Origin of the sequence: Pseudoalteromonas sp. Angola-30, from assembly GCF_028599215.1 — a bacterium.
GTDB classification, from domain to species: Bacteria; Pseudomonadota; Gammaproteobacteria; order Enterobacterales; family Alteromonadaceae; genus Pseudoalteromonas; species Pseudoalteromonas atlantica.
This window is the reverse complement of record NZ_JAQREI010000018.1, coordinates 1-57671: the sequence shown is the minus strand read 5'-3', so window position 1 is coordinate 57671 and position 57671 is coordinate 1. Positions and strand designations below refer to the sequence as shown.

General features: G+C 41.2%; 52 protein-coding genes, 1 tRNA gene and 1 rRNA gene. 22 read left to right on the top strand and 32 right to left on the bottom strand.

Going from position 1 to position 57671, the window contains the following annotated elements:
• Positions 1–212 precede the first annotated feature (212 nt).
• The 6 genes from PSH54_RS17535 to PSH54_RS17510 all read right to left on the bottom strand — a co-directional run bounded on the left by PSH54_RS17535 (position 213) and on the right by PSH54_RS17510 (position 8762).
• On the bottom strand, positions 213–3335 hold the full coding sequence (locus PSH54_RS17535) for an efflux RND transporter permease subunit (protein WP_273606713.1): 3123 nt from the start codon (positions 3333–3335) through the stop codon (positions 213–215).
• Positions 3332–4867, bottom strand: a complete 1536-nt coding sequence (locus PSH54_RS17530) for an efflux RND transporter periplasmic adaptor subunit (RefSeq protein ID WP_273606712.1) — start codon at positions 4865–4867, stop codon at positions 3332–3334. The genes PSH54_RS17535 and PSH54_RS17530 overlap by 4 nt, the downstream gene beginning before the upstream one ends.
• Positions 4868–4871: 4 nt before the next feature.
• On the bottom strand, positions 4872–6194 hold the full coding sequence (locus PSH54_RS17525; RefSeq protein ID WP_273606711.1) for a TolC family protein: 1323 nt from the start codon (positions 6192–6194) through the stop codon (positions 4872–4874).
• Positions 6195–6456: 262 nt separating this feature from the next.
• Entirely contained in the window at positions 6457–6822 is a 366-nt protein-coding gene (locus tag PSH54_RS17520; RefSeq protein ID WP_024031447.1) for a hypothetical protein, read from the bottom strand.
• A gap of 63 nt (positions 6823–6885) precedes the next feature.
• Positions 6886–7494, bottom strand: coding sequence for a paraquat-inducible protein A (locus PSH54_RS17515; RefSeq protein WP_273606710.1), 609 nt, complete (start codon positions 7492–7494; stop codon positions 6886–6888).
• Positions 7495–7496: 2 nt separating this feature from the next.
• On the bottom strand, positions 7497–8762 hold the full coding sequence (locus PSH54_RS17510; protein ID WP_273606709.1) for an EAL and HDOD domain-containing protein: 1266 nt from the start codon (positions 8760–8762) through the stop codon (positions 7497–7499).
• Between the two features lie 145 nt (positions 8763–8907).
• Between PSH54_RS17510 and PSH54_RS17505 the strand changes: the two genes are divergently transcribed.
• The 3 genes from PSH54_RS17505 to PSH54_RS17495 all read left to right on the top strand — a co-directional run bounded on the left by PSH54_RS17505 (position 8908) and on the right by PSH54_RS17495 (position 11235).
• A complete protein-coding gene (locus PSH54_RS17505) occupies positions 8908–9666 on the top strand; it encodes a substrate-binding periplasmic protein (protein ID WP_273606708.1) in 759 nt (252 codons plus the stop codon).
• A gap of 69 nt (positions 9667–9735) precedes the next feature.
• On the top strand, positions 9736–10302 hold the full coding sequence (locus PSH54_RS17500; protein ID WP_055252603.1) for a PhnA domain-containing protein: 567 nt from the start codon (positions 9736–9738) through the stop codon (positions 10300–10302).
• Positions 10303–10419: 117 nt separating this feature from the next.
• On the top strand, positions 10420–11235 hold the full coding sequence (locus tag PSH54_RS17495; protein ID WP_138579535.1) for an META domain-containing protein: 816 nt from the start codon (positions 10420–10422) through the stop codon (positions 11233–11235).
• 43 nt (positions 11236–11278) lie between these two features.
• On the opposite strand, the gene PSH54_RS17490 is transcribed toward PSH54_RS17495, so the two are convergent.
• Complete coding sequence (locus PSH54_RS17490; protein WP_029772041.1) at positions 11279–12118, bottom strand: 23S rRNA (adenine(2030)-N(6))-methyltransferase RlmJ; 840 nt, start codon at positions 12116–12118, stop codon at positions 11279–11281.
• A gap of 238 nt (positions 12119–12356) precedes the next feature.
• Here PSH54_RS17490 and zapB point away from each other — a divergent pair, with 238 nt between their 5' ends.
• From zapB to PSH54_RS17450, 8 genes are all read left to right on the top strand, one after another.
• A complete protein-coding gene (gene zapB / locus PSH54_RS17485; RefSeq protein ID WP_024031454.1) occupies positions 12357–12587 on the top strand; it encodes a cell division protein ZapB in 231 nt (76 codons plus the stop codon).
• Positions 12587–12889, top strand: coding sequence for a cell division protein ZapA (locus tag PSH54_RS17480; RefSeq protein WP_029772040.1), 303 nt, complete (start codon positions 12587–12589; stop codon positions 12887–12889). The genes zapB and PSH54_RS17480 overlap by 1 nt, the downstream gene beginning before the upstream one ends.
• 62 nt (positions 12890–12951) lie before the next feature.
• Complete coding sequence (locus PSH54_RS17475; protein WP_273606707.1) at positions 12952–13974, top strand: MBL fold metallo-hydrolase; 1023 nt, start codon at positions 12952–12954, stop codon at positions 13972–13974.
• A 36-nt stretch (positions 13975–14010) separates the two neighbouring features.
• Entirely contained in the window at positions 14011–15489 is a 1479-nt protein-coding gene (locus tag PSH54_RS17470; protein ID WP_273606706.1) for a LysM peptidoglycan-binding domain-containing protein, read from the top strand.
• A gap of 67 nt (positions 15490–15556) precedes the next feature.
• Entirely contained in the window at positions 15557–16045 is a 489-nt protein-coding gene (locus PSH54_RS17465; protein WP_096042383.1) for an FKBP-type peptidyl-prolyl cis-trans isomerase, read from the top strand.
• A gap of 26 nt (positions 16046–16071) precedes the next feature.
• On the top strand, positions 16072–16800 hold the full coding sequence (locus PSH54_RS17460) for an SDR family NAD(P)-dependent oxidoreductase (RefSeq protein ID WP_054983248.1): 729 nt from the start codon (positions 16072–16074) through the stop codon (positions 16798–16800).
• A 10-nt stretch (positions 16801–16810) separates the two neighbouring features.
• The gene (locus tag PSH54_RS17455) at positions 16811–17653 is read left to right on the top strand and encodes an amidohydrolase family protein (RefSeq protein ID WP_256851362.1); all 843 of its coding nucleotides are present in this window, start codon (positions 16811–16813) and stop codon (positions 17651–17653) included.
• A 46-nt stretch (positions 17654–17699) separates the two neighbouring features.
• Entirely contained in the window at positions 17700–18071 is a 372-nt protein-coding gene (locus tag PSH54_RS17450; RefSeq protein ID WP_273606705.1) for a hypothetical protein, read from the top strand.
• A gap of 139 nt (positions 18072–18210) precedes the next feature.
• On the opposite strand, the gene PSH54_RS17445 is transcribed toward PSH54_RS17450, so the two are convergent.
• The 4 genes from PSH54_RS17445 to PSH54_RS17430 form a co-directional block, all read right to left on the bottom strand.
• Positions 18211–19386 (bottom strand): mandelate racemase/muconate lactonizing enzyme family protein, encoded by a 1176-nt coding sequence (locus tag PSH54_RS17445; RefSeq protein WP_054983246.1) that lies wholly within the window; start codon positions 19384–19386, stop codon positions 18211–18213.
• A 25-nt stretch (positions 19387–19411) separates the two neighbouring features.
• Positions 19412–20179 (bottom strand): class II aldolase/adducin family protein, encoded by a 768-nt coding sequence (locus tag PSH54_RS17440; RefSeq protein ID WP_024031462.1) that lies wholly within the window; start codon positions 20177–20179, stop codon positions 19412–19414.
• Positions 20180–20345: 166 nt separating this feature from the next.
• Entirely contained in the window at positions 20346–20669 is a 324-nt protein-coding gene (locus tag PSH54_RS17435) for a c-type cytochrome (RefSeq protein WP_004587649.1), read from the bottom strand.
• A gap of 160 nt (positions 20670–20829) precedes the next feature.
• The gene (locus tag PSH54_RS17430; RefSeq protein WP_004587650.1) at positions 20830–21369 is read right to left on the bottom strand and encodes a DUF2058 domain-containing protein; all 540 of its coding nucleotides are present in this window, start codon (positions 21367–21369) and stop codon (positions 20830–20832) included.
• A 199-nt stretch (positions 21370–21568) separates the two neighbouring features.
• Between PSH54_RS17430 and PSH54_RS17425 the strand changes: the two genes are divergently transcribed.
• On the top strand, positions 21569–22714 hold the full coding sequence (locus PSH54_RS17425) for an MFS transporter (RefSeq protein ID WP_273606704.1): 1146 nt from the start codon (positions 21569–21571) through the stop codon (positions 22712–22714).
• Here the strand turns inward: PSH54_RS17425 and PSH54_RS17420 are convergent.
• Together PSH54_RS17420 and PSH54_RS17415 are read right to left on the bottom strand one after the other, a co-directional pair.
• Complete coding sequence (locus PSH54_RS17420) at positions 22681–23181, bottom strand: prolyl-tRNA synthetase associated domain-containing protein (RefSeq protein ID WP_273606703.1); 501 nt, start codon at positions 23179–23181, stop codon at positions 22681–22683. The two genes, PSH54_RS17425 and PSH54_RS17420, sit on opposite strands and share 34 nt — an antisense overlap.
• Before the next feature lies 1 nt (position 23182).
• Positions 23183–23584 carry a hypothetical protein gene (locus tag PSH54_RS17415; RefSeq protein WP_248462889.1) on the bottom strand — a complete coding sequence of 134 codons (402 nt, stop codon included), beginning with the start codon at positions 23582–23584 and terminating at the stop codon, positions 23183–23185.
• A gap of 163 nt (positions 23585–23747) precedes the next feature.
• Between PSH54_RS17415 and PSH54_RS17410 the strand changes: the two genes are divergently transcribed.
• From PSH54_RS17410 to PSH54_RS17395, 4 genes are all read left to right on the top strand, one after another.
• Positions 23748–23823, top strand: a tRNA-Ala gene (locus PSH54_RS17410).
• Between the two features lie 154 nt (positions 23824–23977).
• A complete protein-coding gene (locus PSH54_RS17405) occupies positions 23978–25240 on the top strand; it encodes an ABC transporter substrate-binding protein (protein ID WP_138579730.1) in 1263 nt (420 codons plus the stop codon).
• Entirely contained in the window at positions 25240–28458 is a 3219-nt protein-coding gene (locus tag PSH54_RS17400; RefSeq protein ID WP_273606702.1) for a hybrid sensor histidine kinase/response regulator, read from the top strand. The genes PSH54_RS17405 and PSH54_RS17400 overlap by 1 nt, the downstream gene beginning before the upstream one ends.
• A 57-nt stretch (positions 28459–28515) precedes the next feature.
• Positions 28516–30741, top strand: a complete 2226-nt coding sequence (locus PSH54_RS17395; RefSeq protein WP_273606701.1) for a two-component system response regulator — start codon at positions 28516–28518, stop codon at positions 30739–30741.
• Positions 30742–30786: 45 nt separating this feature from the next.
• On the opposite strand, the gene PSH54_RS17390 is transcribed toward PSH54_RS17395, so the two are convergent.
• Together PSH54_RS17390 and proB are read right to left on the bottom strand one after the other, a co-directional pair.
• Entirely contained in the window at positions 30787–32034 is a 1248-nt protein-coding gene (locus PSH54_RS17390) for a glutamate-5-semialdehyde dehydrogenase (protein WP_273606700.1), read from the bottom strand.
• The gene (proB, locus tag PSH54_RS17385) at positions 32031–33137 is read right to left on the bottom strand and encodes a glutamate 5-kinase (RefSeq protein WP_004587658.1); all 1107 of its coding nucleotides are present in this window, start codon (positions 33135–33137) and stop codon (positions 32031–32033) included. The genes PSH54_RS17390 and proB overlap by 4 nt, the downstream gene beginning before the upstream one ends.
• A gap of 851 nt (positions 33138–33988) precedes the next feature.
• On the opposite strand from proB, the gene PSH54_RS17380 reads away from it, so the two are divergent.
• Positions 33989–35839 (top strand): cation:proton antiporter, encoded by a 1851-nt coding sequence (locus tag PSH54_RS17380; protein WP_024031470.1) that lies wholly within the window; start codon positions 33989–33991, stop codon positions 35837–35839.
• An 81-nt stretch (positions 35840–35920) separates the two neighbouring features.
• Here the strand turns inward: PSH54_RS17380 and PSH54_RS17375 are convergent, their stop codons facing one another.
• From PSH54_RS17375 to cutA, 15 genes are all read right to left on the bottom strand, one after another.
• Positions 35921–36559: a tetratricopeptide repeat protein gene (locus tag PSH54_RS17375; RefSeq protein ID WP_273606699.1), complete on the bottom strand. Its 639-nt coding sequence runs from the start codon at positions 36557–36559 to the stop codon at positions 35921–35923.
• A gap of 112 nt (positions 36560–36671) precedes the next feature.
• Positions 36672–37985 carry an adenylosuccinate synthase gene (locus PSH54_RS17370; RefSeq protein ID WP_004587661.1) on the bottom strand — a complete coding sequence of 438 codons (1314 nt, stop codon included), beginning with the start codon at positions 37983–37985 and terminating at the stop codon, positions 36672–36674.
• Positions 37986–38201: 216 nt separating this feature from the next.
• Positions 38202–39080 carry a protease modulator HflC gene (hflC, locus tag PSH54_RS17365; protein ID WP_004587662.1) on the bottom strand — a complete coding sequence of 293 codons (879 nt, stop codon included), beginning with the start codon at positions 39078–39080 and terminating at the stop codon, positions 38202–38204.
• Positions 39081–39085: 5 nt separating this feature from the next.
• Entirely contained in the window at positions 39086–40258 is a 1173-nt protein-coding gene (gene hflK, locus PSH54_RS17360) for an FtsH protease activity modulator HflK (RefSeq protein WP_004587663.1), read from the bottom strand.
• A gap of 100 nt (positions 40259–40358) precedes the next feature.
• Positions 40359–41648 (bottom strand): ribosome rescue GTPase HflX, encoded by a 1290-nt coding sequence (gene hflX / locus PSH54_RS17355; protein ID WP_273606698.1) that lies wholly within the window; start codon positions 41646–41648, stop codon positions 40359–40361.
• A 15-nt stretch (positions 41649–41663) separates the two neighbouring features.
• The gene (gene hfq, locus PSH54_RS17350; RefSeq protein ID WP_004587665.1) at positions 41664–41927 is read right to left on the bottom strand and encodes an RNA chaperone Hfq; all 264 of its coding nucleotides are present in this window, start codon (positions 41925–41927) and stop codon (positions 41664–41666) included.
• 81 nt (positions 41928–42008) lie between these two features.
• Positions 42009–42926: a tRNA (adenosine(37)-N6)-dimethylallyltransferase MiaA gene (gene miaA, locus PSH54_RS17345; protein WP_095206706.1), complete on the bottom strand. Its 918-nt coding sequence runs from the start codon at positions 42924–42926 to the stop codon at positions 42009–42011.
• A 10-nt stretch (positions 42927–42936) separates the two neighbouring features.
• Positions 42937–44799 (bottom strand): DNA mismatch repair endonuclease MutL, encoded by a 1863-nt coding sequence (gene mutL / locus PSH54_RS17340; protein ID WP_273606697.1) that lies wholly within the window; start codon positions 44797–44799, stop codon positions 42937–42939.
• Positions 44800–44833: 34 nt separating this feature from the next.
• Complete coding sequence (locus PSH54_RS17335) at positions 44834–46177, bottom strand: N-acetylmuramoyl-L-alanine amidase (protein ID WP_273606696.1); 1344 nt, start codon at positions 46175–46177, stop codon at positions 44834–44836.
• A 170-nt stretch (positions 46178–46347) separates the two neighbouring features.
• The gene (gene tsaE, locus PSH54_RS17330) at positions 46348–46824 is read right to left on the bottom strand and encodes a tRNA (adenosine(37)-N6)-threonylcarbamoyltransferase complex ATPase subunit type 1 TsaE (RefSeq protein ID WP_273606695.1); all 477 of its coding nucleotides are present in this window, start codon (positions 46822–46824) and stop codon (positions 46348–46350) included.
• 125 nt (positions 46825–46949) lie between these two features.
• Positions 46950–48290 (bottom strand): acetyl-CoA carboxylase biotin carboxylase subunit, encoded by a 1341-nt coding sequence (accC, locus tag PSH54_RS17325; RefSeq protein ID WP_004587670.1) that lies wholly within the window; start codon positions 48288–48290, stop codon positions 46950–46952.
• A gap of 25 nt (positions 48291–48315) precedes the next feature.
• Positions 48316–48777 carry an acetyl-CoA carboxylase biotin carboxyl carrier protein gene (gene accB, locus PSH54_RS17320; RefSeq protein ID WP_004587671.1) on the bottom strand — a complete coding sequence of 154 codons (462 nt, stop codon included), beginning with the start codon at positions 48775–48777 and terminating at the stop codon, positions 48316–48318.
• Between the two features lie 32 nt (positions 48778–48809).
• The gene (gene aroQ, locus PSH54_RS17315; protein ID WP_273606694.1) at positions 48810–49262 is read right to left on the bottom strand and encodes a type II 3-dehydroquinate dehydratase; all 453 of its coding nucleotides are present in this window, start codon (positions 49260–49262) and stop codon (positions 48810–48812) included.
• A gap of 228 nt (positions 49263–49490) precedes the next feature.
• Positions 49491–51305 carry a protein-disulfide reductase DsbD gene (locus tag PSH54_RS17310; RefSeq protein WP_273606693.1) on the bottom strand — a complete coding sequence of 605 codons (1815 nt, stop codon included), beginning with the start codon at positions 51303–51305 and terminating at the stop codon, positions 49491–49493.
• A complete protein-coding gene (gene cutA, locus PSH54_RS17305) occupies positions 51305–51625 on the bottom strand; it encodes a divalent-cation tolerance protein CutA (protein ID WP_029772613.1) in 321 nt (106 codons plus the stop codon). Before cutA ends, PSH54_RS17310 begins: the two co-directional genes overlap by 1 nt.
• 188 nt (positions 51626–51813) lie before the next feature.
• Here cutA and PSH54_RS17300 point away from each other — a divergent pair, with 188 nt between their 5' ends.
• The 5 genes from PSH54_RS17300 to PSH54_RS17280 all read left to right on the top strand — a co-directional run bounded on the left by PSH54_RS17300 (position 51814) and on the right by PSH54_RS17280 (position 55405).
• Positions 51814–52290 (top strand): FxsA family protein, encoded by a 477-nt coding sequence (locus PSH54_RS17300; protein ID WP_004587675.1) that lies wholly within the window; start codon positions 51814–51816, stop codon positions 52288–52290.
• Positions 52291–52399: 109 nt separating this feature from the next.
• Positions 52400–52687 carry a co-chaperone GroES gene (locus PSH54_RS17295; protein ID WP_004587676.1) on the top strand — a complete coding sequence of 96 codons (288 nt, stop codon included), beginning with the start codon at positions 52400–52402 and terminating at the stop codon, positions 52685–52687.
• 48 nt (positions 52688–52735) lie between these two features.
• On the top strand, positions 52736–54385 hold the full coding sequence (gene groL / locus PSH54_RS17290) for a chaperonin GroEL (RefSeq protein ID WP_029772614.1): 1650 nt from the start codon (positions 52736–52738) through the stop codon (positions 54383–54385).
• 136 nt (positions 54386–54521) lie between these two features.
• The gene (locus PSH54_RS17285; RefSeq protein ID WP_443197781.1) at positions 54522–54788 is read left to right on the top strand and encodes a hypothetical protein; all 267 of its coding nucleotides are present in this window, start codon (positions 54522–54524) and stop codon (positions 54786–54788) included.
• A gap of 224 nt (positions 54789–55012) precedes the next feature.
• On the top strand, positions 55013–55405 hold the full coding sequence (locus PSH54_RS17280) for a VOC family protein (protein WP_004587679.1): 393 nt from the start codon (positions 55013–55015) through the stop codon (positions 55403–55405).
• Between the two features lie 4 nt (positions 55406–55409).
• On the opposite strand, the gene PSH54_RS17275 is transcribed toward PSH54_RS17280, so the two are convergent.
• Positions 55410–56882, bottom strand: coding sequence for an NAD(P)H-hydrate dehydratase (locus PSH54_RS17275; protein ID WP_273606692.1), 1473 nt, complete (start codon positions 56880–56882; stop codon positions 55410–55412).
• A 687-nt stretch (positions 56883–57569) separates the two neighbouring features.
• Positions 57570–57671, bottom strand: a 5S ribosomal RNA gene (rrf, locus tag PSH54_RS17270); the annotation flags it as partial.

Sequence of the window (57671 nt, the reverse complement as noted above, 5' to 3'; positions counted from 1 at the left end):
TAAAAATAAAAAAACAGGAGCTAGGCGGGTTATTTGGTACAAGTTACAAAATACGGGTAATTTTTATAGGGCAATAAAACAGGTATTGCCCACAGTGTGCTATTAGAGCCTGCTGAAATAGGGGCTGCTATCAAGCGCACGAGGGTACAAACCGTACACCGCAATTTAACCGCCCCTACATTCAGCAAGTTTTAACTCACAAAGAACAACACCTATTGACTAATATGCTGCTTTTTCCAGAGTAAATACACCGCAGGTATAACCAATAACGTAAGTATAATTGCGCTTAGCATCCCACCTACCATCGGCGCAGCTATTCTGCTCATCACTTCGCTACCGGTGCCGGTGCCGTATAAAACGGGTAATAAGCCAGCAATAATGGTAGCTACCGTCATCATTACGGGGCGCACTCTTAGCCCTGCACCTTGCATAATAGCGTGTTGTAACGCTTGTAAGTTAAATGCTGTTCCAGTTTGCTCGCACTGCTGGCGCTGCTCTGTATAAGCTTGGTTTAAATATACAAGCATTATGACGCCTATCTCTACGGCAACACCGGCCAATGCAATAAACCCTACACCCACTGCCACCGAAAAGTTAAACGCTTCAAAGTACATCAGCCAAATGCCGCCCAGCATAGCCAAAGGAAGGGTGGCAATAATAATAAGTACTTCGCTTAGGCATTTAAAATTAAGGTATAGCAGTATTACAATAATCGCGAGTGTAAGCGGGATCACATAACTAAGCTTTGCTTTTGCGCGTTGCATGTATTCGTACTGCCCTGCCCAAGTAATTGAATAACCAGCGGGTAATTGTAGGTTATCGCTAAGTACTTGCTGAGCTTGTGCTACATAGCTGCCAATATCACTGCCTTTAATATCAATTAAGCTCCACCCATTTAAACGCGCGTTTTCGCTTTTAATGCCGGTAGGGCCATCTTCAATAAATACTTTAGCAACATCACCAAGTGCAATATGTTGGCCTGACGGTGTAATAATAGGTAATAATTTTAAATCTTCAGGCGAAGCACGAAAGCTCTGCGGGTAGCGTAAATTTACCGGGTAACGCTGTTGCCCTTCGATTGTTTCAGTCACGTTTGAGCCGCCAATTGCTGTGGCTACAACCTGTTGTACGTCGGCTATATTTAGATTATACCGTGCTGCTTTTTCGCGGTTTATATCCACTTTAATATAACGCCCTGTGGCTACACGCTCTGAATACACTGAGGCTGTGCCGGGCACATCTTTTAACAATTGCTCAATTTGCTGCCCAATGCTTTGAATTTCTAACAGGCTTGGGCCCGCAATTTTAATACCCACAGGCGTTTTAATACCGGTGGCAAGCATATCAATTCGCGTTTTTATTGGCATAACCCACGCATTTGTAAGGCCCGGTAATGCAACTAAGCTTTCCAGCTCTGCTTTAATTTTCTGCTTCGTCATGCCCTCTCGCCACTGTGATTTTGGCTTAAATTGAATAAAGGTTTCAATCATTGTCAGCGGTGCGGGGTCGGTTGCAGTATCGGCGCGCCCTATTTTACCAAATACAGTTTTTACTTCAGGCACAGAGGCTATGAGCTTGTCTGTTTGCTGTAAAATTTTTCGTGCTTCACCAATAGAGAGCCCTGGGTAAGTTGTTGGCATATACATTAAGTCGCCTTCATCTAGCAAAGGAATAAACTCACTGCCTATTTTATTTACCGGATAAAAGCCTATAACCGTCACTATAAATGCAATAAATAACGTACTTTTTGGAAATTTAAGTACGGTAGCTAACAGCGGTTTATACCCTGCAACCAAGGCTCTATTAACAGGGTTTTTATGCTCAGCAATGACCTTACCCCGAATAAAGTAGCCCATTAGCACCGGTACTAACGTTATAGCTAAACCGGCAGAGGCTGCCATTGCATACGTTTTGGTATAAGCAAGCGGGGCAAACATGCGCCCTTCTTGCGCCTCTAAAATAAATACAGGCATAAAACTTACAGTAATAATGAGCAAGCTAAAAAATAACGCAGGGCCTACCTCGGTGGCCGATTTAGTCACTATTTGCCAGCGGTTTTGCTTGGTCAGTGGCGTTTTTTCCATGTGTTTATGCATGTTTTCGATCATTACGATAGCACCATCTGTCATAGCGCCAATAGCAATAGCAATCCCGCCTAACGACATAATATTAGCGTTTACACCTTGCCAATACATCACAATAAAAGCCATTAATATACCCATAGGCAAGGTAATAATAGCCACCAGCGATGAGCGCACATGAAATAAAAATACCACGCACACTAAGGCTACAATAATGAGCTCTTCAAACAATTTACTACTTAGGTTATCAACCGCGCTTTTTATTAACGTGGAGCGGTCGTAAACCGGAATTATTTCAACCCCTTCGGGTAACCCTTGTTTTAAAGACTCAAGTTTTGCTTTTACCCGAGAAATCGTTTCTTGGGCGTTTTCGCCATAACGCATCACCACAATGCCACCCGCAACCTCGCCTTCGCCATTTAGCTCTGCAATGCCTCGTCGCATTTGAGGACCTAAGCGCACATCCGCTACATCTCGTAATTGTAATGCACTTCCTTGGGCGTTAATTCCTAATGGAATGGCTTCTAAGTCGGCGACACTTTTAATATAACCTGTGCTGGTTACCATGTATTCGGCTTCAGCCATTTCGATTACTGAGGCGCCAGTTTCTTGATTACCTTGGCTAATTGCAGTTTGTATCAAACTAAGAGGAAGGCCATAAGCACGTAACTTAACGGGGTCTACAACCACTTGGTATTGCTTTATCATGCCACCTACAGCGGCTACCTCAGATACACCTTCAACGCTTTGCAGTTCAAATTTTAAAAACCAATCTTGCAAGCTACGAAGTTGGCTAATATTGAGCTGATTTGTTTTATCGACTAACGCATATAAATAAACCCACCCCACTCCTGTGGCATCGGGCCCAAGTTGTGCCTTTGCACTTGCCGGCAAGCGGCTTTCTACCTGACTTAAATACTCTTGTACGCGGCTTCGGGCCCAGTAAATATCGGTATTTTCATCAAAAATAATATACACATACGAGTCGCCAAAAAACGAAAAACCGCGCACCGTTTTAGCGCCGGGCACAGACAGCATTGCCGTGGTGAGCGGGAAGGTAACTTGGTCTTGCACTACTTGGGGTGCTTGGCCTGGGTAGCTGGTTTTAACAATTACCTGTACGTCCGATAAATCCGGAAGCGCATCAACGGGTGTCTGTTTAACACTGTAAATACCCGCGCCAAATACAATAATACTCAGTAACAATACGAGAACACGATTAACGACCGACCAGCGAATAACAGCAGCTATCATAATGACTCCCCATGCATTGAATGATGAACTGCGCCTTCGTCAGTAGGGTGCTCAGCAATTTTGCTTATTACAAATTCGCCCTCAATAATGCTAAACGTAAAATGAACCTGCTGTTCAGGGGAAAGCGCACTAATATCAAGCTCTTTAGCAAGTATAAAGTCCATAGTAGCAGGGCCTCTGTTCCATTTAGCGATAGCCTCTCTGCTAATATTAATAACCCGCTGCGCTGCGTTTATATTATTTATGGTTCCCATTACTGTAGCTGTTTGAACCGCTTCAGCCTTGTCCATTTCCATGTTAGACATGTCGCTCATGGCGTTAGTGCTTGGCGCGCTCATACGCTTAAAGTCCGAGTCTTTACTCGATTCAGAGTCTATTAAAAACTGCGCAGCAGTCACAACATGGTCTTCTTTGGTAATGCCCGATAGAATAGCCACCTCATGTTGGCTAATTTGCCCTACTTTTACCGCCACCGATTTAAAACGCCCATCGCCTAGAGCAAGTACTACTCGGTTTTGTGCGCCTGTACGAATAAGCGCTTGCTTAGGTATAACTAATTGCGGTGAGTCACTGTGTGTGTGAATACTTACTTGGGCAAACATATTAGGTTTAAGTAGCCCTGCGGTATTTTCAAAACGCAGCCTTACACGTAGAGTACGGTTTTGAGCATTCAGCGCTGGATAAATGTAATCTACTACGCCCTGCCACTGCTTACCTTGAATGTAATCAAGGGTCATTGTAACGGAGAGCCCTTTGCTCACTAAAGCTGCTTGGCGCTCAAATACTTCTGCCTCTACCCATACTTGATCTAGTTTAGCGATGCTCATCATTGAGGTGCCAGGCTTAACATAAAAACCTTCACGTATATTAAGCTCATCAAGCACTCCACTTTGACGCGCGTAAAATGTAATGTTTTGCATCACTTTTTTATTTTTTTCTAAGCGCTCAATAAAGCCATCAGACACATTTAGCGACTCTAAACGGGCTTTAGCAGCCCGGATCAATACGCTGTTTTTTCTATTTACTGCGAGTAAAAATTCTTCTTGTGCGTTCACAAGCTGAGGAGAGTAAAGCGTGTAAAGTGGCTCACCAGCACTAACGGGCTCTCCTTGCGCTTTTACAAATAAAGTTTCTATCCACCCTTCTACGCGAGGGTGAATATGGGTTAACTGATCTTGATTGTATTGCACATAACCGATTGTTTGAATATCACTTTGTAGTGTTTTCAGTTGCACTTTACTGGTTTTAACGCCTAAGTTATTAACCACTTCAGGTGATATTTTTATAGTACCTGGGCTGTCGTTTTCAGCGTTTGCATATACAGGCACAAGCTCCATCCCCATTGGAGATAGCCCTGGCTCATCGCGCCTATAATTACTGTCCATGGGAGCAACCCAATACAGCGGCTTCGCTTTTTTATTATCAGCGGTTGTGGCTAAGTGCTCAGTGTCATCAATCAACCAACGATTAGCAATAAACATTATCGTGGCACCAATAAGCAGCGCTACAAGGTATTTTAAGTTAGTTTTCATTGTTTTATCCTTGCAACTCAGCCATTACTAGCGAGTCTAAACTGGCTGCGTAATAATTTAAGCGAGCAATAATTATGTGTTTGTCTATTTGAATATTAAGGGCATCTATTTTGGCGTTTAGCTCACTAATACGCGCGCGCATAACATCAGAAAAGTCGCCATCGTCACGGGTATACGCGTTTAAAGTAGCCTGAGCTTGTTGCGACATTTGCGGTAATAATGTGTTTTGATAAAGCGTATTGCGCTGCTCAATTCGCTCAAGCTGACTAACCTCTTTAAAGTACTGTCCTTTTAGGCTTTGTAGCGCCACGCGTTTGTCGGTTTTAATGGCCTCTGCATTAGCAATAGCCGCATTAACTTGCTGATCTTGCCTGTTATCGGTAAATAAAGGTAAGTCAATACTCACCCCCACCGAAAGCAAATCAGCACGCGACTCACCAGCTTGGTTATCAGCGCGGTAGCCATAACCCATATTTACGCCAAGTTGTGGCTTATAACTTTGTTTAGCAAGGCTCACTTGTGTGCGTTTAGCGGCTATACGTTGATCTATAGCCACTATAGAGGGATGCGCCATAAGTAACTTAATGAGCTCATCAAAGTCTAAGCTATTAAATTGGGTAAGCGGGGCTGGCGCTGTAAAAGTTAGGCTTAATGGTTGGCGTAATATGCTCTGTGGTAACCACTGGGCTAACCCTTGTTTAGCGGCATCTAGCTGCTGCGCTAATACAATCAGTTTATCTTCAAGGCGTGTGAGCTCCAATTGAGAGCGAATAATATCTTGCTGACGGGTTTTACCTAAACTACTGGAGTAACTGGCTTCGGTAACTTCAATTAACTGGCTAAACAATGCTTTATCTTGTTCAATTAACGCAATACTTTGCTGCGCTCTGTAGGCATTTAACCACAGCTCCATTACCCTAGCTTTTACTTGCGCCTTTCGCTGGGCCCTAAGCCACGGCTGCTCAAGTGCTTCTTCTTTTATTGCTTGTTGGCTAAGAGCCAAGCTATTACCACGGCTAAAGCTTTGGCTTATACCCAGCTTTAACTGCGTCATGTTTTCTTGATCAAACGCAAAGCCATCTACGGGTACGCTTTGCAAACCTATGCTTAATACGGGATCTGGTAGTGTTCCTGCAGCAATACTTTGCGCTGTGGCGGCGGCTTGCTTTTGCTCACTGGCGCTCAGCCACGGCTCGTTATTGAGCGCTAGGTTTATGGCATCCGTTAAATTAAGGGTTGATGCTTTTGCTATAGCATCACTATTAAATACAGCACCAAATAAGGTGGCGCTCAGTAATAAAGCTTTAAAAATTACAGTGCGGGTCATTGCCTGCTCCATCTAAAATTAAAAATAAAATCTTAAATTAACAAGCAGAACAGGCGCTTTTAGCGAATATAGCTAAATTTCACTCATACCAATGGTGTTGAGTTATTAGTTATTTATAGCGACAGTTAAATAGAGTGATAACAAGGCATAAACATCGACATGTAGTTGCTCTACACGAGAGGTTTATAACGCTGTTAACGCTTTATTTGGCACGCTAAATGACTAAATAATCAAGTCGATTGGTATCACACCTATCCTGCGTTTAAGCAAACATAGGAGGGCGATATAAGGTATTACTAGGTGGGGAGGAAATACCGCTATTAAGCTGGGTAACTTTTTCACTCGATAACGAAAAAGCAGTAAATAAGGCCGGGGACGTTAAAATAGAGCTGCTTCCACAGCCATTTATTGGGCAATGACAATCATTTTGAACATCTGCTTCATCACTGCAGCAATCCATTTCCATCATACCTGTATGCAATTTACTCTCGCTCATTACATGTGTGGCATGCTTTGCTGATAGGCTCATATGTGGCATTTCGCACTGCTGATTTACAGACGCAACGGCTTGCCCCACAAACGTGAGTAGCATCACAACAACGAGTAAATTTGAGTAAAAACGCTGCAAAACAAAACCTATTAAGTAAATTACCCAGTAATAATATTTGAGTTATTAAGCTAACTCAAATAATTAATTTTCTTTTTTAGGCGGTTTAATTAAGCTACTCGCTAAAATAGCAAAAATACAATAAGCACTAAAATACCAAAATCCCTCACCAAAAGAGCTATGCATAATTAGTAAATCGCTACTTTGCCCATGTGCATTGCCTGCCAAATAAGTCACTATTAACGCAATAACAAACACATCCACCATGCTCCACTTGCTCAGTGCGCAAATAACCACACCTAACTTATTTTTAAATCTGCTGGGCGACAAGCAGCAATACAGTAATTGCAGCAGTAATTTTAAGCTTGGGATCACAATAGAGAACAACCCAACTAACGCCGCTACCAATAAATTATTATTATTAGCTAGCTCGTTTACGGTTCCCCAAATACTTTGTGTTTTGCTATACGCGTTTATTTCACCCTCTAATTTATCAAGTCCTAACATGCTAGAGAACATCATTAACATACTACGGGTACGGCCATCGCCTTCCTCAGCCAGCATTTCTATGCCTGCTTTGGCGAGTTGCGATTTATCAATGTTCCCCTCAATCGATAATACAGGTTTGGTAACACCAGGAAATAACAGCCCTAATGCAACCACAATACTTAAAATAGATAACCAATTACGCATATTTATTCTGCAATAGCCTCAATAATTTCGTCACTATACAACAGTGCATCAAGAACATAATTAAAAATATGACCTATATGCAAATCACTGTTTATTGCCGGCATTAACACCGCTATTTTATCCATTTCATCTAGTTCAAACGCCCTAATAAGCGCAAGGCTTTGCCCTAAAATGCCCTCATTGTTTAATAATGCCTGGGCAATACTTTCATCTAGCGAAAACTCTTTAACAATTGCTTCAAGGTTTGTATCTAAAATTGCATCCATCACAGAAAACAACCCAACCAAGTAGCCCTGACCAACCAGTTCTGCGTGGTTTTGCCCTAGCAATAGCGCAATAAACTGCGCTCTGGTTAAGGCAAGTTTTGTGAGTTCTGAGGGTTTATCGGCGCCTAATTCGCTCAGCGCCAGCACGCGTACCAGTTGCCTTATGCTGTCCTCTCCTAAATACACAACCGCTTGCGAAATAGAAGTAATTGTTAATTTAGTACTGCCCGAGCGGGCATTCGCTAATTTCAATACTCGCGCTGTAATTGCCACGTCTCTGGCTACTTGTTTTTGTATTTCATCAAAGCATAAAGATTCTTTTGCCGTAAAGCGCAGTAAATCAAACACAATCAACTTACCCGGCTCCACATCTTTGTAAGTGATCATCTCTGGGCGGGCAAAAAAGTAACCCTGAAATAAATCGCAACCGGCTTGTTTTAACGAGTGAAATTGCGCATGAGTTTCTATGCGCTCAACAATAATTTTTGCATGCGGATTAGCGCGTTTAATTTTTTTTATGCGCATATTAGTTTTAATTATTACATCGTCCATTTCAATTTTGATGTAATCTACATGCGCAAGTAATGGCGCCCATTTATCGTCGCCATCGTAATCATCTAAGGCAAACTTGTATCCCTCTTGCTTGAGCGCTTTCACGCGCTGAGTTACCTCAGCTATTTTGTTCGTACGCTCAACGATTTCTAACACACAATTTTGTGGTACTAACAATTTAGGAAAGTTTTCTAAAATAGTGGCTGAAGAAAGGTTAATAAACGCTAAATGATGCGCTGTAAGTTTGTCTGGCCCTAGCATCATCAGTGTATTAAAAAACAAACGGCTAGTTGCTTGCTCATCAGATGTTCCCACAGGAAATGCATTATGGGCTGAATCACGATAAAGCAGCTCATAAGCAAACACATTCTGCTGCGCATCAAAAATAGGTTGCCTTGCAACAAACTGTGTTAGCTTTTGTCCGTTCTGAAAAATATTTGTGGGATTCACTTAATAAAAACCTATCTAATTTGGCGCTGTTTATTACAATGAGGTTATACACTGTAATTCAACTGCTATGAAGATTCTAGGATCATTGCAAGCGGAGTTAAATTACATAACGCTCAAGGTTAAAAGCTTAGCAAAGGTTACGTATTTGTATTTTTTAAAGTTGTTTTTATCCTTATTTATTTTGCATCTTGCTACGTTTGCTCATGCCCAGCAAAACCAGCCAGAACTAAATTACAATGTCAGTGCGTCAGGTAGTCACTACCCTTTTTACACCGGCAACCCAGAAAAACCCGGCATTTTGCCAGAAATAATCACCGCTTTAATGGCGCAAGCAAATATTACCGCCAATCACTTTGAGCTTCCCACTAAGCGAATTACCAAATATTTAGAAAACGGCTTTATTGATTTTGATGTAATTTCTTTAAAATGGTTAGCGCAAAGCGAGCGAGATAATCCTTACTATATTTTTTCAGAGCCGCTGATCCCCGCAACCGAAATGATTGTCGCGCTGCCTGATAACGTCGCGCAGTATCAAACTAAGCAAAGTTTATACTCTAAAGAGGTCGGTACAGTACTTGGCTACTACTACCATGATGATGCAAAATTTAACCGCGTCGATTTTCCCTCTGAAAAAGAGCTAATGATTGCATTATCTAAAGCGCGTATTGACGTTGCTATTATGGGTATTCATACCGCAGCGTATTGGTCTAAACAATTAAATATTAATACTGAGTTTGGCGCCCAGCATTCGCATGGTTATTTAAGAGTGCGTTTACTTGCTAAACACAAAGCGTTACTGCCTAAAATTAACCAAGCACTTGCGCACTTACATAGCAGTGGTTACATAAAACGCATAGAAGATAAATACATTAACCCAATACCCGCACAAAATTTAAGGGATTAGTATCGCCGCCCACCTTTGCTAGGGTATAATACGGCCAAATGTAAACCTCTTCCTATATAAGAACGCCTTATGAGTATTGAAAAAGCCTTAATCGAGCGCAGTAATAACCAGTGTGAATTATGCAGCGCAACCGAACACTTATCTGTTTACGAAGTGCCTCCTGTTACCGAAACCCATTCAGACAAATGCATTTACACCTGCCAAACCTGTAAAGATCAAATAGAAAACAACAGCGAGCTTACCCCAACACATTGGCACTGTTTAAACGACAGCATGTGGAGCCAAACACCTGCCGTACAAGTAGTGGCTTACAGAATGCTAACGCGCTTAGCTGTTGATAATGGCTGGGCACAAGATGCGCTAGATATGATTTACCTAGAAGAAGACACCCTTACTTGGGCGAAAAAAGCCCTTGCTGAAGATGACGATATAAAACACGTAGACAGTAACGGCGTAGTGCTACAAGCTGGCGATACGGTTACTTTAATTAAAGACTTAGACGTTAAAGGTAGTAGCTTGACCGCCAAACGCGGCACAGCAGTACGCAATATAGGCTTAACAAATAACCCTGAACATATTGAAGGGCGAGTAGACGGCCAACGTATTGTTATTTTAACAAAGTTTGTAAAAAAATAGCGTTAAAGCATTATATTAAGGCGCATTAGCGCCTTTTTTTGTGCCTTACAAAATTAAGCCATGATTAAGCTCCCCCCCCCTACACTTACCAGCAATATAGGAATAAGGAGCGCAAGCATGGCAAAGCAGCAATTTAGGTTTCAAAAACGCACATTTACTGGCTTAGGTTTATTAGCCCTAAGTGCACTCACATTAGCGGGCTGTGAAAAACCAGCTAACGAATCACAATCCACAGTACAAGAAAAAAGCGTTATGGGTTTAACCACGCAAGTGAGCTATAAAGATCGCAGTATGCCACGCCCTGGCTCACAACTAATTGTAACGCTATCTGATGTGTCAAAAGCAGATGTAAAAGCCGAAATAATTACGCAACAAGTAATTGATATAAATAAAGCACCGCCGTATACCGTGGAGCTAGCTTATGATGACAACAACATTGTTGATAAACACCGCTATAACCTCACCGCTAGAATCATTAATAAAGACAAGGTTCTTTATACCAGCACAATGCAATACGACCCTTTTAAAAATGCAAACTCGGGGATTCTTCACGAAATTGAGCTTGAAAAAGTCGCCTCACCTAAAAGCGATGTTACCCTTGCAAATACATACTGGAAAGCCGTTACAATTAACGCGCAAACAGTCAGTGTAAGAACAAAAGAGCCATTTATACAATTTGATAAAGATAACCGCGTTAACGGCTTTCTAGGGTGTAATAACGTCAGCGGTAGCTATAGCACAGAGCAACATTCAATTTCGTTTAGCCAATTGGCAAGTACAAAAAAAATGTGCTCACAAAGCATGGAGCAAGAAGCGGCTATGTTAAATATGCTCAATAACACGCAAAAGTGGGCTATAGAAGGCGAGTCTTTAGAATTAAAAGATAGCAGTGGCAACACACTTGCCACCTTTAATGCGGTTTATTTTAATTAAGTAAAAGCCCAGTTGGGCTTTTACTTTACATAATGGCAGGCAGTTATTCGTCGACTAACTGCTCGCTTCTATAAAATCCGCTAGGCTCACTTAAAAGTTCAACTAACTCAGGTAATATGCTGTCCATAGTTTGTTTTAATTTCCACGGTGGGTTAATAACAATCATGCCTGATGCCGTCATACCGTGTACGTCAGTATCCGCTTGCGTGCCTAACTCAAATAATTGAATATTACGCATTCCCGACTCAATCAGCCCTTGCTCCATTGTATTGATTCGCTCTCTATCAACAACGGGATACCAAATCATATATGTGCCGGTAGCAAAGCGCTGGTGCGCCTTAACTAGTGTGCTTACTACAGTATCGTAATCGTCTTTTATCTCATAAGGTGGGTCAATAAGCACACATGCACGGCGTGAAGCTGGCGGAAGTAACCCTATTAATCCGGCAAAACCGTTTTCGCCACGTACGCGAATAGAGCGCTTACCTTGCATGTTTTGCTCAAGTAACTGCAAATCGCGCGGGTGTAATTCAAAAAACCAGCCTTTGTCTTGACGACGTAAGTAATGCTCAGCAATTTTTGGCGAACCGGGGTAAAACGCCAGTTCATCCCCATCATTAAACGATTTAATTAATGCAATATAATCGTTTAGCGCCTCGTGCTCACTGCTATGTTGCCAAAGCTTAGCAATGCCCTCTTTGTATTCTTGTGTTTTTTGGGCATCAGATGAACTTAACTCAAAAAATCCCGCACCAGAGTGGGTATCAATATAATCAAGAGGTTTATCTTTAATGGTTTGATATTGAAGTACCTGTGCAAGTACTAAATGTTTAAGCACATCGGCAGGGTTACCTGCATGAAAAGAGTGTCTGTAACTAAGCATTGTTAATTTTCGCTATACGCAATTTAATATCGGCAGTGAACCATAAGCTCTGTATTTTGGCAACCTATACACCGCTTTGCGAGCAGTTAAGTGAACCATTTATGAACAAAAAAGCCGCCACCCTGAATTATCACTTAATAAACAATAAAATTGTGCTAAAACCACCGTAAATGCTGGCAAAACAACACACTTTGCTTTACATTTGCATGACATTAATTACAGTTATATGAGCGCCTTTATGAACAACACAACTCTTCAACAACTCGAACAACTGATTGACTCGCTTATCGAGCGCAACAACCAATTACAAACAGATGTTGCTAGCTTAAAAGAGCAAAACGCAAAACTAAGTGACGAAAACGAAATTTTACAACTAGAAGCCCTTGAAAACGAAGAAAAGCAAAAAGATGCCAGCTCTACGTTAACAGGCTTACTTGATAAACTACAAAGCGCACAACAGGCAAGCTAATGTCTGAGCTGCAAAACCAGCGGGTCACAGTTGAGTTGCTAGGTAAAGAGCAGCAGTTTGCATGCCCGGCTGGGCAAGAAGATGCATTAATAGCAGCAGCACAAAATTTAAATGACTTGGTTGAGCAAACAAAGCAACGCTCATCAGTTCGCAACGAACAACAGGCGATACTTTTAGCAGCACTTACACTTAGCCATGAGTTGCTAGAAGCTAAAACGCATGCCAGTGTAGAGCAACAGCAACAAGATCAACTCATTGATAAACTCAGCCAATGCTTGGCGAGTGACCCAATAAAAAAATAAAAAGCGCCCCGTGCGCTTTTTGTTTATTATGAGGGTAAATATATGCTGCGCAGAGACACACAATGACATTAAAACCCCTTTTAGTAACTGTAATCCCCGCCCTTTTTATTACCCTTAGCCTATTTTCTCACTCTAGTAAGGCAGCGGTTACTTGGCAGCAAATAAACGAAAATGTACAATTTTTAAAACAACAAGATAAGCTACGCTTTTACGATTCCAACCAAGTGCTCATAGAGGGCGAGCAATGCGCACTAATGGTTGATGCAAGCGGAAACTTTGCAGCCGTAGAAGCACTGGCAAAACAGTTAAAAAAACACCTTAAAACCCCGCTCTGTTATTTAGTTGCGACCCACTTTCATGACGACCATTTACTCGGCATGGCCGTATTACAAAACGCTTTCCCAAAAGCGCAGCTAATAGTACATCAACAGGTAGCCGATAATTTTGCCACATACCAACAGGCTTACGATGATAAGTTAGCAGGCTATGAAAAAAGTATAGAGCTGAGCTATCAGCGCTTAGCCACATTGCCCGAGCAACAGCAAACACAGTGGCGCGAAAAGCTCTCTTTAGCTAAACAACGTTTTTTGCGTTGGAAAACCTATCACTTAAAATCACCTAGCACCGTAATCAGCGAGCAACAAAGTATTGATTTAGGTAACTTTGCGGTACAAATAACGCCCGAAAAAGCCCACACAAACGGCGATTTAACACTTAGTACCAATAATGGCACTCTGCTAATAGGCGGCGATATTGTTGACTGGCTACCCTACCCAGGCCACGGCCAGTTACAAAATTGGCAAGCCTTGCTCAAACGCTATATTAATCAGCCTAATTTGCGTACAATATTTCCCGGCCACGGCGGGGCGCTTGTAAAAGCGCAACTTAAGCAGCCTTTAATGTTTTTAACAAATTTAATAACCCATGTGAAAAACAATAAAAAACAAACGCTTGAGCAACTTACTGAGAGTTTCCCTGCGGATGTTTTAGCACCATATAAACAAGAAGCGTTAAATACAAAGTCGAGCCAGTTATTTTTACAGGCTGGGCTTAAGCGCGCCCAGTTAATTGAGCACGCGCAGTAGTGTTATAAAATAAAGGATTGTAGATAAGAGATGAAGATGCGTGGATTGTTTGTAAGTTGTGTAATTATTTTTTTGTATGGCTGTAACAGCACACAAACACAACCCGAAACAGACGCACCACAAATTTTCACTCACTTTGAGCCAAGCTACGAAAACCAAATAGAGCTTGAGCCTGTACAGCCAAAACAATTACAGCAAGCCAATACTGCGCCGCCAGTAAAGGCAAAAAAAACAATTGTAAAAAAGCGCCCCGCCAAAGCTAAAAACCTATGGGTGCATATTGCCAACAACCTACATTTTACGGTGTATCAAAATCGCGCCTTAAAAAAGCGTATTAACTGGTATTTAAAACAACCTAACTATTTACCCACGGTAAATAAACGCGCCGCGCCTTATTTGTATCATATCGTAAAAAAAATTGAGCAAAAGCGCCTGCCTATGGAGCTGGCTTTACTGCCCTTTGTAGAAAGTGATTTTAGACCCACCATTGCCTCATCGCAGCAAGCAGTAGGTGTTTGGCAGTTAGTGGCCGCCACAGCGCATCATTTTGGCATTAAATCCGATCAGTGGTATGACGGCCGACAAGATGTACTTGCCTCCACCGATGCCGCACTTGAATACCTCAGCTATTTAAACAAACGCTTTGATGGCGACTGGCTACACGCCCTAGCGGCTTATAATAGTGGTGAGGGGCGTGTTAAACGAGCCATTGAGCGAAATAAAAAGCGCGGTAAAAGTACCGATTACTTTTCTCTAAAGCTGCCAAAAGAAACGGCCGACTACGTACCTAAACTGTTAGCGCTAAGCTACTTAGTTAAACACCCGCAAAAAGGCTTTAAGCGTCCTAAACTGGCTAATAAACCAATAACAACGCAAATGAATGTTGGCCAGCAGTTTGATTTTTCGGTCATCGCTAAGCTCTCTGGGGTTGGCTCAAAACAGTTGCACGCGCTTAACCAAGGCTACTTAAAAAATCAAAGCTCACCGAATGGTCCCCACTCATTGCTTTTACCTATCGGCCAAGAGGCACTGTTAAAAAGTCAGTTTTTTAAGTCTAATTTTGCAGGCGAATACATCGTTAAAAAAAATGATACGCTATACAGCATTGCAAGGCGCTTCAGCATGTCAGTAAGCGCGTTAAAGCAGCTCAATGGCAAACAAAATAATATGATAGGCATAGGTGAAAAACTGCTGGTTGGACAGCCTAAAACGCTCCCAAAATCGCTCACTATAGATTATCAAATTAGTCCTTATTTAGAGCCACAAGAAGTCGTGATCCCCACTCTTGAAATAGGCTATGAAGTAAAACAAGGCGATAGCTTGTGGAGCATTAGTCAGCTTTACGAAGTGCCGCACAGTGATTTAGCTAAATGGAACAACTTAAGTGCCTCAAGCATTTTAAAGCCTGGCACGCAATTAACGCTATTTATTCCCCAGGCAGAAAAACCCAAACAGCCGCAACAAAAACAAGATTTACTGCAAGATCTACAAAAATCACTTATTCAACCACGCTGAGTTTATAAAGCTCGGTATTTCGCGTAAAATCGGCTTTTAACTTAGTCAAAAACTTAAAGAGACAAGCATGCAAATTAGCAAAAATTCAGCAGTTGAATTTCATTACACATTAAGCGAAGCGGGCGAGCAACTAGAAAGCAGTATAAACCACGCGCCTCTTAGCTATATTCATGGCAGCGAAGGCATGCTTCCTGGCTTAGAAAAAGCCCTTGAAGGCAAAGCCGCAGGCGATAAGTTTAGCGTAACACTTGAGCCAAGCGAGTCATACGGTGAGCGAGTTGACGATTTAATTCAGCGTATTCCGCTTAAGCACCTACAAGGTGACGTAAAGGTGTGGAAACCAGGTATGACTGCGATGGTGCACTCAAACCAAGGCCAACACCAGGTAACATTAGTTAAAGTAGGCCGCTTTAATGCAGATTGCGATTTAAACCACCCGTTTGCAGGCAAAACGCTAACGTTTGATTTAGAAGTGGTATCGGTTCGTGAAGCAACCAGTGAAGAGATTTCGCATGGCCATGTTCACGCTGAAGGCGGCTGTGGTCACTCTCACTAATCACACACCTTAAATTAGGAGCAAGTATGTCTAAGGTTGCTATTGTTACAGGCGGTACAAAAGGCATTGGATTAGCAGTTGTAAAACGCTTTATTGAAAATGGCTACACGGTGCACAATTTGGATATTGAGTACAGCGAGCTGGGGGTTTTTCACCAATGCGATGTGAGTAATGTTAGTGCTGTAAAAGCATGTATTACGGCCATTTGTAAACAAAGCCCACGCATAGATGTACTTGTTTCTAACGCCGGTAAACACCTCAGTGCTAGCATTGAGGATACCGATGAGCATACTTTCGATGCATTATTTGCATTGAACGTTAAAGGGGCCTATGCGGCTGTACAAAGTGTACTACCCAGCATGAAAGCGCAAAACAATGGCGCCATTATTTTAATAGCCTCAGATCAGGCAATAATTGGTAAACCTAACTCGTTTGCCTACAACCTGACAAAGCATGCTCTTGCTTCTATGGCAAAAACCACAGCGCTTGATTACGCCCAATTTAATATTCGCGCGAATGCGGTATGCCCAGGGACAATAGAAACCCCTCTATTTCATAACGCGATAGATGCTTATTGTAAAAAAAGTGGGGCTAACAAGGCCGATATAGTGGCAGAAGAGGCAAGCCTTCAACCGCTAAACCGCTTAGGACAAGCTGATGAAGTTGCCGCGTTAGTTAGCTTTTTAGCAAGTGATGATGCAAGCTTTATAACCGGTAGCCTACAAAATATTGATGGCGGATATACCACACAATGAGCACATGCCGATGAGCCTGCAAATTATTGACCCCCACGTGCATTTTTTTAACCTTGCCGAGGGGCAATATACTTGGCTGCAAGGCGAAAACCCACCAGCATGGCCAAATTTAGAGTTAATAAAACAACCTATTAGCGAAAAAGAGCTACTAGAGAGCAGCGGCTTTACCCTCGCCGGCATAGTACATGTAGAGGCTGGTTTTGATAACAACGCCCCCATTAACGAACTTAATTGGCTAACGGCGCATTTAAAAAAGCTTCCCTTTAAAGCCATTAGTTACGCTCAGTTAGATTGCGCACCTGTGCAATTTGCAAAAGCAATAAACGCCCTTGCCCACCCCCATTTAATAGGCATACGGGATATCACCGAAGGCGCAGACGCACAGCGATTATTAAACCCAGTGTGCTTTAGTAATTTGCAAACCCTTTGCCAGCAAGGGCTGCATTATGAAGCCCAGTTTGAGCTTGAAAATACCGCAATAGCCGCTCAGCTTGCTCGTTACGCTAAGGCGCTGCCTCAGCTAAAAATAATAATAAACCATAGCGGCCTACCTAATAATATTAATAACTGGCAGCAAAGCATTCGCATGCTAAGTGCGCACAATAATATAGCGATTAAGTTTTCGGGTTTTGAGCTTTTAGCGTTGAACTTACAACAGCAACAAGATTGTTTTGAAACTATGTTCTCGTACTTTGGTGAGCAGCGCATTATGTTTGCGAGTAACTTTCCGGTTTGCCAAATTAACGCAAGCTATAATGATGTTTGGCATAGCCATCAAGCTTTGTGTAAAACAAATAAAATATGGCACAACCTTAGCTACGCAAATGCTAAGCATTTTTATAACATACCCTAGATAAGCTATATTAAATTTAACCACTTACGTAAATGCGGCAATGACTATGACATTACATTCGCAAATATCAGCCCTTGGCATTTTAACTATTTTAAGTGGTTGCGCATCTAACACGCAGCCTACTCCTAAGCTGCATCATGCCTTACTTACCGAGCCAAATAGCCAAGCGGTAGCGCGTGTTATAGAGCGCTTAATGCATATAAAAAACGTAACGCTTGCTGACGATATCTTTATTCACACCAGTACCTTTACTCTTAAAAACACAAACCGTAGTGATATAAAGGCCAACCAACAGCTTAACTTTCCCGATCAATTTGAGTTAATGATAAACAATAATCGCTGCTATATACGCCACCTTGATAGTAAAGCCACCGCTGAGATAAAAGGCGTTACGTGTACAATTAATCTTGCCAATTAATCCACTAACTATTCAAATGGTATTGCTCATAGGCATTAGAGAAACACAGCTATAAAAAAGCCAGTAAGTGAGTTATCACTTACCGGCTTTTACTTTTAACCATTAGTATTTAAATAACGCTCTTTAAATAAAGCTTAAATTATTTAATTTCTACACGTTGCGAGCGCATAACAATCTCATCATTTAATTCAATGCCTAAGCCTGGCTCTTCTGATACTTCAAAAAAGCCATTTTTTGGTTGTGGATCTTGTAAGCACAGCTCTCGGTTCCACTTTTTAATGGCATATGTATGATGCTCATGAATCAAAAAGTTAGGAATAGCGGTTTCTAAATGAAGCGATGCAGCTGTAGCAACAGGCCCGCCACATACATGCGCCTGAATACGCACATCAAAAATATCGGCGTAGTCACATACTTTTTTAGTTTCAGTAAAGCCACCACATAAACCGATATCGGGTTGTAGTACATCAATGCTTTGATCTTCTAAATAAGGACGCACACCCCAGCGGTTGTATAAACGCTCACCGCCTGCAATTGGCACTGCCACTTTATCTGCTACTTTTGCATGTAAAGAATGGTTTAAGTAGTTAACTGGCTCCTCGTAGTACATGCAATCAAACTCTTCGGCTATTTCACCAATTTGTATAGCAGAGGTCGCGCCAGGTAAGCTGTGGCACTCAAAAATAATATCCACTTCATCGCCAACTGCTTCACGTATAGCTTGCATACGAGCACGGTATAGCTTCATTTCAGCGCGAGAAATTATTTTAGTACGGTCGTAATACGTATTGCCGTCTTTATCGTATTGGATAGGGTCAACTTTTACTGCATCATAACCTTCGCCAATCGCTTTTAACGCCGCTTCTGCGTATTCTTGCGGTTGTACTAACGCTTTAAATTCGCTGTCCCAATCAAACTGTAGCTGCGATGCATAAGTACGTAGCTTATCGTTTACTTTGCCGCCCAGTAATTGGTATACCGGTAAACCAAGTGCTTTACCTTTTATATCCCAAAGTGCTGTGTCTATGGCGCTCATTGCTGCATAAACAACAGGGCCGCCACCTAAACCCCAAAAGCTTTCGCGTAACATACGCGACCATAACTTTTCGGTTTGAAATGGGTCGTGCCCAATTAAAAAAGCATCAGCCATTTCTTTTATCATTGCTGCTGCTGCGCTGTGGCCTAAATCGTAAGCCAAACCAGCCTCACCTACACCACTAATACCTTCATCGGTATGAATACGTACAAAAACCGGCGTCCAGGCTGGACGCTCTGGGCAATGAATATCAAATACTTCTACGCGATTTACTTTCATTAAAATTCCTTATTAGCCACGCAGGCTATTGTGCAAAACTGGGATCAAGTCGGTACGCTTTTCGTAACATGGCAGGCCACGCTAATTGCCCACCTGTGCTGCCGCTATGTACCACATTAGCTTGGTTATAAATATTGTCGATAATTGGCTGCGGCACCGGAATAACCTCTTGTGAGCTGGCTTGTAATGCAAGCTGAATTTCGCAGGCACGTTGCAAGTCATAAAAACGCATAAAGGCATCGCCTACGGTTGGGCCTACGGTTAAGCCACCATGATTTACCAATAGCATATGATTGGTATTGCCTAAATCATCTTGTAATACTTTGCGCTCGTCATCATTTACAGCCAGCCCTTCATAGCCATGGTACGACAGCGAAGGGAGCGAAAACATAGAGTATTGGCTTAGTGGCAATAGGCCATTTTTTTGTGTAGCAACGGCAATGGTTTCTTTTGTATGTAAGTGAATAACGCAATGAGCATCTTCACGCACTTCGTGAATTGCGCTATGAATAGTAAAACCTGCCGGGTTAATGCTAAAGGGGGTGTCGTCAATAATATTGCCGTGCAAATCAACCTTTACTAGGTTTGATGCAGTTACTTCGTCAAACGTTAAGCCAAACGCATTTACAAGGTAGTGATCAGTGCCAGGTAAACGTGCCGATAAATGCGTGTATATTAAATCCCCCCAACGAAAATGCTCTACTAATCGGTAGCAAGCAGCTAAATCTACGCGCAATTGCCACTCTTGCTCCGACACTTTATTTTTTAAATCTAGTTGGGGTAAATCAATCATAATCAGCCTTTTAAAATACGTACAACAACTCAAGTACGAATAGATGTTTAGAAGTCTAAAGCAGTATTAATTTTATAGCAAACACAAACAAAACAGCCACACAATTGTGTGGCTGTTTACGCTGCGCTTTAATTTAAAACGATAATACGTTTTTAAACGCGGTGCTTTATTTTACCTTTGAAAGGTAGTCAGCAATTGCTTCAAACTCTTCGTCCGTTACCGTTGCAACCATTGCTTTCATTGCGGCAGTCATACCATTGCTACGCGCGCCCGATTTAATATCTTTCATTTGGGCCACTAAATAGTCTTTGTTTTGACCATTAATTTTAGGGTATGCGCCCATAATCGGTGCTTTACCTTCTGCACCGTGACATGTTTGACACATTTTTTGGGTGTAAAGGGCTTCGCCATCAGCAGCGGCGGCGTTAAACGAAAAACTTGCGGCTAAACTAATACCCGCGCCTACTATTAGTGCTTTCATCTTGCTCATTATATTCACTCTTCTTTTTGACGGTTAGAAAATAGTCTATTGATTGTAGTAAACAATCTAGTAAAAAGCATACGTATCAATTTACGTTAGGCGATCAAACAAACATGACTACGTTTTCAGCCATTGTTGTTAACTTTAGCAAACAATACTGAACAGACACTTACCATACTAAATCATCTGGTACTTCAAAGTCTGCATATGGGTCGTCTTCATCTTTTGGTTTGTTTTCAGGTTCAACATGAAAAACAATGTACTTTTCATCAACTTCTGCGACTTTACGCGCCGGCTCATCATCGAGTACGTAAAACTGCCCTTCCAGTACACAAATAGCTAAACGACCACCCGATAACGCTTTTTGGGTTTTCTCGTTTACGTCTATCCCTTTTACTTTGTTATCGTAAGTAAAATTAAAGGTACGCTCACCGCGGATAGAGTCTTGGTTATGGTGCTCAAGTATTTGCTTAACACGAGCAACTTGCTCACGTTGCTTAAGCTCTTCTTGGCGCGACTGGTTAAGTTCTTCAGCCTTTTTTTGCTGCTCTAATTTAGTTTGCTGTATGTGCTTTTGCAGATCGCTTGGGTTACTGGTAGCCCCTTTTTTTTGCTTTTTTTGTTGCTTACGTTTTTCTGACTTAGCAACTTTAGCTTTGTGCGATGTTGTTAACCCTGCTTGCAGCAATTGGTCTTGTAATGAACCCATGGCTTTGTTCCACTAAAAACTTATATTAGGTTTATTTTAATCACCAACGAGTACAAATAACAGTGCTATTAGCATTAATCTAGCAAAGGGCTGAATATACACTTTGATTTAGCGCAATTGTTAATGATTTAACCTATGAAATATAAGCCATTTTTCATATACTTTGGCTAACTTATCAGCTTATGTTTTAAGCCCTACAATGCGTTTTGCTCATTTACTTATTTGCTCGGTGTTTATATTTTTTGTGCTGTACGCACCTCAGCCTTTATTGAGCTTATTTGCTAGCGAATTTAACGTTCCCCCTGCGCTTGCCGGCAGCTTAATGAGCGTAACCATGCTGCCTCTAGCAATTGCACCTTTGGTTTATGGGCTATTTTTAGCCAAGCAAAACCCGCTTATTATTTTACGTATTGCTATGTTTATTTTAGGAGTGAGCTGCATACTGTTTACAGTAGCGCCAAGTTTTGAGCTATTACTTTTGGTGCGTTTTATACAAGGCTTAACCTTACCTGCCGCGCTTACCGCGATGACGAGCTTTATTGGTATACGTTACAGCGCAGATGCCTTACAAAAAAATATGACCTTATACATAGGCAGTACCATAGCTGGCGGCTACTTTGGCCGAGTATTAGCCGCTTTATTTAGTGATGTATGGCATTGGCAAAGTTTTTATTATGTTATTTCGATTGTGCTTATTGGCCTGGCTATAAGTATAAAGCCCACGGGCTTTGTGGTATCTAATCAGTCAGCACTTACGCCGTTAACGTATATTAAGCAGCTAAAAGATGCGGCAGTACTAAAATTGTATGGCGCCGTTTTTTGCATGTTTTTTTGCTTTGCAGCCTTATTAAATTACCTACCGTTTATTTTGCAAAACACCTTTTTAATTACAAACACACGCGATATTGGCTTAGTGTACAGCGGCTACTTAATCGGTGCTTTAGCTTCTATTGCAACACCTTGGCTTGCTAAAAAAGTGCCTTCAGCTTGGCATTTACTTGCTGCGGTTTTTATCGTGTATAACTTAAGCATTGTATTACTTATAAGCCAGCAACTGAGTGTGTTTTTAATCGCGTTTACGTTATTTTGTGCTGCTATGTTTGTTATACACTCAAGCGCTGCTCCACTTGTTAACAAGATTAGCAGAGCGCCTGCAAGTGTAACGAATGGCGGGTATGTATCGTTTTATTATAGTGGTGGGGCACTGGGCTCGTTATTGCCAGGTATTGTTTATCAACACTCAGGACAAACTGCATTTATGCTTTGCTTACTGAGTGTGTGTTTTATTGGTTTAGTATTAGTCACTTTAGGCTATCGAGAAGGTAAAAACATTACCCGAGGGTGATGCCCTGTATGCTCAAAAAAGGTATTTAAATCATTTTTTGTAAGCAGCCAAGTTTGGGTGTTTTCAAACGGGTGACAATGAAACAGCTCGTTAAACCAAATATCTTGATCAAGCCACAAAGTAACGTTGCTTTGTTTATCGTTTGCTAAAGCAAGCATAGACACACACCCAGGCGCCACTTTTAAATAACGTGCTAACCGCTCGCTAGAGGCAAACCCCAACCGAGAAAGCCCCTGTTGCTTAGATAGGTTTTTTAAATCGAGCTGTTTGTCGTGTGCGGTAATTACTAAAAAGTGCTTTTTGCCCTCATTATCACGCAAAAACAAGTTTTTAAGTCGCGTACCTGGGCGCTCCACCATAAATGCATCAGCATCTAAACTGGTATGTAACGCAGGGTGTTCTATTACATCGTAATTTATACCTAATTGCGCTAACAACTGCGCAAGCTTTGCTTTATCGGCCAACATACTACAAACAACGCCCTCTTAGCTGCACACTTAAGTCACGCCATAGCACTTGTGTAATTTCGTGTTTTTTTTCACAATAGTTATTTTCACTGAGGGTTTCGTTTAAAAACCTGACGGCTTCATCCTCAAGCTTAAGTTTTAACACACTAGAGTCTTCGAAGTGTTCTTGTTCTATGTAACGTTTTACATCAGAGCGGCTCGGTCTTTTTTCGCCTCGCCCGCCGTTATTTAAGTTTATGTTACTGCGATGCTCAGCCTTTACCGATACAACATAAGCAAATATTTTGTTACCTTGCTCATCCACGTTCTCATAAAACTGCTTGTTATTTATTTCATAAGGAGGCGCTTCATTACTTGCACACCCTGCAAGTAGCAAAGCAAGTATACAGATACTTTTTTTCATTGTTTTGTCGTTTCGCGAGGTATTTTTCTCGAGTCTATCAAAAATAAACGATAACAGTTAAATATTGCTAAAAAATACTTGACCAAATTTATAAAAATATTTAAAGTTCACCCCGCTTGGAACTCAGCAGCCAAGTAATTACAACTATGTAATTTAGGAATGTGGGGCTATAGCTCAGCTGGGAGAGCGCCTGCCTTGCACGCAGGAGGTCAGCAGTTCGATCCTGCTTAGCTCCACCACTTTCCTACTCTTCTATTACTTCCTATTTTTCATCGCCTTATTATTCTTTTATCTTCTACACAATAACTTTTATATTTGTCCATTCCTTGTTTGTTTAGTTTTTGTTGGCTATAAATTATCTCATCTGTAGCAGTGATACTTTTGGCTTAAACAATGGATACCCCTAAACGCACCACATTAAAAAAGCTCGCTGTGATCGGTTTAACCGCCGGCGTAGTTACTCATGTACCTTATGTGTTTGCCCGAAAAAAAGTAACCCTAAGAGTCTTAGGAACACATGTCACGCTACAAGAAGCCATTCGCAAACAAGCAATGCTTGATTTAGGCATAAATATAGAATTTTCCCCTGCAGGTAGTGCTGCCGTATTACAAAAAGCCTCCATGGACCCTGGCTCATTTGATTTATACGAGCAATGGTCAAACAGTATTAATGTGCTTTGGCGGGCGGGGTCTATTCAGCCCATAGAAAAAAAACGACTAACCTACTTTAATGAAATAAATTCTCTAACCAAAACAGGGAAGCTCACCCCCGATGCAAAATTAGGTGCAGGCGACGCTCCTTATAAATTACTCAATGTACAAGAGGACGGCACACTAAGCGCAAACGAAAGCGATTACATTAGCTTTTTACCTTATGTACATAATGTTGACTCTTTTGGCTATAACACCGCCAAGATTAAGCCTGGTATTGCCTACGAAACTGAAAGCTGGGGCTGGTTACTTGATGATGCCCACCGGGGTAAAGTAGGCATTGTAAATGCACCCACAATTGGCTTATTTGACCTTGCCTTGGCAGCACAAAGCAAAGGGTTAATAACATTTAAAGATATTGGTGCGATTACTCGCTCCGAGCTTGACCGTTTATTTAGTATTTTAATTGACTATAAACGCCAAGGGCATTTTGCAGGTTATTGGAACTCGGTACCAGAGTCTGTTGAATTTATGAAAAGCCAACGCGTGCATATAGAAAGTATGTTTTCCCCCGCTGTGGCCGCGCTCAATAGCCAAAATGTTAACGTACGATTTGCCGCTCCAAAAGAGGGCTACCGTGGCTGGCATGGGGTAATGTGCTTATCGTCACAGGTTAATAAAAACCAAAAAGATGCCGCATACGATTACATGAACTGGTGGCTTTCGGGATGGGCCGGCGCATTTATTGCTCGCCAAGGGTATTACATTAGTAATCCACAGCGCTCAAAAGCAATGCTTTCACCAAGTGAATGGAATTACTGGTACTTAGGCAAGCCCACTACGGTTGACTTACTAAACACCCAAAAACAAGTCGCAGTAAAAGCCGGCGAGCAGCGAAATGGTGGTAGCTATTTAAAACGCTTAAGCAATGTAGCTGTTTGGAATAGCGTTATGCCGACTTACGATTACAGCTTGCAAAAATGGTATGAGTTAATAAGCAGATAATGATAACCCGTTCAATAAAATCAAAAATAATAATTGCCCTATGCGTATTAATTACTTTATTAATTTTGCAAAGTTACCTATTCAATTATTCTCAAAAATCACTTTTTGAGCTGCAAAATGCGCAGCACAAAGCTTTATTACAAAGCGAGTCCGTTACCCGTTTAGAAAACGATGTGATTTCTTTGCAAAGCCAAGCTATTGCTTATCTAGATCATGCTAATAGCAATACCATTGAAAAGTTTAATATGCACTTAAATGCTGCAAAAAGGGATTTAGATACGCTAAGTACATATTTAAATGAGTATGACGAAAACTATCAAAACAATATAAAGCGCCTTAACGAGTACTTAAATAATTACCAAGATACATTTAATCGCGTAGTCGTTAACAGAACCAAACGAGAGCAACTGTACATTACACAGTTCAAACAACCTATTGAAGCGCTAAAAGCACAACTTAATGAGCTTGAAAAAAACACGCAAACAAGCAAGCAAAGCGTAATAGTGAATATACTCTTAACTATTAGCAATATAGAACAAGCAACAACCAATTATTTACACAAGCCAAATTATGATGAAGCACAAAATGTGCAAGATAACCTAGCACACTTAAATACCCTACTGGCGAGTATTGAAACCGCTAATGTTAACCTACTTAATAATACTGACGAGCTTGAGCAAGCGTATAGCCAATTAGTTATTTTAACCCGTAGCTATACGTTTTCGATAAATGTAGTTTTAACAGGAATAGAAAACGAGCTGCTTTACCTAGCCGAAAAAATTAGGGATGTAGAGAAGCAAAAGCTCACCCAGACCGAGCAGCAGCTAAGAGACCACGTATTAAAAAGTACCGAAATGGCCAACCTTTTTGCCGCGCTGATCACTGTTATCATAATAGTAATCACCTTTTTTATTTTTAACTCTGTCATTAAGCCCATCGCGAAATTAACTAAGCTGTTAAATGATATGAGTAATGAAAAACAAGTTACACTTAATGGCAATACACATCATCAAAGTGAGATTAACTCGGTTATTACTGCGGCTAATGCGCTGTATTTAAAAAACAAACAAACAAAGGCACTATTAGCACAAACCCAAGCGCTCAATACTAAAATGGAATTAATGAACAAAGAGCTAACCGTCGCTATGACTCAGGCAAAAAATGCTAACCAAGCGAAAGGCGATTTTGTTGCTAATATGAGCCATGAGCTACGCACTCCAATGAATGGTATTTTAGGAATGCTGCAGCTATTACAAAGCAGCGCTCTTCCTGCAAAACAAAAACACTATGCAGATAAAGCGTTTTCAAGTGCTCAAAATTTATTGCAAATACTTAATAACGTACTCGATTTTTCTAAACTTGAGTCTGACAAAGTAAAGCTTGAATCAATCCCTTTTACTTTGCATACCGTGGTTTCTAATGTGAAAAATTTATTTTCAGTAAATGCTAAACAAAAAGGGCTGCGCCTTAATTTTGTATTGCATGTTGATGCAGGGCTTGAACTTCTTGGCGATCCGCTTTATTTAAGCCAAATCATTAATAACTGCGTGGGTAATGCGCTAAAGTTTACAGAGCGCGGTGAAATAACCTTAAGTATTGAGGCCACCACACAAGATAAGCAAAATATACAGTTACGTTTTGGGATAAAAGATACAGGCATAGGCATGACGCCAGAGCAAACAGAGTCTATTTTTGACTCGTTCTACCAAGGCGACTCCAGTACAACCCGCAAATATGGCGGCACGGGATTAGGTTTAACTATTTGTAAACAACTTACCAAGTTACTAGGCGGCGAAATACAAGTACGCAGTACGCCTCACGTCGGGAGTGAATTTTATTTTACACTCCCATTTAAAATGACAAACCAAGAAACACTTAAAAAACATGCGCTACTTATAAGCCCCGATAAAAAGCAAATAAACTCGCTCACTAAGCTGCTAAGTAATGCTGATATAACGACAGAAGTTACCCAAGAGCCACTGCGCGCCATTGCGAAGATCTCTCAACCTAACAATCCGTTTAGTATTGTATTAATGGCATTATTACAAGCCGAACTAAAAGATAACTTTATTTTACAGCAGCTCTACTTACAAAAACAAAGAAACAAGCACAAACTATTGCTCATTCTCCTTATTAGTGACCAAGAACAACCACAAGCAGTGCCCGATAGCGAACATATTGATATTATTACTATAGGTAATAGCCACCCTGAATCGCAATTAATGCGCTTGCTGCTAGCCGATTCGACTAACCTGCCTACCAGTGATAGCTACCCACAATATACTGGCTATACAGCCCTAGTAGTCGATGATAATCCGATTAACCAAGAGATTATAGAAGCCCTACTTAGTAAAATGAATATGACCGTTGTCTTGGCAAATAATGGTAAAGAAGCATTAGAATGCGTAGACAAGCATGAAGTTGATATAATTTTTATGGATATTCAAATGCCTGTAATGGATGGCTTAGAGGCAACACGAATACTTCGTCAGCGAGGTTATATAACACCAATAATAGCAATCACTGCTGCAGCATTTTCTAATGATAAAAAAGCTGCTATTAGAGCTGGAATGGATGACTACTTAGTAAAACCACTATTATTTGGCGCACTGTATGAGACGATAGAAAAACACATAAAGAAAACTCATACACTTAGTACTTTAAATTTAGCACTCGCAATAGATAACCTTGATGGCAATAGCGAGCTTATAAATACTGTATTTACTAAATTTATTGATGATTATAGTAATTTTACAGATATTGCGGCCACCAGCCTTAGTAATAATGAATTTAAAAGCCTATCTATGGCAATGCATAGTTTAAAAGGACTTGCCGGTACATTAGGCTTAGAGTTATTAGAGCAATGCGCCAAAAAGGCTGAAATGGCGCTAGCAAACAAAGCAGATGTTGATTTAACCGAGTTTAATGAGCAGCTTACATTAACATTATATGCTGTTAGGCAATTTCTTGTTACACACTCTATTTCGCAAGTACCTGCAGGTGCAGAGCATTCAGAACAAAAAAGTACATTAATAGATAATATTTACAATTTAGCTTTATCTGCCCGCCCAGTCCCTAGCCAATTAATTAGAGAAATTGAGCGTAAGCAATTCCCACGTTCACACCCATTATTTGAGTTAAAAGAAGCAATAGATAACTTTAACTACGCTTTAGTGATTAAACTTATTAACGATTACAGAAATAACTATAAAAACTAGACAATTATGGCAACTATAAACTAACTTTAAGAAGTAATTAAAGAATAAGGATTTAGTGTGCATTCAACCTTTCTAGCTGGCAACAATGAACCTGCAGTAGCTCAACCGCGAAAGCCTTTGATACTCATTGTTGATGACGAACCTAGCAACCTACATGTATTAGTTGAAGGCCTACTTGCAGACTACGATGTACGCATTTCAACAAGTGGTGAACAAGCGCTTGTATTTGTTGAATCCACACGCCCAGATTTAATTTTACTCGATATTATGATGCCAGGCATGGATGGCTATGAAGTATGTAAAATATTAAAAGCAAAGCAAAACACCAAAGGTATTCCCATCATTTTTGTTACCGCACTTACCGAAGAGGAATCGGAAGAAAAGGGCTTTACAATGGGGGCCATTGACTACATTCATAAACCCTACAAATTAGCTTTGGTTAGAGCACGCATACGCACACATATTACTGCGCAAGGCATGCTAGACAGACTCATTGAAAAAAACTTTGACTTACACGACAAATTACTAGAAATAGAAGCTCTTGCCAAAGAGTTAAGCCAGCGTGAGGAAGAGCTAAAGCAGCTGTCATCTAAGCAAAAGTTATTTTACCAAGCGCTTACCAGCACGGCCGACGGTGTTGTAATTACTAATAGCGAAGGAAAAATTATCGCTGTTAATCCATCGTTTTGTAGAATTACCGGCTATTGCGAGGCCGAATCGCTGGAAATGGATCTAAAAGATATTAAAAAGAATAACCACCCTAATATCAGCTTTGACAAGGTCTGGAAACACGCAAACGAAGCAGGCTACTGGAGTGGTGAGCTTGTCACCAGAAGAAAAAATGGTGAGTTATACCCTGAGCTATTAACACTAAGCATGGTAAAGGGCGAGCAAGACACCAACATTCACTACATTGGCGTTTTTAGTGATATTTCAAGCGTAAAAGTAACGCAAGAACGCATAGATTACCTAACTTGGCATGATGAGCTTACTAAGCTGCCAAACCGTAACGGTTTTTTAAAGCAATTAGAACAACAACTACAAGATTGTAGTAGCGACAAGACCTATGCCTACATTTATATTATCGACATTGATAGCTTCCATTCTATTAATGATGGTTTAGGGCTATTAGCAGGGGATAATATTTTAAAGGAGCTTGCTCAGCGTATTCATGCCAATGTAGATAAAAAAGATATTATTGCACGCTTAGGCAGTGATGAATTTGCCGCCTTATGTAGCGTAGATAAAGGAATTGGGCGTACACGCGCTCAATCAATTGCTGAAAACAAAGCGCAAGAGCTTTTAAACGCAGTCAACCGCCCTTTTGACGTTGATGGGCAAGAGGTTAGCTTAACAATTAGTATAGGCACTTATATTTTCCCGCGAGACGATGTATGGGAAAGTGCTATTGAGACAATAAGAAATTGTGAAGCAGCCTGCTATAAAGCCAAAGAAAAAGGCGGAAACAGAGTTACTTTTTTTGATACCTCATTTGGCGAGCAAGCTAAACGACGCTTTGAAATTGAACAAGACTTAAGAAAAGCCATTCCTCAAAATGAGCTATCCATATTTTTGCAGTCGCAATTTGATAGTAAGCAAACGTTAAAAGGCGCAGAAATACTGCTGCGCTGGGATCACCCTCAAAAAGGCTTCATAAGCCCATGTGAATTTATATCAATAGCTGAAGAATCTGATGTTATTTTTGAATTAGACTGCTGGGTTACGACTAATGCACTTAATTTACTTACCAAGCTTAAATACAGCCACCCAAGTTTGAATATTTCGGTAAATATAAGCGGTCGACATTTTCATGAACCGCGATTTTTAAACTTTATAAGCCAACAAATTAAAAGTGTTGATATTAATCCTCAGCAACTCACAATAGAGATAATAGAGGGGACGCTACTTAATCACATGGAAGCGGCCATTGAAGCCGTACACTGCCTTAAAAAGCTGGGCGTACGTGTATCGATAGATGACTTTGGCACGGGCTACTCAAGTTTAACCTACTTAAAACAGTTACCTATTCATGAGCTAAAAATAGATCGCTCATTTGTGCTTGAAGCCCCCACTGATAACAACGATAAATTAATTATTGATATGATTGTCAGCCTTGGCAGGTTGTTTCAATTAGAAGTGGTAGCGGAAGGAGTCGAGAATCAATCGCACTTTGACTTATTACAAGAGTACCCTGAGGTTATCCTACAAGGGTACCATCTGCACCGGCCAGAGCCATTAGAAAGCTGGTTAGAAAAACTAAACCATACTTTGCAAAACGCATAAAAAAACGCCGATTAAACAATCGGCGTTTTTTATATGTGAAGTACGTTACTTACGTACTTGGCCTTCGCCATTAACTAAATACTTTTCAGTTGTAAGTGACTCAAGCCCCATAGGACCATAAGCATGTAGCTTAGTTGTAGCTATACCAATTTCAGCACCTAACCCTAATTGCGAGCCATCTGAGAAACGCGATGATGCATTTACCATTACTACCGATGCATCAACACTGCGTTGGAAAAGCTCAGCCGCAGTATCGTTTTTAGTACAAATAACCTCAGTGTGGTTTGAACCAAATTGAGCAATATGCTCCACAGCAGCACTAAAGCTTGGTACTACACGAATAGCAATTTCTAAATCTAAGTATTCTTCACCAAATTCATTATCAGCAAGTACTGTAGCATTATCGAAGTATTTTGCAGCTTGCTTATCTGCATTAATTTTCACCCCTTCTTGGCGCAATACAACGGCACATAAATTTAAAAATTCATCAGCAACGTCTTGGTGAACCACTAGCCCTTCAAGCGCATTACATACGCCTGTGCGCTGTGTTTTACCATTTAATAGTAAATTAAGTGCAACCTCTAAGTCGGCATCTTTATCTACGTATAAATGACACACCCCTTTAAAGTGCTGAATAACAGGAATAGTACTGTTTTCTGTTACAAAGTTAATTAAGCCTTCGCCACCACGTGGGATGATTAAATCAATACTTTCGCGTTGCTGCATTAGCTCCATAAGCAATGCACGGTCTGGATCAGGAATAACTGAGATCAGTGCTTTAGGTAAGTTATGTTTTTCAAGTACACCGTGCATTACACTCGCAATGGCTTGCGAGCTTTTAAGGGCTTCTTTACCGCCGCGTAAAATAACACCATTACCCGATTTAAAACACAATGCGCCTGCATCCGCAGTTACATTAGGACGCGCTTCATAAATCATACATACAACACCTAATGGCACACGCATTTTACGTATTTTAATGCCATTTGGGCGCTCTGTAATGTCGCGTAGCTGACCGACAGGATCATCTAAACTTACAATAACTTCAATACCTTCTGCCATTGCTTCAATGCGCTCTTCGTTAAGCGTTAGGCGGTCGATCATCGAAGCGGCTAAGTTATTATCGCGTGCTGCGCTTAAATCACTTTCGTTTTCTTTAATTATAAATGCTTTTTCTGCGCGTAATGCTGCCGCCATTTCGGTTAACACTTGGTTTTTGGTCTCGGTGTCGAGTAAAGCAAGTGTGTTTGCAGCTTTTGCTGCCTGGCGTGAAATATCCGTAATCAAACTCATGACTTCTCCAATAATGCGATATCTTTTTCTGAAATAACAGGACCAATAGAATCCTGCATTTTTTCGCTAAATTCACTTTGCTCGTTATCTGCAATAAAGCTTAACAAGCAACTACTATAATTTGCGGTGGCTTTTGCTAAACGTGTGCCATCCTCGCTTCTAACTAAAATGGTATCGCCAATGGCAAACTCACCATGAACTTCCATTATTTCATCGCCACGTATGCAACCGTTTTCACCTTCAAGAGACTCATCAAACGAGCCATCTACAACTACTTCACCTTGCTCATTAGCTGTATGCGTCATCCAGTGCACAGCTTCTTGCATTGGTTTTTCATAAGGAAGGAAAACACTACCAGGGTTGTCACCTGCCAATAATCTATTAAAGGTTTCTTCTTTAAAGCCATTAATAATATAAGTAGCAATACCGTGAGACGTTGCTTTTTCGGCAGCTTCAATTTTGGTTTTCATGCCACCGGTTCCTACAGAGCTTGTAGCACATCCTGCCATAGCATAAATAGACTCATCAATTGATTTTATTTCAGGCAGTAAAACTGCATCGTCGTGCAAATTTGGGTTTTTATCATACAGCCCATCTACATCAGAAAAAATCATTAATGCATCGGCATCAGCGGCCGCCGCTACCATGGCTGATAAGTTATCGTTGTCACCTACTTTTAAGTCATCCGTTGTTACAGCATCATTTTCGTTAATGATAGGCAGTACACCATGCTCTAACAAAGTAAAAATAGTTTCGCGAATACTTTCATAGCGCTCACGGTCACGCAAATCACCATGGGTTAATAATAATTGCGCTGAAGGAAAATCGAAAAAGCGATCCCACATGGCCATCATTTCAGTTTGACCTGCCGCTGCCATCGCTTTTTTCATCACAACTGAACGTGGAATGTCAGATGGGAATAAGTGTGAGCCTGCAGCTACTGAGCCTGAAGATACTAAAATAACTTCAATACCACGAGCACGACAGCGAACAATAAATTGCGCAATGGTTAATAAGTAGCGTGAACGGCACCCATCTTGATCTGGAGCAATTAATGCACTACCTACTTTTAAAACAATACGACGCCAATTTAACTTTTGCATAAAATCTCAACTTTCCATTTTATCTGCATTCACATAGTGTGAACTAAAACTAGGTAATTGCGTGAAAAACACGCAATTTCGAATAGGTTGTTTGTTTATACACTTTTTAAACGCACGCAAATACACGACCTAAAATTGCTTTTAGATTTGTAAAGACATGAAACAGCACCAACCAAAATAAATGGAGGTCTATTAAATATAAAAATAAAAAGTGTTGTTTATGTATCGCTGTAAAAAGCTGTGTGCGGCCTTTTTGTTAACAACATACATAGAGCCTCTAAAGTCAGATACACCAACAGATAGGGTGATGACTTAAGGACCGAGATTTAGCCGCCACGATGGGAGCTAAACATTGAAAGTAATAGTTCAACTCAAACATTTATTTACTTAATTGCTTAAATAAACTTGTTTGAAAAAACCATACCAAGATATTCAATAATACAATAGCTACTAATTAATGGTAAAAATAGCGTACAAATCTATTATTACAGGGCAAATATGACGCTAGTATTAATACATACCGTTATTTTGCAAAATTATATTTAGATGACTAATTGTTTGAACTCTAAATATAATACGACATTTCAAGGGGTAAGATCAAGGCTAAAAATCACTCTAATGTATAGCTACGCCTCACCTTCAAACGGTTAATCATTTAAAATCAAAGAGTTATATTTATTTTTGTGTTTTAATTCAATTTTTATAAATAAATCAATAAGTTTAACCTACAATTTTTGTATTAAGCGCTAAAATTTTATTAGCAAATTAAACATTTCACGTGTATACCCCTGTATTAATATTTAACAAAAGTTATACTTTTCACATTGTGATAAATAAGGAATTCTTAATTTATGTCAGCAATTTATATAGCCGGTATCGCACTTTGTTCGGTGCTTGCCCAATGGGTAGCGTGGGCGTTTAAAGTACCCGCTATTTTGTTCTTATTGCTTACCGGTTTATTGCTAGGGCCGTTTAGTGGTGTATTAGACCCTGATGCTTTACTGGGTGATTTATTATTTCCTGTTGTGTCACTGAGTGTGGCTGTCATTTTATTTGAAGGCTCCCTTACTTTGCACTTTAGAGAGTTAAAAGGCATAAGTAAGGTCGTACGTAACCTGTGCTCTATCGGCATGATCACCACCTGTGTGGTAATAAGCTTAAGTGCCTATTGGTTACTGGAGCTTAACTGGCGGGTGGCTGCAGTATTAGGCGCTGTACTAGTAGTAACAGGGCCTACGGTAATCGCCCCTTTACTTAATTCGATGCGCCCAACACAAGATATTGACCGTATATTACGATGGGAAGGCATTGTAATTGACCCAATCGGTGCTCTTTTTGCTGTGCTTGTATTTGAAGCAGTCATGCTGGTAGGCCAAGGAGAAGTGCTTAGCCACACTATTGTTGCACTTGTTAAAACAGTCGGCGTAGGGCTTTCTATCGGTGTTGTTGCGGGGTGGATCACCACACAGCTTATGCGCCGTGAATGGCTACCGTTCGAGTTACATAAATTTGGCATACTTGCCTTGGTGCTTATTAGCTTTTCGGTATCTAATCACTTAAGTCATGAATCGGGATTATTGGCTGTTACCGTATTTGGTATTTGGCTTGCCAATCAAAATGATTTAGAAATCGATTCTGTACTTGAGTTTAAAGAAGACTTATCGATGATTTTAATATCATCACTGTTTATTTTACTTGCTGCGCGGCTACAGCTTTCTGACTTGATGATGTTAGACAGCGACGTATTTATATTCCTTGCAGTGGTGTTATTTATAGCGCGTCCATTGTGTATTGCCATATCTACTTTTGGTACTGACTTGCCAATGAAATCGCGCTTGGTGCTATCGTGGATAGCCCCTAGAGGTATTGTTGCAGCTGCTGTTGGCTCGGTATTTGCGCTAAGTATGATGGAAGCTGGCGTAGCTGATGCAGAAAAAATGGTGCCGTTAATATTTACCGTTATTATCATCACTGTAGTATTGCAAAGCTTAACTGCTATTCCTGTTGCTAAACTATTGGGCGTGCGCCAACCTTCTCCAAATACCATACTGATTATTGGTGCAAACCATGTATCTCGCGCTATAGGTAAAGGTTTACAAGAGCAAAGCATTCCTGTTCATCTATCAGACCCCGCATGGGAGAACTGTAAAATGGCTCGTATGGACGGCCTTGCCTGTTATTATGGTAACCCACAATCAGAGCATGCTGAACGTTACTTGCCGCTCACAACAATAAGAACGGTATTAGCACTTTCACCAAACCGCCACCATAATGCGCTTGGTGTACAATATTTTTCTCATTTATTAAATGAAAAAAATGTATTTTCACTGCGCTCATCTACATCGCATGCTAAAGCGAACAAAGACAGTGCAACATTCCTATCTAGACAAATTTTGTTTGGTGAAGATGGCTCTTACGCTCGCCTAAGCAGTATTATTGCTAAAGGCGGTAAAGTAAGTGCGACGCGTATTTCAGAAGAATTTGATTGGGAAAAATACCAAGAGATGAACCCTGAAGCGATCCCGTTGTTTATTTTAAAAGGTGATAAAGACAACGACGACGATACGCCAGTAAAGCTTCGCCCATTTACCAGTAATATGGAAAAGCCACCGCAGGAGGGAGAGCGTATTTTTGCACTTCAGCCGCCAAAAATGTCGGTGTTAAAAGACCCCGCTAAAACAAAAAATAAAGAAGAGAGCTAACCTCTTCCAGTTATTGCAAAAAAGCCCTAATTAAATATTAGGGCTTTTTTATTTTATAAAAATAGCGTGCGTTATCGGCACTTACATGGGTAATCTCGCGCGGGCAACAACACTATCGGGCATTTTTTTAGCGAGTAAGCTAAGCGCACGCTCAATTTTTTTATGGGTTGCTTTATCTGCCACCATGGCATTGAATAACCACCGATACGCATCTTCAAAGTCACGTGGGCTTCCGTAGCCTGCATTAAAAAGCTTAACCAGCCTTAGCTGTGCTTTTAAGTTCCCTTGCGCTGAGGCCTCTCGTAAGTAGATAATGGCCATAGCTTTATCTTGCTGCACTAAGCGACCCGTGTCGTAATAACGTCCAAGCTGCTCTAACGCAGCCGCTAAGCCTTGTTCAGCCGCTTTACGCATGTAGTACACACCTAATTCCACATTGCGTTCAACACACACGTTATATGCCAGCATATCGCCATATAAAAATTGGTAAGATGGCAGCGCCATTTTATTGGCCCTTGCCTCTATATCTTGTACTAATTGGCAATCGTCTGCCTTTACACGCTGCAAATGTGTATTTTTATTTATTAGTGCAATCAGCTCCGGTTCGGTATAAAGCGGCACCGCAGCGGGCGTTTCTTCAGCTAACACATTGCTACTTATAGATAAAAGTAACGGAGTGAGCAAAGACGCTAGAAAAGTGTTACAGGTAGATAGGCGCATGTTTACCACGTATAAAATAAAACTTATCAAATAATATACAAAGATCGTTCCAAGGTGAATTTTAGGCATAAAAAAAGCTGCAAAAAGCAGCTTTTTTTTAAACGAATGGTGATTAAGCAAACGGGTTGCGAAGTACCATTGTTTCTACACGATCTGGGCCGGTAGAAATAATATCAACAGGTACACCTGTGATTTCTTCGATACGCTTGATGTAGTCAATCGCAGCTTTTGGTAAGCCTTCAAGGCTAGTTACACCAACTGTGTTTTCAGACCAACCTGGCATCTCTTCATATACTGGTGTTACTTTCTCGTAACCCTCAGCAGCTAATGGCGTTACATTAGTCACTGTGCCATCTTCAAGCTGGTAACCAGTACAGATTTTAAGCGTTTCTAAACCATCTAAAACATCTAACTTAGTTAAACAAAAACCAGAGATGCTGTTGATTTGAACTGCGCGGCGCATTGCCACAGCATCTAACCAACCAGTACGGCGTAAACGACCTGTTGTCGCGCCAAACTCATGACCTTTATCACCTAAGTGCTTACCCACTGGGTCTTGTTTTTCAAGGCCATCGTAAAGCTCTGTAGGGAAAGGACCAGAACCAACACGTGTAGTGTACGCTTTAATAATACCTAACACGTAGTCAAGGTTTAATGGACCAAAACCAGCACCAGTCGCAACGCCACCAGCGGTGGTGTTTGAAGAAGTTACATAAGGGTAAGTACCGTGATCGATATCAAGTAATGTACCTTGTGCACCTTCAAATAAAATGTGTTCGCCCGCTAAACGTGTTTGATCTAAAAGCTCAGTTACATCAACAACCATTGCCTTTAAGATGTCTGCAACAGCCATTGCATCATCAAACGTTTTTTGGAAATCAACAGCATCTACTTTGTAGTAGTTAACTAAAGTGAAGTTATGGTATTCAAGTACTTCTTTTAGTTTAGCTGCGAATAATTCTGGATTGAATAAGTCACCTACGCGTAAACCGCGACGGGCTACTTTATCCTCGTACGCAGGACCGATACCACGGCCAGTAGTACCAATTGGCTTGTCGCCGCGAGCAGTTTCGCGAGCTACATCTAATGCAACATGGAAAGGCAGAATTAACGGACATGCTTCACTAATTAAAAGACGCTCTCGTACAGGTACGCCACGCTCTTCTAACATGCCAATTTCTTTCATTAGCGCTTCTGGTGATAAAACCACACCATTACCAATCACACATTTAACATTGTCACGTAATACACCCGATGGAATAAGGTGTAGAACTGTCTTTTCACCGTCAATAACTAAAGTATGACCCGCATTGTGGCCACCTTGGTATCGAACTACTAAAGATGCTTTGTCTGTAAGGAGATCAACAACCTTACCCTTACCTTCGTCACCCCATTGGGTGCCTAATACAACAACGTTTTTACCCATTGTAAATTCACTTCGAGAAAATTAGGACGAGATTTTACCAGAAAACGGAAGTAAAGATCACCCCTGTTCAGCTTATTTTTTCTGCGCGTATTTTTTAGGCCATCACACTTTTTAAATAACCACATATATAACAGTAATTTAAAGTTTTAAATTATACTTAACAAAAAGCCCCGCATAGGCGGGGCTTTATAACTTTTTAAATGATTAAGGCATCGCTTATTGCGCTGCAGCGCCTTTCATATATTTAAAGAAGTCACTATCTGGCGAAAGTACCATAACATCTTGTTTATCTTTAAAGGTCTTTTTATACGCCTCTAAAGAACGAACAAAACCAAAGAACTCTGGATCTTTGTTGTATGCTTTAGCATAAATAGCGGCAGCTTCTGCATCACCTTGACCACGTACTGAGCGCGCATTACGCTCTGCATCAGCAAGCATTACCGTTACACGGCGGTCAACATTTGCACGAATAGTTTCCGCTTTTTCTTGACCTTCCGAGCGGTGCTCTTTTGCAACAGCAGTACGCTCAGCGCGCATACGTTGGTAAATAGAGCTACTCACTTCTTGTGGTAAGTTAATTTGCTTCACACGCACATCAAGTACTTCAATACCTAACTCGCGCGCACTTTCAGAAGCTTGTACTAACGCCTCTTCCATTAGCTCACTACGCTCACCCGATACAATCTCGCGAATAGTACGCGTACCAAAGTTAGTACGCAGACCATTATTAACTTTTTGCTTTAGTAGTGTTTCAGCGTATTGCTTATCACCACGAGCACGAAGGTAAAATGCGCTAAAGTCGTTTACGCGCCATTTAACAAACGAATCAACAATTAAGTCTTTTTTCTCGCTTGTTACAAAGCGGTCTGGCGTGCCATCTAGCGTTTGAATACGTGCATCAATACGACGTACTTGGCTAAAAAATGGTACTTTTAAGTGAAGGCCTGGGCTGTATACAACAGCTTTGTCTTCACTGTCTTTTTCAACTTTGCTAAATAGCAGCACAATCGCTTTTTGCCCTTCAGGTACTACAAATACCGCAGAGAAAGACATAACAATGGCAGCTAATAGTATGACTAAACTAAAGTTTTTCATTACGCTTATCTCCCGTTATTGTTAAAGCGATCGCTGTTAAAACGGTCATTACCGCTATTCACAGTGCTATTTCGTGATGTATTTACTTTATTGCGTAAATCTTGAATATCACTTGAGCTTGGTAAAGCTACACGTGTTGCAGTGCCTTGCTTTTCCATAATTTTATCAAGTGGTAAGTACATCATGTTGTTACCGCCTTTAACATCAACAATGACTTTAGAACTGCTGCTAAGCACCTCTTCCATAGCATCAATGTATAAACGTTCGCGCGTTACTTCTTTAGCTGCTTGGTACTCAGGTAATAGCTTTTCAAAACGAGCCACTTCACCTTGTGCTTCAAGTGTAATGCGTTCTTGATAACCTTCTGCTTCTTGCGTCATACGTGTTACTTGGCCACGCGCGCGCGGTTCAATTTCACGTGCATACGCTTCTGCTTCACGGATGAAACGCTCTTCATCTTCTTGTGCGGCAATAGCGTCATCAAATGCATCTTTTACTTCAGTTGGTGGACGTGAATCTTTAAAGTTCACATCGGTCACAATTAAACCTAAGTTATACGGTTCGATGATTTTATTAAGCTCATCCCACGTATTTTGACGAACAACTTCACGGCCATTAGTCAGTACTTGGTCCATTTTTGCATGGCCAACAACGTAACGTAACGCGCTATCAAGCGCTTCTTCTAAGCTGTTATCAGCATTAGTTACGCTAAACTTGTAAAGGTACGGGTCAATAACACGGTATTGCACTTCAAACTCAACGCTTACTACGTTTTCATCTTCCGTTAGCATAAACCCTGATGCAGATAATGAACGCACAGCTTCAATATCTACCGGGATAACCGTTTCAATAAAGGTCATTTTCCAGCGTAAGCCTGGCTCTGCAATACGGTCATACTTACCAAATTGCAGTACCACACCACGTTCGGCTTCTTTAACCGTATAAATACCACTTAACGCCCACACAATTGCGGCGATAATGAGGATAAATGAAATACCGGCTCCGCCAAGTCCACCGCCACTATTATTGCCGGATTTTTTACCGCCAAATATGCCGCCTAACTTGTTGCTAAACTTACGGAACACCTCGTCTAAATCAGGTGGGCCTTGATCACGTCCGCCTTTATTGTTCCACGGATCTTTGTCATTGCCATTATTACCCGGTTCATTCCAGGCCATAGCTATACTCCATTGTTATCTAAATAAATTAGGAAATTGTGTTAAATCTATCAAATCTACCGCGTTTCTCATACAAAAACCGACATTTATATGCCAATTTTTAATCGCGATTGATAAAACCTTCAATTTCAGGACCAAACTCTTTAATTAATCGGTTCCATTCAACCATAGGTAAACGTACATCCAACAACCAGTTACCCTTTTCATCAAAGCGCTCTTCATGGACTGCACTTAAGCTAAATAAAGACGCTCTTAAGCGGCCATATTGAGGGGCAAGTAATAACGTACCACTAAGCATTTTCTTAGCAAGCAGGTCACTTATTGCCTCACTAAGTAGCTCACACCCTTCGCCGGTTTGTGCAGATAACCATACTCTTATAGGCTGTCCTTGGTCATCCCGATCAATTCGTGGGCTTACATCATCAAGCGCATCAATTTTGTTATAAACTAATAATTGCGGTACTTCATCAGCTTCAATCTCTTTTAAAACCGACTGTACTTCCTCTATGTTTTCGCGTCTGCGCGGGTCTGCCACATCAATTACATGTAATTGTAGGTCGGCTTCACGCGTTTCTGTTAGTGTTGCTTTAAAGGCTGCCACTAAGTCATGCGGTAAGTGGCGAATAAATCCCACTGTATCGGCCAAAATAACCGAACCAACATCACCTATATCAAGTTTACGTAGTGTTGGGTCAAGCGTGGCAAAAAGCTGATCAGCTGCGTATACATCTGAGTCTGTTATACGGTTAAACAGGGTTGATTTACCCGCATTGGTATACCCTACAAGCGACACGGTAGGAATTTCGTTACGCGTACGCGCACGTCTACCCTGCTCGCGTTGTACAGCCACTTTGGCTAATCGGGCACGAATATTTTTAATGCGCGCGCGCAATAAACGTCTATCGGTTTCAAGCTGTGTTTCGCCTGGGCCTCGTAAACCTATTCCCCCTTTTTGGCGCTCAAGGTGAGTCCACCCTCGGATTAATCGAGTAGACATATGCCTAAGCTGAGCAAGCTCTACTTGTAGCTTACCTTCGTGGGTACGGGCTCTTTGGGCAAAAATATCAAGAATAAGTGTTGTTCTATCAAGTACACGACATTGGCAAACGCGCTCTAAATTACGTTCTTGAGACGGACTTAATTGATGATTAAAGATGACAACATCTGCATTGTGGATTTTGACAATCTCAGCTATTTCTTCTGCTTTACCGGTACCGACGAATAGTTTCGGATGTGGTGCTTGGCGGCTGCCTTGCACAACCGCCAAACTACTAACACCAGCAGAAGATACCAACAACTCTAATTCATGAAGATCTTCACGATCGCCATCTTTAGGTAAGTCGATATGAACTAAGACTGCCTGTTCGCCGGATTCATAGCGGTCAAACAAGCATTACGCTCCTAATTAAATATTTCCTGGTTCTTGCTCTTCAGTGTCATCGCTCCCTTGAACACCTTGGAAGTTGACTGCACGAGCAGGTACAACTGTTGAAATTGCGTGTTTATACACCATTTGGTTTACAGTGTTTTCAAGTAAAATAACAAATTGGTCAAATGACTGAATTTTACCTTGTAATTTTATGCCATTTACCAAAAAGATTGATACTGGAATGCGCTCACGACGTAGTGCATTCAAAAATGGGTCTTGTAACGATTGGCCTTTTGCCATGTTATTGTTCCTTCGTTCTAGGTGTTATTATAATTTAAGTAGCTGAACTTATTTAATTAAATAAATAATTCGCAACTACTACTAGCTTAGCGAACTTACTACGCGTTGCAAGTTTTCTTCATCGTCTGTTGTTAACCAAGTAACATCAGGCCAACTCCGTAACCACGTTAGCTGACGTTTTGCCAGTTGACGCGTTGCAGCAATGCCGCGAAAAACCATCTCATCATGGTCTACTTCACCCGCAAGATAATCCCACATTTGTCTATAACCTACACAACGAATAGAAGGCATATTGGGGTGTAAATCCTTACGTAGATATAGGGTCGAAACTTCTTTTTCAAACCCCTGTTCTATCATTATTTTAAACCTTTTTTCAATTCGCTGATGTAATTCACTGCGATCATCAGGCGCAATCGCAAATTGATGAAAAGTATAAGGTAACGTTGGCTGCTTTTGCTTTTGCAATTCAGTCATTGTTTTACCACTAATGCGGTAAACTTCCAAAGCTCGATTTATTCTTTGTGAATCATTTTCACTTATTTTGTCGGCCGCTTGCGGGTCTACTTTAGCCAGCTCTTGATGTAAATGTGGCCAGCCAAATTTTTTTGCTTGCGCTTCAAGCTCTGCTCTAACGACTGGGCAGGCTTCTGGCAGTGGCGATAATCCATCAATTAAAGATTTAAAGTACATCATGGTGCCGCCCACTAATATTGGTACTTTACCTTGTTGATGGAATTCATCAATTTTTTTTATCGCATCACGTCTAAAATCGGCGACCGAATAGGTTTCGCTCGGATCGAGTAAATCAATTAAATGATGCGGAGCACGAGCAAGCTCTTCTGCATCGGGCTTTGCCGTACCTATGTCCATACCTTTATACACTAACGCTGAATCAACGCTGATTATTTCTGTATTTAAGTGCTCACACAGTGAAATTGCCAACGCCGTTTTACCAGCTGCGGTTGGGCCCATTAAAAATATGACCGGTAAATTGCTCAACACGGGTACCTTAATTTAATTGCGTTAAATAGTGTTCTAGGTCTATTTTAACTGCTTTTTCTTTTAAACGTTCAATTGTTTGCGGATTATTTTGTAAGCTAATTTGTAATTCAATAAATGCATTACTTTCATAAAAGCGTTCTGGTACACAACTAAGCTGCCATGTAAGCCACGCTTGTAACTCGTTGAGCTGTGTTTTACATGCGCCAAGCAAGTTTTCAACCGCGGCTGATACTTCAAGTAAATATAAACACGTGGGTAGCTTTTTAACCATCACAAACTGTTTTTCAATAACTAGCTCAAAGCCTAATAAAGTAAACCACGATTGCTGCTGAGCTATTAGTTCGCAGTCAGCTTTTTCAAGGTTAACCCTTACGGGTAGTAACAAGGCTTTACCCTCTAAATTACCCAGCTCTTTTATTTGTGCATGCCAGTAATCAACAAGTGCATGCTTATAGTGTGAGCAAAATAACTGCTGCTGCTGAGTAAATACACACACACCTTTATTTACATTTAATACCTGCACACTTTTTAATGCGTGTGCAGCGCTTTCATCAGTATCGGGCTGCGCTAATACACTATGCTCAAAATGAGCGGCTTGTTGCTCACTCACCCCTTGATAAAATGCATTTACATCGTGATGATTTGCACTATGTTTTTTAGGCTGTGAAGCATACCCCGCAGCGCCATTCCCTGACCCTGCGCGATTAGAGGGGGCACGACTAGTAAAACCACTGTTTTGTGAATCTATTGGCTGCAACTGTGACTTAGGGTAATCATACCCCTGCTGAACTGGCTGGTTATTAGCCGCATGACTTGGCTGCTCAATAAACGCTGAGGATTGGTAATCGTCTGTGGGCGCTTGATTAGTTGCAAATTCGCCTTGTAGAGGCACAACTACTTGCTTAATCGCCTGTAATATAAAGTCGTGCACTAACCGGCCTTGATGAAAACGCACCTCATGCTTTGCAGGGTGAACATTTACATCCACTTGCCTTGGGTCAATATCAATATAAATAACAAAACCTGGGAGTTCTTGCGCTCCACTTACCTCTTCAAACGCCTGACGAATAGCATGTAAAATTAACTTATCGCGCATCATGCGATTATTTACATATGTATATTGCGTGGTATTAGCTGATCCCACTGGCAATACCCAACCATGTAGCTGTAAACCACTTTCACCAGATTGAATATGCAATCCTTGCTCAGCAAAGGCTTTACCTGCAACTTGCGCAACCCGAGTAATCGCTTGATTAGGGTCGGTTTTAGCACGGTACTGTCTAACCACCTTTTGGTTATGCGTCAGTGTAATCGACACATCAAAACGACTCAGTGCAATACGCTTTATAAGCTCATCAATGTGGCTAAATTCGGTTTTTTCGGTGCGTAAAAACTTGCGCCTTGCTGGGGTGTTAAAAAATAAATCTTTAACTTCTATCGTTGTGCCATCTGGGTGGGCTACCGGCTTTACTTGCACGTCCATATCGCGGCCCTGTGCAAACGCTTGCCACGCGGCATCTTGTGCTTTGGGCTTTGAGCTAAGCGTTAAACGCGATACCGAACTAATAGATGCAAGCGCTTCCCCTCTAAAGCCTAAAGAACAAATGTTTTCTAAATCATCGAGTGATTTAAGTTTACTTGTTGCATGGCGTGAAAGCGCTAAAGTGAGCTCATTTTTGCCAATACCTGAGCCATTATCACGAATACGAATAAGCTTGTGACCGCCACGCTCTATGTCTATTTGCACACGCGTTGCGCCCGCATCTAAGCTATTTTCTACTAATTCTTTAACCACTGAAGCCGGGCGTTCAACCACTTCACCTGCCGCTATTTGGTTAGCTAATCGTGCAGGTAATATTTCAATACTCATGAGGCCCCTAATACGTGTACAGGTTTAATAAACATCAACTCTGCGGTATGTCCAGCTCTTGACCTATAAACAAGGTGTTTGAGCGTAGTTGATTAACTTGCTTTAATTTGGCTACCGATACGCCATACCGACTCGCTAATAGGCTTAGCGATTCACCTGGGCGAACTTTATGTTTAGTTGGGTACTGCGATTTAAGCTTTGCAAATAACGAATCATCAGGTGGGTTTTTTAAGTAATAATTTTTTATAGACGTAAACATCGCTTTAGCTAAGCGTTCCTGATGATTAGCGCTTTTTAACATGCGCTCTTCACGGGGGTTTGAAATAAAACCTGTCTCAACCAAAATGGAAGGAATATCTGGCGACTTTAATACGGCAAGACTTGCATGTTGTGGATCTTTTTTATGTAATTTAGCGAGCTTTTTTAGCTCTTTTACTACTTCTTCGGCCACACTAAGCCCTGTTTTCATTGAGTGGTCCATCGACATATCGAGTAGCGCTTGCGCGAGGTACTTTTCGTTAGCAGCATCTTTAATTACATCAGCTGCACCACCTAAAAGCTCTGAGTGTTTTTCTTTATCTTCTATCCATTTACCAATCTCAGAATTAGCGCGACCAAGCGATAACACCCACACCGAAGCACCATTTGGCCCAGGGCTGGTAAATGCATCAGCATGAATTGACACTAAAAAGTCGGCTTTTTTCTGGCGTGCTCGGTTGGTACGGGTATTAAGCTTAACAAAGTAGTCGCCACTTCTTACCATGCGCGAAATCATGCCACGTTCGCCGTCAATCATACGCTCTAAACGTTTAGCTATTTGCAGGGTAATGGTTTTTTCATACGTACCAGAGGGGCCAATAGAACCAGGGTCTTCTCCGCCATGGCCCGCATCAATTGCAATAACAATGTCTCGCTCTTGGCTTAACTGGCGCTTTTTAGCTGCTTTTTGGGCAGGTGTAGTGCTTACTGCGGGTTCACTTTTATTATATAAATCCACAACCAGCCTGTTTTTGTACGGGCCAGTAGGTGCCAGCGCAAAAATAACCGGCTTAATAGGCGCTGTTAGCTCAAATACAAAACGTACACTTTGTTTATTTTTAGGCTTTGAATAGCGCAGCTTGCTTACAATTTTGTGCTTAGAAGGAATACTCGGTAATACTTTTAACCCTTTGGTGTTTTCAAGGTCGACCACTAAGCGACTCGGGTTTTTAAGCATAAAATAGCTGAAATCGGGCTTATCATCTAAATCAAATACCACCCGCGTGCTATCTGGCGAGGGCCATACGCGTACACTATTTATGGTATTTTTTGCCCACAACGGTAAGCTCACAGCGAAAACTATGAAACAAATAAAAAGTTTAACTACACCTCGATTCATTATAACTACCATTGCCTTAACTATTTATTATTATGAGAGCGGGCGCCTTGACCCGCTATTAGCTTATTAACCTAAACGTTGGATAGTAAATCTACCTTAAGCTGTTATTTTGTACGCCAACTAAAAAGGTAACTTTGATGCTTTTATATTTCAATGTGTTAGTAAGTATATTAACTCGGGTTTAGGTTAGTTAGTTTTTCGACAATTGCTATTCCGCGCTCGCTGGCACTATTCATAACAATTTTGCGCTCATCGCCAAAGTAACTTAAGGTAATGTCTAAATCGGGAACTGGTATAAATTCTCCCCCTTTTTCTGGCCACTCAACAATACAAATAGCCTGCTCAGAAAAGTAATCTCTTATACCCATGTACTCAAGCTCTTCAGGATCGCCTAACCGGTATAGGTCAAAATGATATACATTAGCACGTGTCAGTTCGTATGGCTCTACCAGCGTATAGGTTGGGCTTTTTACCTTACCAGTGTGGCCAAAGCCTTGCACTACACCACGCGTAAATGTTGTTTTACCTGCACCTAAATCACCGTGTAAATAAATTACTGCACCTTGCTCTATAATAGCAGCCACTTTGTTACCCATTGCTACTGTGGCTATTTCATCATTTAGGTGAGCTTCAAAACTACGCGTCATTGTTACCTCAAAAATTTACTAAAAGCGCATCTTTGCTAATCATACCAGAATATTTCTTGAAGGCGATAAATTGGCGTTTTAGGCATAAAAAAACCGGCCTAAGCCGGTTTTAATTAACTGGGGCTTTATAGCCCTAGTTTTTTCTCAAGGTAGTGGATATTTGTACCACCACTTTGGAAGTTTTCGTCTGCAAGAATTTTCTTATGTAATGGCGTGTTTGTTTTGATGCCATCAATAACTAATTCGTTCAGCGCATTACGAGCACGGGCAATAGCCACATCACGGTTTTCACCGTAAGTAATAAGCTTACCAATCATCGAATCGTAATGTGGAGGTACTGTATAGTCAGCATAAATATGGCTATCCCAACGAATACCTAAACCACCTGCAGGGTGGAAACGTGTAATTTTACCCGGCGACGGGATAAACGTTTCTGGGTCTTCTGCGTTAATACGACATTCAATTGCATGGCCGCGGATAACCACGTCATCTTGCGTGAAAGATAGCGGTTGCCCAGCAGCAATTTTTAGCTGCTCTTTAATTAAATCAACACCGCTTACCATTTCAGTCACTGGGTGCTCAACTTGAATACGGGTGTTCATTTCGATGAAGTAAAATTCGCCGTTTTCGTATAAGAACTCAAACGTACCCGCACCACGGTAACCAATTTCGATACATGCACGTGTACAGCGCTCACCAATAAATTTACGCACTTCTGCCGTTATACCTGGAGCAGGCGCTTCTTCAACTACTTTTTGGTGACGACGTTGCATAGAACAGTCACGCTCACCTAAATGAACAGCATTACCTTGTCCATCAGCAAGTACCTGAATTTCAATATGGCGAGGGTTTTCAAGGAATTTTTCCATGTAAACCATGCTATTACCAAAAAACTGTTTCGCTTCTTGTTGAGTAAGTGCGATTGAATCAATTAACTCAGATTCGCTTCGTACTACACGCATACCACGGCCACCACCGCCACCAGCGGCTTTAATAATTACCGGGTAACCAATGCGCTTTGCAATTTGCATGTTGCGTTCTTTGTCATCCGATACCGGACCGTCAGAACCAGGTACACATGGTACACCGGCTTTACGCATTGCATTGATTGCCGATACTTTATCGCCCATAAGACGAATAGTGTCGCCTTTTGGACCAATAAATACAAAGCCGCTTTGCTCAACTTGGTCAGCAAAATCTGCATTTTCTGAAAGAAAACCATATCCTGGGTGAATCGCTACAGCGTCTGTTACTTCAGCAGCCGCAATAATGCGCGGAATATCTAAGTAACTTTCAGTGGCTGGAGGTCTACCGATACAAATGGTTTCATCTGCAAGTAATACGTGCTTAAGATCGCGATCCGCCGTTGAATGCACAGCAACCGTTTTGATCCCAAGCTCTTTGCAGGCGCGCAATACGCGAAGTGCTATTTCACCTCGGTTTGCAATGACTACTTTATCTAACATAAGAGTTGGCCTTTAGGTTACTAAATTATTCAATGATGAATAGAGGTTGATCAAATTCTACTGGTTCGCCATTTTCAACTAAAATAGCTGTAACTGTACCCGCTTTATCTGACTCAATTTGGTTCATCATTTTCATTGCTTCAACGATACATAAAGTATCACCTACTTTAACTTGAGAACCAACTTCTACGTATGCTGGCGCTTCTGGAGAAGCTGCTGAGTAAAATGAACCAACCATAGGTGATTTAACTTGATGGCCTGCAGGCGCTGCTGGTGTAGCATCGGCTTCAACGGCTGGCGCAGCTTGTGCTGGTGCTGCAGGTGCTGGAGCAGCAAATTGCTGTGGTGCGTACTGAGCGTAAGCAGGACCTGCGCTCATGTTGTTACGGTTAATACGTACTGATTCTTCACCTTCAGTGATTTCTAGCTCAGCAATACCTGATTCTTCTACTAATTCGATTAGCTTTTTGATCTTGCGAATATCCATGAACGACCCGCCTATAAGTTTGTTAGTTTAAATTAATTCGAGTTTTGCAACCGGCTCACGGCAGCGTTCAATGCTGCGTGGTAACCCATTGCACCTAATCCACATACCACACCTTGCGCCACATCTGAAAAATACGAATGATGACGAAATGCTTCACGTGCATGCACATTACTTAAGTGCACCTCAAAAAAAGGAATATCAACGCTTAACATTGCATCACGTAAAGCGACGCTAGTATGCGTAAATGCAGCAGGATTAATAATTATGTAATCAACTGCCTGCCAAGCATCGTGTATTCTTTCAATAAGGGCTTGCTCACTATTACTTTGAAAATGCGTAAGCTGAACATCTAGACCCTCTGCGGCAGTCGTTAGTTCGCTCATAATTTCACCAAGAGTGTGCAAACCGTACTTTTCTGGCTCACGCTTTCCTAGCATGTTTAAATTTGGACCATTTATAACTAAAAGTTTAAATTTTGCAGCCATAATACGCGATATATCCTCTAAGTAATGAGTTAAGCCGTTGCGAGCTAATTTTGTACACTAAAGTAAGTATAAAAAACAAAAATTGCAACAAATTCTCACGTTAGCCAACTATTATAGTCAGTTCGATGTAAATAGCAGCAAAATACTGGTCTAATCTCTGGAGGAGTAATAAATATGACGTAATTGAAGGCAAGCCACTTGGTAAGCCCAAGCGGCTAAATTGCACTATTATTGTGCGCTGGCGCGCACTGCAGCTAGGTGGGTGGCAAAATCATCAGCGTTTAAAAATCCTGTAACGCGCTCTGAACTTAGCTCTTGCCCTTGTGTGTTAAAAAACAAAATACTGGGTAAACCAAACACGGTGAACTCTTCCATTAGCTCAATGGTGGTGTCATCACTTTGCGTTAAATCGATTTGAATTAACTGATAGTGACTAAACTCGCTCTGTACTTTGGCATCTGGAAATGTGTAATGCTCAAACTCTTTACATGCCACACACCAATCGGCGTATAAATCAACCATCACCAGTTTGCCTTGCTGATTAGCTTCAGCAACAGCGTTTTTTAGCTCGGTTAAATTAGCCACCTGTTTAAACTCATTACTTTGCTGACTAACCTGCTCAACCTGTTGCTGCGGCCAAATAACGTTTTTAGCTAATGTAAAACCAGTAACTACTAAAAATGTAGCGCTAAACCAAAGCGCTGTTTTAAGCTTGCTTTGTGGCTGAGCACTCTGCCAATAGTGTAAATAAACAGCCGTAGCCAGTGCTAAAATACCCGCCATAAGTAAAATAATGTCGGCGCTAATTATGCGCTCCAATAAAATAAGTGGCACAACAAGCATAATAAAACCAAATAACGTTTTAACTTGCTCCATCCAACCGCCAGCTTTAGGAAGCAATTTGCCACCAGACGTACCGAGTAATAAAAGCGGTAGGCCCATTCCTAAACTTAATACATACAGGGTTAAACCACCGACAAGGTAGTCACCACTTTGCGCTACAAATAATAGCGCAGCAGACAACGGAGCTGTGGTACAAGGTGATGCAATTAACCCTGACAACACCCCCATTAAAAACACACCTAGGTAATTGCCGCCTTTTTGGTTATTACTGACTTGCGTTAGCTTGCTCATCATGGCGCTGGGTAACTTAATTTCGTACCAGCCAAACATCGACATTGCGAGCAATACAAACAGTAAACTAAAACTAATAAGTACGTAAGGGTGTTGTAAATACCCCTGCACTTGCCCGCCTAAGGCCGCCACTACTAACCCTAATGCAGCATAAGTAAGCGCCATACCTTGTATATATAAAAACGACAACGCAAACGCTTTTTTAGTAGATAAATTTTGCTGCCCTGCAATTAAACTCGATAATATAGGAAACATAGGGAACACACACGGTGTAAACGCAAGCCCCACCCCAACAGCAAAAAATATGAGTAAATTGGTTACTAAACTTTGACTTGCTAATCGCTCTGTAAAACTTAAATCTTGAGTGGTTGTATTACTTTGGCTACGCGTTGAGTCTACAGAAGGAGTTAATGCGTTTAATGTATCAGCGGCATTAGCAGATGAGTTATTACCTTGCGCTTGCTCTGAGGCAATAATGCTTAAAGGAATACTAATAACCTCAGGCGGATAACACAGCCCTGCTTTGGCACAGCCCTGATAGCGCACCTTTACAACAGCACCCTCTGTAACATTACTGAGCTTACTTATAACACTCACACTATTAAAAAAAACTTCGGTTTTGCCAAAAAACTCGTCTTCAATTATTTCGCCAGTACCGGCATCGCCGACCTTTATGTTGGCGCCTTTGGCGATAATTTCTATTTTCTTTTTATAAAGGTAATAGTCAGGGGCTATATCCCACCCCACAAATAAAGTGCTACCTTGCTGATCAAAATCAAATACAAACGCTTGGTCTACGGGTAAAAAGGTTTGCTGTGGCGGGGCAAGTAAATCACCTAGCACATTATTGGTGTTTGCCTTTGCCGGAAGCGCCAGCAAGCTAACCAATAATAAAAAGAAAAACCGCATTAATTTAATACCTCATCCATCCAATGAAAATAAGCCAAATTACCAGTGGCCACATCAACCACTTGAATTTCGGGTACTTCGTAACTGTGTAAACTTTTGATGGTTTCAAAAACATCATTCATTTTTTCTGATTTTGTTTTAATCAGTAGCTTTGCTTCTATCTCTTGGGCAACATCGCCTTCCCACATATAAACTGAGGTCATATTTGGTAAAATATTTACACACGCCGCTAATTTTTGCGCTACAAGTGCTTTTGCTAAAGTGCGTGCTTCAGCCTCATCTTTGCACGTGGTAAATATCAATTTAAATTGCGTAGTCATAATTAACCTTTACTAATTTATAGGGAACTAATGCAATAGTATCTGATAGCTAGTGTAATGTGTAGGCGATGAATAATTGTAGATATTAAGCAATTATTAATCACTTTAAGCTCAACCTTGAAAATAGACCCTTTCACCCTCACTTATATTTCATCCACTCTTTTGAGTGCCATTATTTAGAGAGCCCTATGTTTAGATTTTTATTTGTGTTGTTTATTATCATTCCTATCATCGAAATTGCGCTACTAATACAGGTTAGCGATGTAATTGGTGGTTTTGCGACTATAGCCCTAGTGATTGTTACGGCTATTTTGGGCGCCAGAATGGTTAAACAACAAGGTATGGGTGCATTACAAAATGCACAAAGTCAAATGGCCCAAGGACAAATGCCAGCTAAAGAATTATTTACCGGTATTTGCGTGATCATTGCGGGTGTTTTATTGCTAACCCCAGGCATTATGACCGATGTATTCGGCCTACTATTATTAACCCCCTCAATACGCAACAAACTTGCTGCAGGCCTTGCAAGTCAAGCAACGGTACGCATGAGCACAGGTGCACAGCAAGGCTCTTCGGCCTTTACACAACACCCACATTCGCAGCAAGAACAACAGCATGTAAATAAACCAACTACCATTGATGGCGAGTATGAGAGAAAAGATTAAAAATTTATCGATTTTTCTCTTGGAATTTTACACTCTACCCCCATTAATGAATGCAAATTAGAAAAGCTTTTTTCTGTACTGTTCAGAAACTGTTAGGAGAACTAAAAAAATGAACATTCGTCCTTTACAAGATCGCGTAATCGTTAAGCGTCTAGAAGAAGAAACCAAGTCTGCTGGCGGTATTGTATTAACTGGCTCTGCAGCTGAAAAATCAACTCGCGGAGAAGTTATTGCTGTTGGCAATGGTCGCGTTCTAGATAACGGTGACGTTAGAGCTTTAGAAGTAAAAGCCGGTGACACTGTGTTATTTGGCTCATATGTTGAAAAAACTGAAAAGATCGAAGGTCAAGAGTACCTGATCATGCGTGAAGACAACATTTTAGGCATTGTAGGCTAACCCTACTTTTCGTTTAACAAACATTTAAGAATTTAGAGGAAATTAAAGATGGCAGCAAAAGAAGTACTTTTTGCAGGTGACGCACGCGGTAAAATGCTAACAGGCGTAAATATCCTAGCAAACGCAGTAAAAGTGACCTTAGGTCCTAAAGGCCGTAACGTAGTACTAGATAAATCATTTGGCTCTCCAGTGATCACCAAAGATGGTGTATCTGTAGCAAAAGAAATCGAACTTGAAGACAAGTTTGAAAACATGGGTGCACAAATGGTAAAAGAAGTTGCATCTAAAGCAAATGATGCAGCGGGTGACGGTACTACTACCGCAACTGTACTTGCGCAATCTATTGTAAACGAAGGTCTTAAAGCGGTTGCTGCGGGTATGAACCCAATGGATCTTAAGCGCGGTATTGATAAAGCAATTATCGCTGCAGTAGAAGAGCTTAAAGCGCTATCTGTACCATGTGCTGATACTAAAGCTATTGCACAAGTAGGTACTATTTCAGCTAACTCTGATAAAGAAATTGGCGACATCATTGCACAAGCAATGGAAAAAGTAGGCCGTAACACAGGTGTTATTACTGTAGAAGAAGGTCAATCGCTAGAGAACGAACTAGATGTTGTAGAAGGCATGCAGTTTGACCGTGGTTACCTATCTCCGTACTTTATCAATAACGCTGAAAAAGGCGCTGTTGAGCTAGACAACCCGTTCATTCTACTTGTAGATAAAAAAGTATCTAACATTCGTGAGTTACTACCTACATTAGAAGCCGTTGCTAAAGCAAGCAAGCCACTATTAATCATTGCTGAAGACCTAGAAGGCGAAGCACTTGCAACGCTTGTAGTTAACAACATGCGCGGTATTGTTAAAGTATCAGCAGTTAAAGCCCCTGGTTTTGGCGACCGTCGTAAAGCAATGCTACAAGATATCGCAGTATTAACTGGCGGTACTGTTATCTCTGAAGAAATTGGTTTAGAGCTTGAAAAAGCAACTATCGAAGACCTAGGTACTGCTAAGCGTGTAGTAATCACTAAAGATGATACAACTATCATTGATGGTGCGGGTGAAGAAGATGGCATTAACGGCCGTGTTGCTCAAATTAAAGCACAGATTGAAGAAGCAACGTCTGACTACGATAAAGAAAAACTACAAGAGCGTATGGCTAAACTTGCCGGCGGTGTTGCAGTAATTAAAGTAGGCGCAGCGACTGAAATTGAAATGAAAGAGAAAAAAGACCGTGTTGAAGATGCATTACATGCAACTCGTGCAGCGGTTGAAGAAGGCGTAGTACCTGGTGGTGGTGTTGCTCTTGTACGTGCTGCTAGCAAGCTAGTTGAGCTACTTGGCGACAACGAAGACCAAAACCACGGTATTAAAGTTGCACTTCGTGCGATGGAAGCACCACTTCGTCAAATCGTAACAAATGCAGGCGACGAAGCGTCAGTAGTAATAAACGCTGTTAAAGGTGGCGAAGGTAACTACGGTTACAACGCAGCCTCTGGCGAATACAACGATATGCTTGAAATGGGTATCCTAGATCCAACTAAAGTAACGCGCTCTGCACTACAATTTGCAGGTTCGATTGCGGGTCTAATGATCACTACCGAAGCAATGGTTGCTGAAATCCCTAAAGAAGAAGCTGCTGGTGCCCCTGATATGGGTGGCATGGGCGGAATGGGTGGTATGGGCGGCATGATGTGATCATCCTCCTTTAAGCACCTTGCTTATATAAAACCCAGCTTCGGCTGGGTTTTTGCTTTTTAGTACAAGCCTATTGTTATTGCTTAATTTATCTCCACATCTATACCATGAGTTATTGGATTAAAGGTAAAAGGATTTGCTTAATAATAATGAAATAATCATCTTCTTTATTTTGGTATCACTTATAACAGGGTTAGTGGTATTTATTGCTTGGATTATGCTTAAGCTCGTTATATGGGGTAAGAGCATGTCTAAAGGAGCGTATTTATTTTTAGCATTTTTTCCACTAATTTCACTTATGCCTATTCCACCCCCTACTTATGAAAATGTTCAAAAGGCCAAGCAAGAGCAGCGTAAACGCAAAGGAGACTCAGGTGACGACCCTACGAATGAAGATGAGTAAGCCAGTTTAGCTACGTAAATTAAAACACTTTTTAAGGACGCTTTAAGCATGCTATAGGGTTTAAAATAGAGTGAATCCTTTTACTGCTAGCGATAGATGCGAAGCTAATGTATAACGTATATCTCCCCTTAAAATAAGCTTTAATAAACATTTACCTATACTATTCAACCCTGTATTGATATGTGAAAATACACAAACATAAAACAACTTTAGGTTTTTAAGTTATGCCAAAGCAGCATATAGGTAGTATTGCTCTTGTTGTAAAAGACTATGACGAAGCAATCGCATTTTATACAAAAAAATTAAGCTTTGAATTAGTGGAAGATACGGATTTAGGTGATGGAAAACGCTGGGTGTTAATAACTCCACCCAACTCAAATGGCACACACATATTACTTGCACAAGCAACAGAGCCAGAGCAGTTTAACGCTGTTGGCAATCAAGCAGGTGGCCGTGTGTGGCTATTTTTAAACACTGACAACTTTTGGCGCGACTACGAAAGCATGCTAGAAAATGGCGTAGTATTTCATGAGCAGCCTCGTAATGAGCCTTACGGTACGGTGGCCGTATTTGAAGATCTCTATGGTAACAAATGGGATCTTATTCAACAGAGCTAAATACTTAGTTGATTAACGACCTGACTATTTGAAATAAATCCGAGGGTAGCATGCCGCGCTGCCCTTGCTCTTCAGCCGCAACCTCACCTGCTCGAGCATGAAGAGTTACCCCGTATCGCGCTGCTTCATCGATACTAAGCCCTTGAGCAAGCAATGCACCAATAATACCTGTAAGTACGTCGCCACTCCCTCCCACGGCAAGTGCTGCGTTACCATTTTCACACACCCAAGTACTTTTGCCGTTATCAATTAAAGACCCAGCGCCTTTTAATATGCAAGTAGCATTATACCGTTTTGCGCATAGTCGCACGCTTCCAAACCTATTTGACTCTATTTCAGAGGTGTTTTTGCTAATGAGCCGAGCCGCCTCACCAGGATGCGGAGTAAGGACACATTGAGCCAATGTATAAGCACTTGCATTTTCAGCTAATAAATTAAGTGCATCAGCATCAAGTACAAGCGGCGTATTGTGCTCTTGGCAATAGTGCATTACAGTGCAAAACGTTTTTTTAGCCCATTCACCCTGCCCAAGTCCAGGGCCAAGTACAACACAACTTGCCCACTCTAAAGCCTGTTCAAGGTTTTCACTCATGACCATTAATTCTGCCCTACCTATGCTTATTGGCATAATAGAGCTTTGGTGCGTATAAACCTTCACCATACCTGCACCTGCTCGTAGTGCAGCTTCACTACTGAGCCTGATTGCTCCCGCAGTACCTTGGTTGCCCCCTACGCATAATAACTTGCCATGATTGCCCTTATGGCTATTTAAAGCCCGAGAGCCCAAGCGATTAAAGCTATCTATATTTATCAAGTGAGCACAAGGTGAAGCGAGTTGACTAAAAGTATCTTCAATTGCTAATTCATCGAGAATCAACTCACCGGCATGCTGTTTACCTGTCCCTGTAGAAAGGCCTTGTTTAATCGCAATAAAAGTAACCGTTTTTGTTGCCTGAATAGCTGCGCCTAATACTTCACCTGTATTTGCATCAATCCCTGAGGGAACATCGATACTTAAAACAGGCTTTTCGCTTTGGTTGATGGCAGTAATAATCTCACAATAATTTTCGCGAACAGGTGAATTAAGCCCAGTACCTAGTAACCCATCAATCACACAGTCACAGCAATCTAAATCACTCTTTGCAAACTCGTTAACTATGCCACCAGTATCAAGCCATAGCTGCTTTGCTTTAGCAGCGTCACCACTGAGTGTTTTTGCAGGATCTATAGCGCAAACTTTAACCTCTGCGCCAGAGTCCTTAATTAAACACGCGGCTATGTAAGCATCACCCGCATTATTGCCATTACCTACAATAATCAAAGTAAGCTTAGCGTTAAAAGACTGCCACTGCTTGTATACTGCCTCTCCCGCTCGCTGCATTAAAGTAAATAAATCTATTCCACATTGCTTAGCCGCCTCTCCCTCATAAGAGCGAATCTGCTCTTTTGTGTAAATATGCCTTTGTTTATTTAACATAGAAACTCGCCATAAATAAGTGTGTAGATGCTCTATAACTATAGCTTGGGATAAAAAAGCACTTTTCAATAGCGGATTTAGCATGCTAAACAGCTATTAAAACTGAAATTGAAGGCTTTAGTACAAAGAGTGTGAGTTCTGTGGTGGGCTTTTGCCGCGGGTTTCGTAATACTCAACCCACGCTACGGAGGTGGTGGAGACTGGGCGAATAATATCTGGAATGTATTTTTTACTTTTCTGTAGACGTAAAAAAGCCCGGCTCTTTCGAGTCGGGCTTTCTTGTATTGGGAGCTTGGTGATGTCGTAGTGCCCACAGCGGTAGAGAGTCGCATAGCAAATGCACATTATCATTGCGTCGGGAGTCGCTTTACTCGCCCGACCTACGTGATAGGTTTAAAAGTGAATTCATTACGAGTGCTTTTTTCACTTTCCTGTAGACGTAAAAAAGCCCGGCTCTTTCGGGTCGGGCTTTCTTGTAATTGGAGCCTGGCGATGTCGTAGTGCCCACAGCGGTAGAGAGTCACATAGCAAATGCACATTATCATTGTGCCAGGAGTCGCTACGCTCGCCCGACCTACGTGATAAGTTTAGATGTGAATATTAATTGCGGCATGGGTCTGGTTATTTACTAAACTCCAGACAGCAAAAAACCCGTCACATCGCTGTAACGGGTTTCTCTTATTTGGAGCCTGGCAATGTCCTACTTTCACATAGCAAATGCTACACTATCATCGGCGCTGTTTCGTTTCACTACTGAGTTCGGCATGGGGTCAGGTGGGTCCAAAACGC

What these genes read in the sequence shown, in the direction of transcription:
- PSH54_RS17535 (WP_273606713.1), bottom strand. Translation starts at nt 3,335, where the DNA reads ATGATAGCTGCTGTTATTCGCTGGTCGGTCGTTAATCGTGTTCTCGTA.
- PSH54_RS17530 (WP_273606712.1), bottom strand. Translation starts at nt 4,867, where the DNA reads ATGAAAACTAACTTAAAATACCTTGTAGCGCTGCTTATTGGTGCCACG.
- PSH54_RS17525 (WP_273606711.1), bottom strand. Translation starts at nt 6,194, where the DNA reads ATGACCCGCACTGTAATTTTTAAAGCTTTATTACTGAGCGCCACCTTA.
- PSH54_RS17515 (WP_273606710.1), bottom strand. Translation starts at nt 7,494, where the DNA reads ATGCGTAATTGGTTATCTATTTTAAGTATTGTGGTTGCATTAGGGCTG.
- PSH54_RS17500 (WP_055252603.1), top strand. Translation starts at nt 9,736, where the DNA reads ATGAGTATTGAAAAAGCCTTAATCGAGCGCAGTAATAACCAGTGTGAA.
- PSH54_RS17495 (WP_138579535.1), top strand. Translation starts at nt 10,420, where the DNA reads ATGGCAAAGCAGCAATTTAGGTTTCAAAAACGCACATTTACTGGCTTA.
- PSH54_RS17490 (WP_029772041.1), bottom strand. Translation starts at nt 12,118, where the DNA reads ATGCTTAGTTACAGACACTCTTTTCATGCAGGTAACCCTGCCGATGTG.
- zapB (WP_024031454.1), top strand. Translation starts at nt 12,357, where the DNA reads ATGAACAACACAACTCTTCAACAACTCGAACAACTGATTGACTCGCTT.
- PSH54_RS17480 (WP_029772040.1), top strand. Translation starts at nt 12,587, where the DNA reads ATGTCTGAGCTGCAAAACCAGCGGGTCACAGTTGAGTTGCTAGGTAAA.
- PSH54_RS17475 (WP_273606707.1), top strand. Translation starts at nt 12,952, where the DNA reads ATGACATTAAAACCCCTTTTAGTAACTGTAATCCCCGCCCTTTTTATT.
- PSH54_RS17470 (WP_273606706.1), top strand. Translation starts at nt 14,011, where the DNA reads ATGCGTGGATTGTTTGTAAGTTGTGTAATTATTTTTTTGTATGGCTGT.
- PSH54_RS17465 (WP_096042383.1), top strand. Translation starts at nt 15,557, where the DNA reads ATGCAAATTAGCAAAAATTCAGCAGTTGAATTTCATTACACATTAAGC.
- PSH54_RS17460 (WP_054983248.1), top strand. Translation starts at nt 16,072, where the DNA reads ATGTCTAAGGTTGCTATTGTTACAGGCGGTACAAAAGGCATTGGATTA.
- PSH54_RS17455 (WP_256851362.1), top strand. Translation starts at nt 16,811, where the DNA reads ATGAGCCTGCAAATTATTGACCCCCACGTGCATTTTTTTAACCTTGCC.
- PSH54_RS17450 (WP_273606705.1), top strand. Translation starts at nt 17,700, where the DNA reads ATGACATTACATTCGCAAATATCAGCCCTTGGCATTTTAACTATTTTA.
- PSH54_RS17445 (WP_054983246.1), bottom strand. Translation starts at nt 19,386, where the DNA reads ATGAAAGTAAATCGCGTAGAAGTATTTGATATTCATTGCCCAGAGCGT.
- PSH54_RS17440 (WP_024031462.1), bottom strand. Translation starts at nt 20,179, where the DNA reads ATGATTGATTTACCCCAACTAGATTTAAAAAATAAAGTGTCGGAGCAA.
- PSH54_RS17435 (WP_004587649.1), bottom strand. Translation starts at nt 20,669, where the DNA reads ATGAGCAAGATGAAAGCACTAATAGTAGGCGCGGGTATTAGTTTAGCC.
- PSH54_RS17430 (WP_004587650.1), bottom strand. Translation starts at nt 21,369, where the DNA reads ATGGGTTCATTACAAGACCAATTGCTGCAAGCAGGGTTAACAACATCG.
- PSH54_RS17425 (WP_273606704.1), top strand. Translation starts at nt 21,569, where the DNA reads ATGCGTTTTGCTCATTTACTTATTTGCTCGGTGTTTATATTTTTTGTG.
- PSH54_RS17420 (WP_273606703.1), bottom strand. Translation starts at nt 23,181, where the DNA reads ATGTTGGCCGATAAAGCAAAGCTTGCGCAGTTGTTAGCGCAATTAGGT.
- PSH54_RS17415 (WP_248462889.1), bottom strand. Translation starts at nt 23,584, where the DNA reads ATGAAAAAAAGTATCTGTATACTTGCTTTGCTACTTGCAGGGTGTGCA.
- PSH54_RS17405 (WP_138579730.1), top strand. Translation starts at nt 23,978, where the DNA reads ATGGATACCCCTAAACGCACCACATTAAAAAAGCTCGCTGTGATCGGT.
- PSH54_RS17400 (WP_273606702.1), top strand. Translation starts at nt 25,240, where the DNA reads ATGATAACCCGTTCAATAAAATCAAAAATAATAATTGCCCTATGCGTA.
- PSH54_RS17390 (WP_273606700.1), bottom strand. Translation starts at nt 32,034, where the DNA reads ATGAGTTTGATTACGGATATTTCACGCCAGGCAGCAAAAGCTGCAAAC.
- proB (WP_004587658.1), bottom strand. Translation starts at nt 33,137, where the DNA reads ATGCAAAAGTTAAATTGGCGTCGTATTGTTTTAAAAGTAGGTAGTGCA.
- PSH54_RS17380 (WP_024031470.1), top strand. Translation starts at nt 33,989, where the DNA reads ATGTCAGCAATTTATATAGCCGGTATCGCACTTTGTTCGGTGCTTGCC.
- PSH54_RS17375 (WP_273606699.1), bottom strand. Translation starts at nt 36,559, where the DNA reads ATGCGCCTATCTACCTGTAACACTTTTCTAGCGTCTTTGCTCACTCCG.
- PSH54_RS17370 (WP_004587661.1), bottom strand. Translation starts at nt 37,985, where the DNA reads ATGGGTAAAAACGTTGTTGTATTAGGCACCCAATGGGGTGACGAAGGT.
- hflC (WP_004587662.1), bottom strand. Translation starts at nt 39,080, where the DNA reads ATGAAAAACTTTAGTTTAGTCATACTATTAGCTGCCATTGTTATGTCT.
- hflK (WP_004587663.1), bottom strand. Translation starts at nt 40,258, where the DNA reads ATGGCCTGGAATGAACCGGGTAATAATGGCAATGACAAAGATCCGTGG.
- hfq (WP_004587665.1), bottom strand. Translation starts at nt 41,927, where the DNA reads ATGGCAAAAGGCCAATCGTTACAAGACCCATTTTTGAATGCACTACGT.
- mutL (WP_273606697.1), bottom strand. Translation starts at nt 44,799, where the DNA reads ATGAGTATTGAAATATTACCTGCACGATTAGCTAACCAAATAGCGGCA.
- PSH54_RS17335 (WP_273606696.1), bottom strand. Translation starts at nt 46,177, where the DNA reads ATGAATCGAGGTGTAGTTAAACTTTTTATTTGTTTCATAGTTTTCGCT.
- tsaE (WP_273606695.1), bottom strand. Translation starts at nt 46,824, where the DNA reads ATGACGCGTAGTTTTGAAGCTCACCTAAATGATGAAATAGCCACAGTA.
- accC (WP_004587670.1), bottom strand. Translation starts at nt 48,290, where the DNA reads ATGTTAGATAAAGTAGTCATTGCAAACCGAGGTGAAATAGCACTTCGC.
- accB (WP_004587671.1), bottom strand. Translation starts at nt 48,777, where the DNA reads ATGGATATTCGCAAGATCAAAAAGCTAATCGAATTAGTAGAAGAATCA.
- aroQ (WP_273606694.1), bottom strand. Translation starts at nt 49,262, where the DNA reads ATGGCTGCAAAATTTAAACTTTTAGTTATAAATGGTCCAAATTTAAAC.
- PSH54_RS17310 (WP_273606693.1), bottom strand. Translation starts at nt 51,305, where the DNA reads ATGCGGTTTTTCTTTTTATTATTGGTTAGCTTGCTGGCGCTTCCGGCA.
- cutA (WP_029772613.1), bottom strand. Translation starts at nt 51,625, where the DNA reads ATGACTACGCAATTTAAATTGATATTTACCACGTGCAAAGATGAGGCT.
- PSH54_RS17300 (WP_004587675.1), top strand. Translation starts at nt 51,814, where the DNA reads ATGTTTAGATTTTTATTTGTGTTGTTTATTATCATTCCTATCATCGAA.
- PSH54_RS17295 (WP_004587676.1), top strand. Translation starts at nt 52,400, where the DNA reads ATGAACATTCGTCCTTTACAAGATCGCGTAATCGTTAAGCGTCTAGAA.
- groL (WP_029772614.1), top strand. Translation starts at nt 52,736, where the DNA reads ATGGCAGCAAAAGAAGTACTTTTTGCAGGTGACGCACGCGGTAAAATG.
- PSH54_RS17280 (WP_004587679.1), top strand. Translation starts at nt 55,013, where the DNA reads ATGCCAAAGCAGCATATAGGTAGTATTGCTCTTGTTGTAAAAGACTAT.
- PSH54_RS17275 (WP_273606692.1), bottom strand. Translation starts at nt 56,882, where the DNA reads ATGTTAAATAAACAAAGGCATATTTACACAAAAGAGCAGATTCGCTCT.